This window comes from Thiocapsa sp. UBA6158, from assembly GCF_002423035.1.
GTDB lineage: Bacteria > Pseudomonadota > Gammaproteobacteria > Chromatiales > Chromatiaceae > Thiocapsa.
The window spans coordinates 1-52,089 of the sequence record NZ_DIUM01000108.1; the positions used below are offsets into that span (position 1 = coordinate 1).

A 52,089-nucleotide genomic window follows, 5' to 3' on the forward strand; every position below is an offset into this window, starting at 1 on the left:
AGGTGATCCTGAAAAGCACTATAATGCGCCAGCGTTTGATGAGTTTTCGTTGCGCGGCGTCGATGCCAGCACGCCCAAGTCCACCTCGGAAAAGGCGGCGTTGCTACGCGAAGGTGAGTTAGTGGCAGTTGTTCAGAAAGCGCAGCTAGGGAATCCAGACTCGAAAGTGATGTTGGACGTCCTGAATAGTGACTATCCTCTATCGGAGACGGCCTCTATTTGCCAAGGCATTGCAACTGGAGACTTGCCACGATTTCTCGTTCAGTGGTGGGAACTCCCAGCAGTTGGTTTGGAATGGTCCTTCTTTCAGGCTCCGGTGGATGAAACCCAGCTCCGCGGCGGGAAAACCCTCGCACTGCGATGGGAGCAAGGGAGGGGCTCGCTGATGGCGAACTCTCAAGCCCGAATTCAAGGGCAGGCGGCCTGGGGCCGGCGTGGGGTTTCAGTGAGGCTTATGCGTCACTTGCCCTGTTGCCTATATGACGGTAACTTTTTCGACCAAAGTAGTGCCCCGATAATCCCGAAATTAGAGAGCGATCTAGCGGCGCTATGGTGCTTCTGTAGTTCTGCCGAATTCGCCGAATCTGTACGAGCGCTAGACCAAGCGCTCAGTGTCACTGAGAGTTCTTTCCGCGGAGTTCCCTTCGACCTCGCTCACTGGCAACGCATCGCGGCTGAGCACTACCCCAACGGCCTGCCCAAACCCTATTCCGACGATCCGACCCAGTGGATCTTCCACGGCCACCCGAAGCCCGCGATCGACCCGCTGCAAGTCGCCGTCGCGCGCCTCCTGGGCTATCGCTGGCTGGCCGAGACCGACGCAGAAATGGAACTGTCGGAAGAAGCCCGCGCCTGGATAGAACGCTGCGAAGCCCTGGCCGATCAGGTCGACGACGACGGCATCGTCTGCCTCCCCTCGGTCCGCGGCGAGCCGCCCGCGCACGACCGCCTGATGGCCATGCTGATCGCCGCCTGGGAGACCGTCGAACCCGGCAGTTGGAAACCCAGCATCCTGGCCAAGCTGCTGGCCGACGCTAACTGCGCCGGGAAGGGCCTGGACGTCTGGCTACGCGACAGCTTCTTCGAACAGCACGCCAAGCGCTTCCACCATCGCCCCTTCATCTGGCATATCTGGGACGGCCTGAAGGACGGCTTCGGCGCCCTGGTGAACTACCACACACTCGACGCCCGCAACCTGGAGCGGCTCATCCACACCTATGTCGGCGACTGGATCCGCCAGCAGGAGGGCGGCGTGCGCGAGGGCGTCGACGGCGCCCCGACCCGCCTCGCCGCCGCGCAGGATCTTAAGCGCCGCCTGGAGCTGATCCTCGAAGGCGAGGCCCCCTACGACATCTTCGTGCGCTGGAAACCCCTCGCCGAGCAGCCCATCGGCTGGAACCCGGACCTGAACGACGGCCTGCGCCTCAACATCCGCCCCTTCATGACGGCCGAAGTCCTGCGCCACAACAAAAAGCCCAAGCTCAACATCAAATGGGACAAGGATCGCGGCAAGGATGTCGACAGCGCGCCCTGGTTCCCGGTGTTCAAGGGCGAGCGCATCAACGACCACCATCTGACGCTGGCCGAGAAGCAGGCGGCGCGGGGGACATCATGACGGAGCACAACCGGACACTCGCGCTTCTGACGCAGCACAAAGCGCATCTGTGCGAACGCTTCGGAGTCACCGAGCTGGCGTTGTTCGGATCCACCGCACGCGGGGACATGCGCATCGATAGCGACGTCGATATCCTCGTCTCCTTCGATGGACCCGCAACCTCCAGACGCTACTTCGGCGTTCAGTTCTATCTGGAGGATCTACTCGGACGTCCGGTCGATCTCGTTACCCGCAAGTCCCTGCGCCCGGAATTGGCGCCTTATGTCGAGAGGGAGGCGCTCCGTGTCTGAATCCACCGCCGAGAAGACACCGCACACACGCGAGTGGCTGTTCTATCTCGACGACATGATGACGTTCGCAGAGAAGTCCGCCGCCTATTCGCGTGGACTCGATCAGCAGGCATTCGTGGACAATTCGCTGATCTACGATGCAACCTTGCGTAACCTTGAGCTGATTGGAGAAGCGGCGACCCATATTCCCGATGAGGTGCGAGCGGCAAACCCTCGGATTCCCTGGAGACTCATCATCGCGACACGCAATCGGCTGATTCACGGGTATCTCGGGCTTGACGAGGATACGATCTGGAGCATCCTCCAGGAGAATCTGCCCGAACTCCTGAGCGCGTTGCGCGAGCTGCGCGCAACGTTTTCGCAGCCGGGTCATGAGCCATGAGCCGACGACTGCCTGGCCACCGCGTCGATCGCCGGCGAGATTGCCCCGGGCCAGCTGCGCCGCAACATGCCGGATCCGATCCCGGCGATGGTGTTGGGCCGCTTGGCGGTGGATCGCACCTGGCAGGATCGAGGTCTGGGCAAGGCCCTGTTACGCGATGCGATTCTACGAACCCTGCAGGTCTCCGAGCTCGTCGGCGTCAAGGCGCTGCTGGTTCATGCACTCTCCGAGGCGGCGGTTCGATTTTATGTGGCTCATGGATTTCGTCCTTTTCCGCATCATCCCGATACCCTGTTTCTGCCGCTCGCCGACGTGGGATAACGCATCCAGCGCCGACGAACCGCACGGCAACCCGTCGCCCGCCCGCACATTCGTGCGGGCGGATCGGGGAAAGGTCGACAGCCCATGTCCGAGACGCTGACCATCATCGATGCCTTGGCCGCTGCGCTGCGCAACGCCGCCAGGGTCAACGACGCCGTGCAGGCCAGGCCGGTCGCGGTGCTGTGGACGGATGCCGATGCGCAGTGGCGGCCGGCCCTCATGCGCATCCGCCAAGCCTGTCCCGGTCTGCTGCGGCTGGGTGACTACCGCCCGGCCGAGGGTCAGGGTCCGGCGATCTGGTTGAAGTGCGCGCTGGCCGGTCTGGTGCCGGAGGTGCCCGGTGGAACCGAGCCGGCCATTGTCTATCTCCCCGGCGTCAGCCGCGCCGATCTGCGCGCCATCGAGAGCTGCCCGCGCGACCTTCAGCCGCTGGCGGAGTTGCAGTACCGCGGGGTGTTCTGGAGCCAGGCCAACGGCAAGGACTGGACGCTGAATGCCTTCCTGAGCTCCAGGAACGGCGGACTAGGCCTGGACGTCGCCCAAGACAAGGCCACGCAGGAGGCGATCGGCCAGGCGCTTGACGCCGGCGTCCTGCTCGACCGGCCGCTGGATGACCTGACCGGGCGCCCGATCAACGCCGCATGGTTGCACAGCCTGCTGGCGCCGAACCCCACGCGCGATCTGTTGGTGTGGATGAACGACCCCGGCGCGGCGAAGGCGCAGTGGGATGAGGCCCGTTGGAACGTCTTCCTGAAACGCTGCAAGGCTGATTTCGGTTTCGATCCGGTGGGCGACGGTCCCTTGGCGGCGGCTGAGCGACTGGCCAAGGGCAGCGGTCAGTGGGCGGCGGTCAATGAGCTCTATCGCGATTCATTCGCGAGCTTTCCGAATGTCTACACGCTGCTGCTGAGCGTGAAGCCACCGCAGCTCGAGTTGTTCGATGATCCCTCGACGCTCGCGAGCTATCCCCTGGTGAACGAGGAGCGCGAGGCCGAGCTGCGCTATGCGCTGGCGTCTTGCGGGGCCATGGCCGAGGAGGACGCGCGCACGGCCATTCTGAACGCGGAAAAGGCTCACGGGGCGCGCCGCGACTGGCTGTGGATGCGCATGGGCCGGTCGCCCTTGGTCGTGGCGCTGGGGCATCTGGCGGAGGTCGCCGAGCGCGGCAGGCAACTCCCGAGCGGTTCGGATCCGGATCAGTTGGCACTGAGTTATCAGGACAGCGGTTGGCTGGTGGACGCCGCGGCACTCCGGGCGTTGGGTGCCGTCCAGACCACGGCGGATCTCGATGCGATGTCCGCGGCGCTGCGGGCCGTCTATCTGCCCTGGGTCGAGGCGTCCGCCAAACGGCTGCAGGCTGCCCTCATGGCCTCGGGCGGATTCAGCGCCACCGGCACGGTGGCTGACGGGGCGCCATGCTCCGAGCAGGCCCCCGAGCAGTGCTTGCCGGAGGGCGTCTGTATGGTCTTCGTGGACGGTCTGCGTTACGACGTGGCGGTAACGCTCAAGGAGCGGCTGGCCCCACTCGGCAGGGTGACCCTGGAGGCGCGCTGGACCAGTCTGCCGTCGGTGACGGCATCCGGCAAGCCCTGGTGCTCGCCGGTGGCGCATCGGGTGTCCGGCGATCCGGCCGACCAGGCGTTCGAGCCACGGGTCGCGGCGGACGGCAAGCCGCTGTCTGCCCACCACTTCCGCAAGCTGCTGGCCGACACGGGTATCCAAGCGCTGAACACGCACGAGACCGGCGATCCGTCGGGCAGGGCCTGGACCGAATCGGGCGATCTCGATCACTACGGACATAACCATGGGCTGCGCCTTGCCCGCGACCTCGACACCCAATTGACTCAGGTTCTGGAGCGCATCGGCGAGCTGCAGCAGGCAGGGTGGACGCGCCTTCGCATCGTGACCGATCACGGCTGGCTGTTGATGCCCGGTGGTCTGCCTAAAGTCGAGCTGGCCAAGCACCAGACGGCGACGACCTGGGGGCGCTGCGCCGTCATCAAGGACAGTGCACACGCCACCCCGCTGACCTTCGGCTGGAGCTGGTGCGACGCCGTCCAGGTGGCGTACGCACCGGGCGTCTCCAGTTTCATCGCCGGGCGGGACTATGCGCACGGGGGTTTGAGCCTGCAGGAGTGTCTGGTGCCCGTGCTGACGCTGGAGGTCGAGGGTGGTGCGGCGGCGACGGCGGTGAAGGTCGCGATCCGATCGGTGACGTGGAAGGGCTTGCGTTGTTTGGTGGAGGTCGAGACCGCGGCTGACGGGCTGCGGGTCGACATCCGGACCAAGGCGGCACTGGCAGCGACGTCGTTGGTCGCCGCCGTGAAGACGCTCGACGGCGGAAAGGCCAATCTGGCGATTGTCGATGACGAGCAGGAGGGCGCGGCGGCCGTGGTGGTGGTGCTGGGTCCAGGCGACGACGTCGTGCAGAAGCTGGCGACCACGGTCGGCGGCTAAACCGCGTCTGGAGCGGCATGCGCGGTTGTTGGATTGGATCGGCCACGGCTGAACCAGGCGTGTCGGAGTTGACGCGGTTTAGGATGATAAAAATGTAACGCGATGCGGCTGGACGCGGTGTTTAGGAGGCGAGGAGAACCAACCAAGATGCAACTCGACGATCTGGATCGAATCGCGACGGCCGCCTTCGAGGGCTATGTCGTGCGCAAGGATCTGGTGCGCACCTTCAGCCGGCAGTTTCCGGTCCCGACCTATGTCGTGGAATTCCTGCTGGGTCGCTATTGCGCGACCACGGACGAGGCGGAGATCCAGGAGGGGCTGGATATCGTCCAACGGCAACTCGGCTCCCGCACGGTGAAGGCAGGTGAGGAGGAGCTGTTCAAGGCCCGTGCGCGCGAGTCTGGGTCGGTGAAGATCATCGACATCATCACGGCGCGGCTGGACGCGAAGACCGACTCCTACCTCGCCACCTTGCCCAGCCTGCGCCTGACGGATGTTCGACTGACGCCGCAGCTGGTCAAGGATCACGAGCGGATGCTCACGGGGGGCTTCTACGCCGAGATCACGCTGAGCTACGACGCCTCGATCGCGCAAGAGAAGAGCGGGCGCCCCTTCGGCGTCGACTCTCTGCGCGCCATCCAGTTGTCCAAGCGCGAGGTCCTGGACGTGCTGGCCAGCGGTAGAGCGCACTTCACCACGGCGCAATGGCGCGATTTTCTGCTGTGCAGCATCGGTTTCGAGCCGAGCATGCTGTCCGACCGGGCCAAGGACGCGCTCTTGCTGCGCATGGTGCCGTTCGTGGAGCGCAACTACAACCTGGTCGAGTTGGGGCCGCGCGGAACCGGCAAGTCGCACCTGTTTCAGCAGGTGTCGCCCTATGCCCATCTGATCTCGGGCGGCAAGGCCACGGTCGCGCGCATGTTCGTCAACAACGCCACCGGCCAGCGGGGTCTGGTGTGCCAGTATGACGTGGTCTGTTTCGACGAGGTATCGGGCGTCTCCTTCGACCAGAAGGACGGCGTCAACATCATGAAGGGCTACATGGAGAGCGGCGAGTTCTCGCGCGGCAAGGAGAGTATTCGGGCGGATGGTTCCATCGTGCTGGTCGGCAACTTCGAGGTCGATGTGGAGCACCAGCAGCGCATCGGCCATCTGTTCGGTCCGCTGCCGCCCGAGATGCGCAACGACACCGCCTTCATGGACCGCATCCACGGTTTCCTGCCCGGTTGGGACGTGCCCAAGCTGAACCCCGGACTCTTCACCGAGCATTTCGGCCTGGTCAGCGATTTCTTGTCGGAGTGCTTCACCCAGCTTCGCAACCAGAGTCGGGTGTCGGTGCTGCAGGGCCGCGTCTTCTGGGGCGGCGCGCTCTCCGGTCGCGACATCAACGGCGTGAACAAAACCGTCAGCGGATTGCTCAAGCTACTGCATCCGGACGCGGATGCCCCGGTTGGCGATGACGACCTGGAGTGGGCGGTCCGACTGGCGTTGGAGGTGCGCCGTCGAGTGAAGGAGCAGCAAAAGCGCATCGGCGCGGCCGAGTTCCGCAACACCCACTTCAGCTACACACTGGGGGCGGAGGGTGTGGAGAAGTTCGTCTCCACCCCGGAGCTGCAAAGCCAGGGCGGCATCGGCGACGAGCCGCTGGAGTGCGGCCAGATCTGGACCCTGAGTCCCGGCGGACCGGACGAGCATCCCGGCCTCTTCCGTCTGGAGGTCACCGAAGGCCCGGGCAGCGGCGTCAGAGTCTTGAACAACCCGGTGCCGCCGGCGTTCAGGGAATCGCTCCGCTGCGCCGAGCAGAACCTCTATGCCCGAGCGCCCCAGCTCGTCGGCGACCGCGATCCGCGGGCGCACGCCTTCTCGGTCCAGTTACGCGGGTTCGACGCCGCCAAGACCGGCGCCAAGACCGCCGTGGCGGCCTTGGTCGCACTGTCGAGCGCACTGCTGAAAAAATCGGTCCGTGGCGGACTGATCGTGGTTGGCGAGGTCACGCTCGGCGGCACCATCGAACCCATCCACAACGCCGTCACGCTGGCCGAGATGGCGGTCGAGAAGGGCGCGAAGTCGCTGTTGCTGCCAGTAGCGTGCCGCAGGCAGTTGTTCGACCTGTCGGACGACATGGCCACGAGGCTCGACATCGAGTTCTACCAGGACGGGCGTGATGCCTTGCTCAAGGCGTTGGTGGACTGAACGAGCCGAGACGGACGCGAATCGACGCGTTCGCCGTCTGTGGGGCCAGGTCGGCGCCTCAGTGGAGCGCGAGCCGGATCTGCCGGCGGCGCTCGAACAGGCGAAGGCCCGGGTCGGCGCCACCGCTCGGTGCGGTACTGGAGCGGTGACGGCTCCAGAGGGCTCGGCGGGGTTTCGGCGACTTCATTGATCCTTGTCAAGACGACACCGGCATCCCGATGACGGCCGGCCGCGCGATCAAGATTAGAATTTGCGCATGGACTCCAACCGTTCCACTTCAGCCAAACCCGAGTTGCCCATTGGGTTTCTCCCGTTATTCGCGACCCTGCTGCTGCTCTGGATCCTGTTGCATGGGTCCCTGTCTTTGCAGGTGTTGGCCATCGGTATTCCGGCTGCGCTCGCCATCGCATGGCTGTTTCGGGATGGGCTGAGTTTCGTCACGGATTTTCGTTTTCGCTCGACGGAGGCCCTGCGCGCGGCGCCGCGGTTCCTGCTGTTTTTTTTCAAGTCGCTGGTCATCGCGAATATCGCGCTCGCCCGTGTCGTACTCTCGCCCAAATTGCCCATCGATCCCGGGATCGTCAAGGCGCGCACCCGACTCAAAAGTCGCATGGGGCGGTTACTGCTGGCCAACGCCATCACGCTGACACCCGGCACCCTGACCGTGAAGCTCGATGGCGAATGGATCTATATCCATTGCGTGCGGGTGGCCGCGACCGATATCGAAGGCGCGACAGCGGAGATCCTGGCGGGCTTCGAGCGTTATCTCGAGGTGATGTATGGTTGAGGCGCTGGTGACGGTCGCGGCGCTCCTGGTCGGTATCGCGTTTCTGCTCGCGCTCTATCGCTTTCTGCGCGGTCCCGACGCGGCTGATCGGGTGGTCGCCTTCGATACCCTGACACTGATTTCGATCACCGGCATCGTGCTCATCGCTTTTCTCGACGGGCGCGGGATTTATCTCGATGTCGCCCTGGTTTACGCGCTGCTGTCGTTCCTCGGAGTGATCGCGGTCGCCCGCTATCTGGAGCAACGATAGTGCTGTCAATCCTGGGTGGACTCCTCCTGGTCGCGGGAGCGGCCTTTCTGGTGCTGGCCGGACTGGGTCTGGTGCGCATGCCGGATGTCCTCAATCGCATTCAGGCGGGTACCAAGGCGACGACCCTGGGCACGCTGCTGACGCTCGGCGGCTTTGCCTGTCTGCGTCCGGACTGGGCGCTGAAGCTGCTCCTGATCGCGCTCTTCATCCTGCTGACGAATCCGCTGTCCTCGCAAGTGCTGGCGCATGCGGCGCATCGCGCGGGGGCACGGCAAACACCGCTCGCCAACCGGGTCGATCGGCTGGCCGAGGATCGTGGGGACGCCTCATGACGCTGATCCTGCCGGTCCTGACGTCAGTCCTCTGCCTTGCGATTCTGGTCGCGGCCGTCGTTTGCGTGCGCAGTTCCAGCACGCCGATCGCGATCCTGTCGGCGGGGCTGGTCAGTCTGCTCGCGTCGGTGGTCTTCCTGCTGCTCGCGGCGCCCGACGTGGCCATGACCGAAGCGGCGATCGGCAGCGGCCTGACCACCTTCCTCTTCTTCTTCTTTCTGATTCGGATGCGGCGCGGCGATCCCCTCGGACCGTCCGCGCGGGAGCGAGAAACGCCGCATGATTAAACGCTTCATGGCCGTGCTCCTGTTGGCCGCGGTCGCCGGGATGTTTGCCTCGCTCTGGTTGGATTTCACGCCGCACGAGACCCTGACCCTGACCGCCCGCTACTACGCGGAGCACACCGCGGCCGATCTGGGCGCCGCCAATATCGTCACGGCGATCATCGTCACCTATCGCGGTCTGGACACCCTCGGCGAGGTGACGGTGCTCTTTCTGGTCGCGACCATCGTCGGTCTGGTGCTGGCCACCGCGGCGGCGGGGCGTCGCGCGGACCAGGCACCGGCCGGCGAGCTGCTGATGACCGGCAGCCGGCTGCTGGCCCCGCCCATCCTGCTCTTTGGCGTCTATGTATTCGTCAATGGCCATTTGACGCCCGGCGGCGGTTTTCAGGGCGGCGCCATCATCGCGTCGGGTGCCTTGCTGCTGCTGCTCGCCGATCCGCTGCGCACCTTCAGTCATCGTCTGATCACAACCGTGGAAGCGCTGTCCGGAGTCACCTATGTCTTCATCGGCGTGCTTGGTCTGATCCTGGCCGGCGGCTTTCTCGATAATCGCCTGCTGCCGATCGGAACGGTCGGTGAATTATTCTCCGCGGGCGCCATCCCGCTGATCTATTCGCTGATCGGGCTCAAGGTCGGCGCGGAGTTTTCATCCATGCTGGCGACCCTGTCGGCGACGGAGGATCTGTAATGGTCTTCATCGCCATGGCCGCGGGTTTTATCTTGATTCTGATCGGGTTCTATGGCGCGCTGACGAATCGCAATCTCTTGCGCATGATCGTCTCCTTCACCCTCGCCGACACCGGGGTCCATATCGTCCTGGTCGCCGTTGGCGCTCTGCCCGGCCGCACCGCGCCCATTCTGGATGCGAGCGTTCCGGTCGCCGAGGCCGTCACGCGGATCGTCGATCCGGTGCCCCAGGCACTGGTGCTGACCGCCATCGTCATCGGACTGGGCGTGACCACGCTGATGCTGGCTTACGCCTATCGGCTGTTCGCCCAAAAAGGCACGCTGGATATCGCGAAGTTCACGGAACTCAAATGGTAAGTGCCATCTATCCCCTGGCCGCGGCGCTTGCGAGCGCCTTTCTGCTGGGTTTGCTGCACGAGCGGCAGCGCGCTCCGGCCTATGCGATCACCCTGGGCGTGCTGGGTTTCATGACCCTGACCGCGGCGAGCTGGGTCTGGGGATTCGCACAAACCGGACAGGCCGGATTCGAGATCTATACCGCCGGCGTCGCCCCGCCTTTCGCGATCAGTCTCCGTCTGGGGCTTGCCGAGGCGTCCCTGATGCTGCTGATCAATCTGACCGGCCTGTTGAGCGCGATTCATCTGCAAGCGCCGCTGCTGGCGCATGGCCGGCGCGCGATGGCGGTCCTCCTGATCGCGGTCATGGCGCTCGGCGGTCTGGTGATGACGCGCGACCTCTTCAACCTGTTCGTCTTCATCGAGTTGATCGTGATCGCGACGGGCGGACTGGTGCTGCTCTCAGACGATCCGCGAGCCGTGGTCGCGGGCTTCAAATATCTGATCATTTCGCAGCTCGTGACGGTCTTTCTGCTGATCGGCATCATCTTTGCTTATCACGGCACCGGAACCCTCAACATCGACGGCATGGCGATGACCACCATGGGCCTGGCGAGCGGCGGCGCGCTGGCGTTCTTCCTGATGTTCATCGCCGTGGTCATCGAGACCAAACCCTTTCCGGCGAATGGCTGGGCCCTGGACATCTACGAGTCCGCGCATCCGGCCTTCGCGGCGATCTTCTCCGCCGCCTCGGCGGCCGCGGCGCTGTTTGCGGTGGATAAACTGCTGTTGATCGGCGGCAGCGACTGGCTGCCGATCGCCACCGGAATCGGGATTCTGTCCTTCGTGGGCGCGAATCTGCTGGCCTTGCCGCAGACCAACGACCGGCGCCTGCTCGGTTATTCCTCGATCGCGCAGACCGGTCTGGTCCTGGTCGTGCTCGGTCAGCGCGATTTGCTGGGTGATCACACGCTCTATGTCGCCGGCGGTCTGCTGCTCGCGAATGCCGTCGCCAAGGCCGGTCTCTTCTGGTTGTCCGATCTCATCCCGAAGCGGGAGCCCGCCGCCTGGGCGGCGCTGCGCCATCATCCACTCGCCCTGTTCGCCTTCGCGACCCTGCTCGCACTGCTCGTCGGTCTGCCGCCCTTTCCGAGCTTTTACGCCAAATGGGATCTGGTGCATCCGCTGGCCGACGCCGGCCGCCTCTGGCTCCTGGGCCTGATCCTGTTCGGCACGCTGCTCGAAGCCGGCTATCTGTTCCGGTGGTTTGGTTACAGCCTCAAGCGCGAGGCGCCCGCATTGACGGGATCCCTGGTCTCGCCCCGCTTCGGCGTGGTCCTGGTGGCGGTTGCCGCCGCCTGGTTGCTGGCACTGCTGTGGGGCGAACTGTCGGTACACGACAATCTGCTCCTGGCGGTGCCCCTGGCGTTCGCCCTGGCCTTCCTCGCCCTGGACTGGCTGCCGGCGCGGGTAAAAAACGCCCTGGCGATCACCGGCCTGGTGGCGTATTTCGCGCTGACCTACACCGATTATGATCCGCTGCGCATGATTTTCGCGGTGATCTTCCTGCTGGGCAGCGCCTTGACCATGCTCGCGGGCTTCGATGTCCAGGGCCGGCGCCCGGGCTTCTATCCGTCGGTCATGCTGATGCTCGCCGGATTGATCATGCTGATTCGGGCGACCGACAGCTTCGCGTTCTTCGCGGCCTGGGAAGTGCTGACCATCGGCTCCTATTTCCTGATTCTGCGCGGCAAGCGCTCCGAACCGCACGCGCTGTCCTATCTCCTGTTCTCGTTCGGCGGCGCGCTGGCGATGCTGGCCGGTTTCGCGCTCGCCGCCCAGGGCGCGCCCTCGATCGAGCTCGTGGCGCTCGCGCAGGTTGCTGAATCCGTCGCGCCCTGGGTCTTCCTGCTGCTCGCCATCGGGTTCATGACCAAAACCGCCGCCATTGGACTGCATATCTGGCTGCCGGGTGCCCATGCCGAGGCGGAGCTCGATGTTTCACCCATGGTGTCCGGCATCCTGCTGAAGGCCGGACTCTATGGTCTGATGGTGTTGCTGCTGGCGATGGGAACGCAGCGCCTGGCCGGCGTCGATCTGGTTGACCTGCTGCTCTGGATCGGCGCGCTGACCGCTTTCCTGGGCAATCTGATGGCGATTTTCCAGGAAGATGCCAAACGCCTGCTCGCCTATTCCTCGATCGGTCAGATGGGCTATGCGATCTTCGGGCTGGCATTGATGAATCATCTGGGCTGGTTGATGGCACTGATGTTCGTCATCAATCATTATATTTACAAGTCCATGCTCTTTCTGGCCGTGGGTGGCGTCGCGCGCCGTACCGGCACACGCCAGATGTTCCTGATGGGCGGTCTGATCACGCTGATGCCCTTGTCCTTCATCGCGGTGATGATTGGCATCATCGCGATGTCCGGCGTCCCGCCACTGTCCGGTTTCGGCGGCCGCTGGATCTTTTACAACGCGATCCTGGCGACCGACGCGCGCCTTCCGATCGCGTTGATCTTCCTGTCCGGCCCCATTGCCTTCCTCTATCTGTTCCGGCTGATTCATACCATTTTTCTCGGCCAGTTGAAGGATGAGCACCGGCAGGTCAAAGAAGCGCCCTTCTGGATTCTGCTCCCACAGATGATCTATGTCGCGATTCTGATCGTGGCCGCACTGGTGCCGGGACTGTTGTTGCGGCACGTCGATCAGTATCTGACCGAGTTCTTCCCGTTCGGCGCGCTGAACTGGGAAGGCTTGCGCATCACCAGCGATTTCGGTTACTGGAACCCGGTGGCGATCATGCTGACCATCGGCGTGATTTTCATGCTGCTGCTGTCCTGGCTGCTCTTCGTCAATCGGCGCGCCCAAAAGGTCAAACAGTTCAATATCGTCTTTTCCGCCGAACGGCCCTATCGCCCCGAAACCACCCATTTCGCCTGGAACTTCTTCGCGCCCTATCGCAAGGCCATGGGCTTTCTGGTACAGCCGCTGGTGACGCGCTTTTGGGATCTGATCACCCAAACCCTGCATGGCATCGGCGAGATGACGCGGCGGATCTATAACGGCAACGCCCAGACCTACGCCTTTCATCTGATCGGCTTTGTCGTCGTGGTCTTCTTGCTCGGCCCGGGAGGCACGGCGTGACCTTCGAGTGGATCCAAATCCCCTATGCTCTGCTGACGATCTTCATCGTCCTGAATTACGGGTTATTGATGACGGCACTGATCGCGAAGATCGCGGCCCGTGTCGGACGGCGTCACGGCATTCCCATCTGGCAGAATTATGCCGACCTGGTCAAAAACTACGGGCTACGCAGCTCCATTACCCACGGCGTGATGTTTTACATGGGGCCGGTGTTCCGACTGACGGGCGGGGTCGGGCTGCTGCTGTTCGTGCCGACCATCTATGGCTCGGTGATGTTCTCGAATCTGTCCTTCGCCGGTGATTTGATTCTAGCGCTCTATTTCGTCTTTTTCGGCACCCTGGGCATGGCGCTGGGGGCCGCGGAAAGCGGACATCCCTACTCCGCCATCGGCATCACCCGAGGGCTCTCCCAGGTCACCATGGCGGAACTGCCGCTGGCCCTGGCGGTGTTCGCGGTGGCCCTGCACTATCAGACGTTGTCCATTACCGAGATCGTCGCGGCCCAGCAGGGCGGATTCCTGAACTGGACCTTGTTCACCAATCCGTTGGCCGTCGCGGCGGCCATGCTCGCCTTTCTCGGCTCGATGATGCGTCCGCCCTTCGATGTCGTGCTCGCACCCCAGGAAATCCCGATCGGCCCGCCGACCGAGTACCACTCGTCCTACCTGGCGCTGATGCAGACCAATCGGGTGCTGTTCCCGATCGCCAAGATTGTCGTCTACATGAATCTGTTCTTCGGCGGGGCGACCAGTTGGCCGGAGTTCTTCATCAAGGTCTTTCTGATCTACATGGTCTCGGTGCTGGTCGGCGTGGTCTTTCCACGGTTCCGGGTCGAGCAGTCCATCCGCTGGTTCATGATCTGGGCGGTGCCGATTGGCATCCTGGCGATCGTGCTGGCCTGATTCCGCTGACGGAGTGTTTTTGGCATCGCGATGAAACCTGAACTGCAACCAAGACGGGTCACCGGACCGGACGGCCAGGAATTCGAGGTTGATCCGCTCCGCGATTACTATTGCGAAGCGCCGCCCGCGGTGCATCCGCCGGCTTACCTGAAAATCATCGAGGATCTGTTCAACTGGGCACGGGCTGAATCGATCTGGATTCTGGGGTTTGGTACCGGTTGCGGCGCGATCGAAATGCGTCCGCTGATGACGCCAAGATTCGATGCCTATCGCTATGGCATCCAGTGGCGCCCAACGCCGCGACAGGCCAATCTGTTCGTGATCTCCGGTTATCTGTCGGTGAAGACGCTCAAGCGTGTGATCCGCTCCTACGAGCAAATGCAGAATCCGAAATATGTCGTCGGGCTGGGCTCCTGCACCATCAATGGCGGCATGTATTGGGATTCCTACAATACGATCAAACGGCTCGACGACTATCTGCCGGTCGATGTCTATATCGCCGGCTGCATGCCGCGCCCCGAATCACTGCTGCATGGATTCATGGAACTCAAGCGCATCATTCGCGCCGGCCAGGCCGAGGGTGCCAATGACTATGCGCGCAACTTCGCCTGGTACAAGGACAACCAGAAGCGCGTCATCCATGATTGGGACATGCCTGATTACAACTGGTAAAGAGTCACGATGCACGACCTGTACGACCGCCTGAAGACACGCTTTCCGCTGGGCGACTGGATCGCACGGCGTCCCGATCTCGCCTTCGTGGATGTTCCCCTGGCGCAGTTACGGTCGGTGCTGCTGCATCTGCGCGATCAGGAAGGCTTCACTCATCTGGTGCTCCTGACCGCTGTCGATTGGATCGAGACCGGTGAGTTTCAGCTCACCTATCTGCTCTGCAATCGGCGGCGCGCGTGCGATCTCGGGCTGCGCGCGCGGATCGCGCGTGACCCGGCGAGCATGGAGAGCATCCATGATCTCTGGCCAACGGCCGCGACCTATCAGCGCGAATTACGCGAAATGTTCGGCATCGATTTTCCGGGGAGTCCGCGCCTGCACGAGGATTTCATACTCGAAGGCTGGCGTGAAATACCACCCTATCGGCGTGATTTCGATACCCTGGCCTATGCGCGGGAGACTTATCGCGAACGGCCGGGACGCGTCACCCGGGATCCGGCGGCCTATATGCAGCAGCAACTTGATCCGGGCGGACATTGACATGGCGCTGTTCACTCCAGACCGCAGCCAGTATCCCCAGACCAGGGCGGATGGCTCGCTCGACATCGATCTGACCTCGGGCAAATATCTCAAGCTCTGGCAGGGACCGCAGCATCCCGGCATTACCGGCAATATGGCGGTGGAACTGACGGTCTGCGGCGACGAAGTGGTCGAGGGCCGGACCCATGTCGGCTATCTGCACCGCGGGTTCGAGAAATTGATGGAGCGGCGCACCTTCATCCAATGTTTTCCGATCGTCTGCCGCATCTGCGTGCCCGAACCGGATTTCAACGAATATTGTTTCGCGGCCGCCGTCGAGGAACTCGCCGGCATTCAGGTACCGGAACGGGCCGACTGGATACGGACACTGATCCTCGAAATGGGGCGCATCAACAGTTATCTGATGTATCTCGGGGGCCAGGCCGGTGCGTTCGGACTGGGTGTCATCGGGCAGTGGACGACCTATGCCCGTGATCTGATGCTGGACCGCTTCGAAGAACTGACCGGCGGGCGCATCTACCACATGTTCATCCTGCCCGGCGGTGTCCGCGACGGACTGCCGGACGGTTTCGCGACGCGTCTGGAAGAGACCCTGCGCGAGCTCGAAACCGTGATGCGGGATGTTTACGACACCCTGTTCTGCAACGCGGTGTTCAAGACCCGCGCCTGTGGACTTGGCGTGATCGAGCGCGACTGGCTCGATCCCTATGGCGTCACCGGACCCAACGCCCGCGCTGCTGGCATGTCCAAGGACGTGCGCCGGGATCAGCCCTATCTGGTGTATCCCGGGCTCGACTTCGAGCCCGTCGTCGCCACGGACTCCGATGTCTATGCGCGGGCCGATGTGCGGCGTCGGGATCTGCTGGTTTCGATCGATCTGATTCGCCAGATCCTGGCCAGGATGCCCCACAGCGGCCCGCTCATGGCCGAAGTGCCGAATGTCCTGCATTGGAAGATCCCGCTTGGCGAGACCTATATCCGGGGCGAATGTTCGCGCGGCGAATATGGCTATTATCTGGTCACCGACGGCAGCGGCTATCCCCGTCGCGTCAATGTGCGGGGCCCCTCCTATACCCATGCGATGGCCTTGCTGGAGCGCATGATCGTGAACGCGAATATCTCCGATGTCGCCGCGCTCATGGTCTCCCTGCATACCTATCCGCCCGAAATCGAGAGATAGTCCCGCTGCCATGAGTGTCCGTGACGTCCTTTCGCCCTTTACAGCCTGGAAGAACCTGTTTCGCGATCCGGTCACCATTCGAGATCCGTTCAACGAGCGTCCAGGCGCACCGCGGTATCGCGGTTTCCACCAGAATGACATCGCGAAATGCATCGGCTGCGGCACCTGTGAAGCGATCTGCCAGAACGGCGCGATCGACATGGTGCCGGTGGAGGGCATTTCGACCCGGCACGGCGATTCGGGATTGCGTCCGCGCATCGACTACGGACGCTGCTGCTGGTGCGCGCTCTGCGTCGATATCTGCATGACCAGCTCGCTGTCGATGTCGAATGCCTATCATTGGTTCGATCGCGATCCGGATGTGTTTCGCTTCATCCCTGGTGTCGATGCCAAACCCTGGGACGACAGCACCCTGGGCTATCGCCGTCCGGAGGGGCATCGGCTGGCGGGCCGGATCCGGGTGGCCATGCCTGAGCTCGAACCCGAGACCCGCATCGGCTCATTCGCGGAAATCGTGCAGGGCTATTCGATCGAAGCAGCACGTCTGGAAGCGGATCGCTGCGTCGCCTGCGGTCTCTGTGTCGCGACCTGTCCGACCCACATGGCGGTGCCCGAGTATATCGCCGCAATTCGCGAGGGCGATTATCGGCGGGGCGTCGAGCTGCTCTACCGCAGCAACCCCTTTTCCGGGATCTGCGGGCGCGTCTGCACCCACAAATGCGAAAGCGTTTGTGCCGCGCGTCACGAGGGCGATCCCATCGCGATCCGCTGGCTCAAGCGCCACATCCTCGATCAGGCCTCGAGCGAAGATCTCCAGGCCGCGGTCGGCCAGCCGGGTCCGGATACCGGCAAGCGTGTCGCCATCGTCGGCGCCGGGCCGGCGGGTTTGACCGCCGCGTTCGATCTGGCCAAAGCCGGCCATCGGGTGCGGGTGTTCGAGGCGCTTGATCAACCCGGCGGCATGACGCGCTGGGGGATTCCCGAATATCGCCTGCCTTATGCGGTGATCGACCGCGATGTCGAGGCGATTCGTTCGCTCGGTGTCGAGATCCAATGCAATGTTCGGATCGGCGCGGATCTGCCGCTGGACGCACTGCGTGCCCAGTCCGATGCGGTCCTGCTGGCGCTGGGCTTGCAACTTGGGCGCGGTACCCGGATTCCGGGCAGCGACCATCCCCAGGTGCGCAAGGCCGTCGATCTGCTGCGCGACGTGACGGCCGGCCTGGAGATCGGCACGCCGCGCTCGGCGGTCGTCATCGGCGGCGGGAATGTCGCCATGGATATCGCGCGGACCCTGGCCCGGCTGCAGCGGGCGGCTTACGGAGAGGTCCGGGTCACGGTCACGGCCCTGGAAGATCTCGATCACTTCCTGGCCGATCCGGATGAAATCAAGGAAGCCCTGGAAGAAGGCGTGGTGATCCTGGATGCCCGCGGCCCGCGCGAGGCGGTGATCGAGGACGGGGTCTTGCGCGCCTTGAAAACCTGGCGGGTCAAGGCCATTTTCGACGAGCAAGGGCGCTTCGCGCCTATCTATGACGAGACCGACGAGCAGATTCATCACGGCGACATGATCGTCGAGGCCATCGGCCAGATGACCGATACCGCTCTGTTGGGCACGGACCTGACCGAAGCCCTGGCCTGGAATCGCGGTCGGCTCCAGGTGGACGCGGGCGGGCGCACCAGCGAATCCTGGCTCTGGGCGGCGGGCGATATGACCCGAGGTCCGGACGTCGTCACGGCGGTCGCCGATGGTCATCGTATCGCGTCGAGTATCGACGCGGCGCTGCGGGCGAACCTGTAACCATCCTGAAATCGAAATGGGGCAGCACCATGAGCGAGGGTAGCCACGGCATCGAGCGTCTGCGCGGCAAGACGACGCTGCGCGAAGTGCTGGAAGTCGCCACCGGTTTCGAAGCCAGCGCGCGCGACTTCTACACCGCCCTGATTCCGCGCGTCAGCAAGAACATTCGCTATCTGGTCGAGGAGCTTGCCGTCGAGGAGCAGGGCCATTTCGATCTCTTCAGCGCTTTGGCCGCGCGCGCGGATCTGGCCGAACAGATCAAGGCCGAGATCGAGCGTCCGGCCAGCGACAGCCAATTCTCCGATTGTCTGCATCTGCCCGACCTCGGCGAGAATCCCGACGACCAGACCGTGTTGCAATACGCGATGGGGCGCGAACACGCGGCCATGACCCATTATCGCGAACTGGCCAACACGACCCCGGACGGTGCGATCCGCGATCTCTTTACCTTCCTCGCCAGCGAAGAAACCAAACACAAACTCGAGTTGGAAAAACTCTACTACGAAATCGTGCATGCCGGAGGCGTCTAAACCGGTTCAACGTCCGGTAGGGGATTGTTTCGACGCGCTGCGACGGCTCGATCGCCTTGACCTCACGGGGACCGAGCCACGACCGGGGCTTGAAAGCGGTTTTGCGACGTTTTCGCCTTCGCTCCGATCCGGCCGGTAGCGCTCCGAAGGCCGGGTGTCGATCGGGAGGCATTCGAAGGCCCGGCCGGCGGGAAGGCTAAGGCCGACTCACGACTTCAAGGACTACCCTGCTCCGGTCATCGAGAACTGGACCGGCGACTCATCACCGCAGCCGGGCAACAAACCCCAGACCTAGCCTGCCCGCGGCCGCTTCCAGGTATAGACCGCGGTCACCGCATAATTCCAAACCGCACCGACCAGGATCCCGGCGAGCGCCGAGAGGAACCAGCCGGAATGTCCGCCTTGGAAGAGATAGTTGGCGATGCCGACGTTGGCCAGGGCTCCGACGCTGCAGGCGGCAACGAAGGAGAGCCAGCCCCAGATCAACTGCCGACCGCGCAGACGCATGTCACGGTAGGTCAGGATATTGTTCAGGAAGAAGTTGCTCGTCATGGCGACCAGCGTTGCTGCGGCCTGACTGATGAGGAAGGCGCCTGTGCCGAGCAGGGTCAGCATGGGCCAGAGTACGGCCATGTGCACGAAGACACCGAGGCCGCCGATCGCCGCGAAGGCGATGAAGCGCACCGGAATGAGCGGGCCGATCAGCTTCTGGGTCAGCATCAGCAGATACTCCCAGAGCACCGCGTTGTCGAGCTTGCTGCTGCCCGCCTCGCGCGCGCGAAAGGTGAAGGGCAGCTCGCGAAACCGCAGGGGTTGCTCGGCTTCGGCGAAGATGTCGAGCAGGATCTTGAAGCCGACACCGCTGAGACGCCGCACGCATCCCTGGACGACCGAGGCGCGCACCAGAAAGAACCCGCTCATCGGATCCTGCAGGTCCGCATGAATCAGAGACTGGCCGATCCGGGTCGCGAACCGGCTCATGGATTGTCGACGGGCATTCCAGTCACCCATACCCCCGCCGGACACATAGCGGCTGCCGACCACGATGTCCAGATTCTCGGCTTTGATGACCTCGAGCATCCGGGGCAGAAGGGTCTCGTCGTGTTGGAGGTCGCCGTCCATCACCGCCAGGAAGGGTGCGGCGCTCGACATCATGCCTTCGATGCAGGCCGAGGAGAGCCCGCGTCGGCCGATACGTTGCACCAACCTGACACGCCGATCCTGTCGTGCAATGGCGCGGACCCGGTCCGAGGTCCCGTCGGGCGAGTCGTCGTCGACGAAGATCAGCTCCCAATCGATCCCCTCCAACACAGCGTCGACCCGCCGGACGACCTCGTCCACCATGTCCGCTTCTTGATAGGTCGGGATGATGACGGCCAACTCGGGCGGACGGCAGTGGTGTTGAGGCATCGGCTGATCCGAGATCCTGTTGGCCATAAGCGGAGGTTCGATTCGTCGAGGGAAGAAACGTACGGGGCGCGCCTTTGAAGTAGACTGCCGCCCGCGGCTGCGGACGCGGAACGGTGACGAGACGGCAGATCCGGGCTCCGAGAAGTCTTTATTCTAACGCGACCGCGTTCCCGCCACCTCGACCGATCGCAGCCCGGATCGGATCCGCCGAATCAGACAACCCAGCGAGTCACGAGACCATGGAAACGACCCGAGGCATCGATACACCCCGTCAGGCTTGGGGTCTCTTGCTCGCCCTGATCGCGGCCATGACGGCGTGGCGGCTGGGTGTCGCCGCGATCCTACCCGTTACGCAGGACGAGGCCTATTACTTCGACTGGGCACGCAGCCTCGCTTGGGGCTATTTCGACCATCCTCCGGGTGTGGCACTGCTCGGCATCGGCACCTGGCTCGCCCCGGGGTCCGCGCTCGCGGCACGCGCGGGGACACTGATCGCAAGCGCCCTGACGCTGCTCATCCTTGCGCGCTTTTTCCGCAACTGCGGCCTTACGGCTCCGTGCGATCTAGCCTTGGCGCTGGTCATGGTCTTCGCGACCATTCCCGGATTCGCCGGCGGCATCATCACCACACCCGACACCGTGCTGGGCCTGGCCTGGGCGCTCGCCCTGCACGAGAGCGAGCGCGCGCTTGCCGGCCAGCGTCGACGTTGGCTCAGCGCCGGTGCAGCGGTGGGTCTCGGTCTGCTGGGGAAATACACCATGGTCCTGATCGGGCCGGTGCTGCTTTTGGCCATCATCGCAAGCGACCCGCGCGCGCTGCGCACGCGCTGGCCTTACCTCGGCGGACTCGTCGCGCTGCTGGTCTTCGCGCCGAACATCCTCTGGAATCAGCAGAACGAATGGCTGACCATGCGCTTTCAGTTCGGGCACGGCTTCTCGACAGAGGTCGGCGCGCTTCCGGTCGGCGCCCCCGGTGCCATCGAGCACGTCGGCCCCAAATCGGTCGGCGAACGCCTAGGCAGCCTCTCGGGTTATCTCGGCACCCAGCTCGCGTTTTGGGGACTGATTGCAATTCCCCTGCTCCTTGCGCCTTTGATCAACCGGGCGCGAGACAACCAGCCGAGCCATGAGATCACCGCGACACTCGCTCGTCACGCCAAGGCCCTGTTGTGGGCTGCAACCCTCTTCCCCTTGGGATTCTTCGCCCTGGTCGCGACCGGCAGCGAGGTGGAGCCGAATTGGCCCGCCGTCTACCTCATCTCCGCGGCGCCCTTGGCGACCTTGCTGCTGCGCAATCTGCGCCCCTGGGTCCTCGCCGCCGCGCTGGGCAATCTGCTGCTTCTGAGTCTCTACGCCTTCCATGCAGCGACCGCGTCACTGCCGCTCGGAGACAGTCAGAATCGCGTTCTGCGCGAGACCCATGGATTCCGAGAATTGGCCGAGATCCTCGGCACGCTCGAGGAGCCCGTCTTTGCAGACCGCTACCAAACAACGGCGATGCTTCGCTTCTACGCGCCGAGCTTGGACACCACGACCCAATGGCCTGGCCTCACCCGACCCTCCGAGTATCTGCGGGGCCGGATCGCACCGCCACTGGATCCGAAGTCGGTCGATTCACCCTTCTGGCTGGTCTCCGGATTCGGCGCACCGCCGGCCATCGTGGGTTTTCACAGCGATACCCATCGCAGGCTCTTCGATTGCGCCGGGCAGCCGCTGAGCGAAGCGGCGGAGGCGCCCTGTGCGCGTCCGTTGCACACTTGGAATCTGTATCGATACATTCCGAAGGGGTGAGCAAAAGGTCGGGTTACGGCGTACATCGCGCGAGTCGGAAAAGATCGAGCGTCGTGCCGACGCGCCTAACGCGACGCTCGCGACTGCACCATTTCACGGACCTCGTCGATCGAACGTGTGCATCCTCCGAGATGGATGACGGCATGGCAGTTCGGGCAAACAGGTCGTAGGTCAGTGATCGGGTTCACGGCATATCGGGCACCGATCTCCGATAAGGGTGTGAGATGGTGCACCTGGATGAAGCCCTCTGCGACCGGGCCGAACAACGCCGGGAAATCGAATCGGCAGATGATGCATGCGCACCCATAGTGTTCGATGCAGCGTTGGCGAGCGGCTGGGTCACGTTCGTAGGCATTGACCGTCACGCGGCGTTTGGCACCTTCGAAAAATGTCGAGCCATCGGTCAATTCCCCCGGCCAGGAAAATGCCTTCGCGATAATGGCCTGACACTCCAGAAGATGTCTGTGCCGATCAACGCCGGCATAGTCCGAGAGCTCGGCCCAGTTGGTCCGCCTGCCGGTCTCTCCGGCCGGACGTCCCGTCAGACTGCGCTGAGTCGGGTTTCGACTGATCCCTGCGTCGTCGCACATCGCGACGATGTTCTGGATCTTCATGCTGATTGATGAGCGACTGCGTGACCGTAGCGCGTAAATAGTCTCGATGCCTCCGATCTCGGCGATGTCGTATCGCGCCGCATAGATGCAGAGCACGATCTCATCTCGGGTAAAGGCTTGACGCGTAGCCATTGACGTCTTTCATTTCCCGCCGAACGTGTTCAACATCGAAACGCCGAGTTCATCATGCCGGCCGGTCGGGTGGACTGTCGATCAATGATCGTCCCCGCGATTGCTCGCCTTATCCGCCGAGATCCGATCCATCAGCGCGAACAAGACACCGGAGACCACAAACGTCATGTGGATTCCGACCTTCCATGCCAGCTGTTCGTTGGTCAGGCGGTCCACGTACATGAAGGCCTTGAGCAGCTCGATGCCGGAGATGGCGACGATGGAGCCGATGAGCTTCATCTTCAGCTCGGCAAAACCGACGTGTCCCATCCAGCCCGGGCGATCCTCGTGATTGCCCGTGTCGATACGTGAGACGAAGTTCTCGTAACCGGCCAACACGATGATGAGCACCAGGTTGGCGATCATCACGACGTCGATCAGGGAGAGCAGCCCGATGATCACCTCGCCGGCCTCGGCGGCGAAGACGAGCGGGACAAAGTGGATGAACTCCTTGACGAACTTGACCAGCAGCAAGGCGATGGCCAGGACGAGGCCCAGATAGAAGGGCGCAAGCAGCCAACGGCTGTTGAAGATCAACAACTCCAGAAAGTGTTCGATTCGTTTCATGTCGAGGTTCCGGTTTACCTTCAGGCCATTGAGTCGGCGTGCGACGATTGCGAGCCGCGTAGGCGGGAGCGGGCGGGATGCTACGCGGGCCCGGCCGTCACTTCAACGGCGCGCGATCATTCGGCCCTCGGGCCTCGGCTTGGGCGTGCGCTCAGGGGGCCGACGGCTCCTCCTCGAAGCCGATCCGCACGCTCATGCAGGCAGCCAGCATGCGATAGACCGGGCTGCGGGCAGCGATCTCGAGCAGACGGATGCGCTCATCGGGCGTGAGGGCACCGAGGATGTTCAGACCGACCTCGATGCGCTCGAGCTTGCCCTCGTGCTCACCCTCGCAGTCGCGGCAGTCCGTGCCGTGAGCTCGGTCTTGACTCAAACGCACCTCGACATCATCCAACGCAACCCCTTGGTGCCGGGCGTAGGTCCGCACGGTCATGGAGATGCAGGCGCCGAGCGACATCAAGAGCAGATCGTAGGGTGTGGGTCCCAGATCCGAGCCACCGTCCGACTTGGGCTCGTCCGCCAACCATTGATGGCGATGGGTATAGAGTCCGCGCTGGAAACGGGTGTCGAGCTCGGTGACCAGGACCTCTTTCTCGGCCACCCGAGGTGCGGTCCCGATGCTCTGCTCGAAGCCGTGCTTGCCGAGTCCCAGATAACGGCTCGCCCAAGCGACCAGTGTCTCGGCGACGTACTCGGCGTCTTCGCGATTGGCGAGCAGATGGTCGGCCTTGTCGAGCGAGATGAAGCTTTTGGGATGCCGCGCCGCCTGGAAGATCTTTCCGGCCTCCCCGATCGAGACGATGGTGTCGAGCGGCGAGTGGAAGACCAGAAGGGCGCGGTTGAGGTGACGGATGTGGTCCGCCGAGGCGTATTGATCCAAGTCATCGAGCAATTGCTTGCGGATACGAAAGCGCCGCTGCCCGATCTGCACCTCGGCCTCGCCTGTCTCCTCCAACTGGCCACGCGCCCCGCTGAGGAGGTGCTGGACATGCGAGGCGGTCGCCGGGGAGGCGATGGTCACCACCGCCTCGACTGACGGGAGCGCGTGCACGGCGGCCAGCACCGCCGCGCCGCCCAGACTGTGCCCGATCAGGAGCGCCGGGGCCTCGTAGTCCTCCTCGAGCTTGCTCGCCGCGGCGAGCAGGTCGGCAACATTGGATGAAAAATTGGTGTTGGCGAAGTCGCCGTCGCTGTTGCCGAGTCCGGTAAAGTCAAAGCGCAGTACGGCGATCCCGCGCGCGGCCAGGGCCCGACTGATGCGGGTCGCCGCGGCGAGATCCTTGCTGCAGGTAAAGCAGTGCGCGAAGAGGGCATAACGGGCCGTCGGCACGCGATCCGGAGGCGTCTCGAGCAGGCCGACCAGCGTGTGCCCTTCGGGATTCGGAAATTCGAGCTTGATACGAGCCATGCCGGTTCCTCGCGTTGGAGATCCAGTCGGTCCGGGGAAAGATTCCGGCTTCCAGCTGCCGGCCACCAGCTTTGTTTATCCATCGAATGGATCAGCCGACTCACGCGCCCTCCCCCGCCCGACACAGCGCCTGTAAACGAGCGAGCTCGATCTCGTCGAAACCGGCCTCGCGACGGGCCGAGAGGTTGAGCGGACAGCGGATATCAGCGCGCATGTACTCGCGCAGCAAATCGAAATAGAGCGGGCCGGGGTCGAGGCCGCGCCCTTCGCTCAGCCGCTTGAACCAACGCGAGCCGACGGCGACGTGGCCGACCTCCTCGCGCAGGATGACACCCAGGCAAGCCGCTGTTTCCGGGTCGCCGGCCGCCTCGAAGCGTGCCATCATCCCGGGCGTCACGTCCAGACCGCGCGCCTCCAGGACACGCGGGACCAAGGCCATGCGCACCAAGGGATCGTGGGCGGTCGTACGCGCCATCTCCCAAAGACCGTCATGGGCGGGGAAATCGCCATAGTCGTAGCCCAGATCCCGAAGACGGTCGCGCATGAGGCCGAAATGCTCCGCCTCCTCGGCCGCGACCTGGATCCAATCGGCATAGAAGTCAGTCGGCATCTCGCGGAAGCGCTGGACCGCGTCCCAGGCGAGATTGATGGCGTTGAACTCGATGTGGGCGACCGCGTGGATCATGGCGGCCCGGCCCTCGCGGCTCGTGAGCTTGCGCGCCTTGAGTGCGCGCGGGGGAACCAGCTCAGGCCGCACCGGACGCCCCGGCAGATCGCGGATCGGGGCCGCGCTCGCCGCATCCGCAAGCAGGCACCCGGCTTGCCATTGCTCGGCGGCCGCTTGGGTCGCGGCCTGCTTGCGGGCCGGATCCGGCTCGCCGAGACAGGCGGCTGCCGTATCGAAGAGGTTGCCCTGCACTTGGGTCATCCGCGCCACCCCAGGATCAGATCCATCACGTTGGTTCCCGTCGGTCCGGTGCGGATCAGGTCGCCGCTCGCCTCGAGTAGTGTGCCCGAATCGGCGCGATGCAGCCCATCCGCGGCGTCGAGTCCGGCGTCTTGGATGCGTTCCAGCGTGGCACCGTCGATCAAGGCCCCGGCGTCGTCGGTCGGCCCATCGGTCCCGTCGGTCCCTGCGCTCAGCAAGGCGGCATCGGCGTGACCGGCAAGCTCGATCGCGGCCGCGAGAGCCAGGTGTTGATTGCGACCGCCTCGCCCCGGCGCATCGGGCAGACGCAGCGTCGTCTCCCCGCCCGCAATCAAGAGACCCGGCGGGCCGGCCAGCAAGGCACGCGCCAGACGTCGACCGGCGAGCGCGGCATCGCCCTCGACCGGTTGAGAATCGACCCGAACCGCGAGACCCGCACGGCGCCCCGCCTCGGCCGCAGCGAACTTGGCGGTTTCCAGCGTCGCGACTAGCTCGATCTGCGGACCGCGCGTCGGCAACGGTCCCCGTTCCGCCAATCCGCGCTCGACCCACGCGGAAAGCCAGGTCGGCAGATCAAGCCCCGCAACCCCCTCGGCCAGACCGACCTCGGGAACCAGCAACCCGGAGCCGATCACGCCCGGATCATCCCCCGGCACATCCGAGATCGCCAACACGCGGGCCGGCCGGTCGCCGAGCGCGCCGAGCAACCCCCCACCCTTGATCCGAGAGACCGACTTGCGCACCCGATTCACCGCGTCGATGGGCAAGCCGCTGCCGAGCAGCCATTGGTTCATGCGCCGCAGATCGGCGAGATCCAATCCGGCGATCGGCACATCCACCAGACTCGAGGCCCCGCCTGAGATCAGGAAGAGCACCTCGGTCTGCGGCGGCAACGCGCCAAGCGCGCAGATCAAGCGCCGACCTGCCGCCAGACTCCCCGCGTCCGGCACGGGATGACCGCCGAGCAGGCTCTCGATCCCGAGCGCGGCCGGGGCGGTGTGATCCAGATGACCGGGTTTGGTAATCAGCAGGCCGCCGACAACGCGCGGACCCAAGGCATCGCAGGCACTCCGCGCCATGGACTGCGCGGCCTTGCCGATCGCACAGATCCATACGGAGCCGCCGTGCAGGGGACGCGTGGCGAGCGCCTGCCCGACAACCGCACGCCCCTGCACCGCACGCAGTGCCGCGGCAAAGACCTCGAGGAGCAGACGGCGCGCATAGGCGACCTCAGCCATCGCGACCGACCCGGACGATGGGCTGGAAAACGGCAAGCCAAGCCTTCAGATTGACGTTTCTCAATGCCATCCACCGAAAAGACATGTCTAAGTATCGAGGAGAGACGAAAGCGGTAGCCGGGAAACGGACGCAGACGGCCGAAATCCGAGAACAAGCAAGAACCCTCCACTGAACCCTAGTCGAACGAGTCCAATCCATGAAGCTGTGCCCGAAATGCAGTCGTTCCCCGTTGCCCTTCGTCATGGTCTTGCTGATCTCCAGCGTACTGGCCTTCATTACCTGGCTGGTGCTGGGCCTCTCCCAGGTCGAGCCCACCATCCGATTGGCGGCCGGGGCGGCAGTGTTCCTCGCCGTCGGCGGAACCCTGTTGCACTACGTCATCAGTTGTCTCAAGCGCCACTGCCGGCACGACCAGGAACGTCAACGGGTTCACGGCCAGACCTTCAGCCGACCCGCGTAACGCGATCCCGCAGATAGACGGGTGCCGCCCGCTCGGGCGGCACTGCATGCCCCGCGGCCAGCTCGGCAGCGCCGAGCACGGCCAGATCTCGAGCCTCGCAGAACGCCTCGCCGGCATAGTGGTTCGGGGCCACACGGGTGCGCGCGGCAAGCTCGGCGCCGTAGACCGACCAGCCCGGCCCGACACCGAACCAGCCCTCGCCGTCCGGTGCCTCGACCGCCTCCGGAGGACACACGCGCTCCTCGCAGCGCGCCACGGCCAAGCCGCGTGCGTCGATCTCGAAACACCCCCAGTAGACCTCGCCCATCCGCGCATCCAGAGCCACGAGAAGGCGCCGTTCGCCGCTGCGCCGAAACTCGCCCTGCGCGATCGCGGCCAAGGTCGAGACCGGCACGAGCGGCAACCCGGCCCCGAAGGCGGCCCCCTGCGCCACGGCGACCGCGATCCGCACACCCGTGAAGGATCCGGGACCGCGCGCGAAGACGATCGCGTCCAGCGCGTCCAGACGCGTCCCGGCATCGTCCAGCAGCTGCTGCATCATGCCCAGAATCAGCTCGCCGTGCCGACGCGGGGCGCTCTCGAGCACTTGCTCGATGCGCTCGCCCGACAGAAGGGCCGCCGAGCAGGCGTCGCCCGAGGTATCGATCGCGAGGAGAGTCTTCATGGGTCAGGAAGGAAATCGGTTCAGCCAAGAAATACTTGATTGCAATTCTATACGGAGTCGGCTCCGAGCTGCGGATATCCGATCGACCCGCGGTCATCGAACGACGCAGGCTCGCCGATCGGGATGGACAAGGACAGGCCCGTCGGCAAACCGGGTGCGGGTCGAGCGGAGGGCTGACCGAACTGCCGATCGCTCAGCAGATTCGAAAGACGCCCGGTCAGCTGTCAAACCGGCTCAGGATCGCCCGGGTCTCGTCCGCCGCGATCCGCGGGCCGATGCTGGTCACCAGCTTTGCCGAGGCCGCGGAGGCCAGATTGCCCGCCCGCGCGAAGTCCCAGCCCTGGCTGAGTCCGTAGATGAAGGCTCCGGCAAACATGTCCCCGGCACCCACCGTATCCACGGCCTTGACCTTGATCGGTGCAATCTCGATCAAGCGTTCGCCGTCCCAGACCAAGGCACCTTCAGGCCCGCGCGTGATGGCGAAGGTCCGAGCGATGCTCTTCAGGTATTCCACCGCGACATCGAGATCCTCGCTGCCGGCCATACCCATCGCCTCGAACTCGTTGGCGAACAGCAGATCCACCCCGGAACCGATCATCTCGAGCAGACCGGACTTGAAGAACTTCACCATGTTGGGATCGGACAGCGAGATCGCGGTCTTCACCCCGGCCGCGTCGGCGATCCCCTTGGCGGAGATGGACGCCTCGCGGGCCGCATCCGAGGTCACCAGATAGCCCTCGGTGTAGAACCATTCGGAGTTGCGCAGCGCGTCCTCGACCAGCTCGTTGGCGGATAGTGCGCCGCTCACCCCCAGGAAGGTACACATGGTCCGGTCGCTGTCGGGCGTGACCAGGACGACGCAACGCCCGGTATGGCCTTCGTCCTTGCGGGTATGGTTGTTGGTGTCCACGCCGCCGCGGATCAGGTCGTCCATGTAGAAGTGACCCAGCTCGTCGTCGGCCACCTTGCAGGAGTAGAACGCCTTGCCGCCGAACTGACTGAGCGCGATGACCGAATTCGCGGCCGATCCGCCCGACCCGCGCTGGGGTTGGTGATGCTTGAGATGCGACATGATCGACGCTTGCTGCGCCTCGTCGACCAGGGTCATGACCCCCTTGTCGATCCCCAGGATGCCGAGATCCGCCGCATCCACCTCGTATTCCATATCCACCAGCGCGTTGCCGATGCCGTAGACCTGATATTTCGCCATGAATCCCTCGTCTCCTCGTCGAAAAGGCGTCAGTGTATACCGTCCGCACGATGGGTCCAGAATCGGCCGGCGCGCTCGCGCCATGTCCAGGGGCCCTCGATGGCGCCGTTCGGTCCGAGTCGCAGCTCGATGGCGCCGACCAGACCCGTGTCGAGCGCGGGTATACCGCGCGCCGAGACCCGTTCGCGCACCTCGGCGACGGGAAAGCCAAAATGGTTGGCATAACCCGAGGCGAAGAGGACGAGCCCGGGCGCGACCGCGTCCAGGAAATCGGGATGCGTCGAGGTCGCGCTGCCGTGGTGACCGGCGACAAGCACATCGCTCGCGAGCGCATCGCCCGACTCACGGGCCAGACGACGCTCGACCCTCGCCTGAATATCGCCGGTCAGGAGGACCGAGCGGCCCCCGGTTTCCACACGCAGCACACAAGAGGCGTCGTTGCCGCTGAATCCAGCGTCGGCCGGATGCAGAAACCGAAAGGTCACACCGGACCACTCCCACTCCTCCCCTGCCCGGCAAGGCTCGACACCCGGCACCTCCAGGCGCGCCGGCTCTCCGCTGTCGATACGATCGATCGGGATACGTTCGGCCAGACCGGCGAGCCCACCGGCGTGATCGCGGTCGGCGTGACTGATGACCAGACGCTCGATCCGACGCACCCCTTGGGCCGCCAGGAAGGGCGCGACCACCGCGCTGCCCGTATCGAAGCCGCTCGGAAATCCAGGACCGGTATCGTAGACGAGCGTGCCCTCGCGGGTGCGCACCACGGCGGACAGGCCAAGCCCGACGTCCAACAAGGTGAACCATGCCTCGCCGTCACCCGGCCGAGGCGTGCCCAGAACGAACATCGGGACGACGAGCAGCAGACCCAGCCAGCGCCCCGGCAACCCGCGCGGGGCGAGCATCAGCATGGCCCCAGCACCCGCGACCAGCCATACCCAGAGCGGACGCTCGGGTAGGGTCATCGCGGCCCACGGCACGTCGGCGACCCGGGCAAGCCCGTCCAGACACCACCCGAGCAGATGCGCCGTCCACTGCAGCGGCCACCAGGCGACCGAACCGAATCCGGGGATCAGGCTCAGCAGACTCGTCGCCAGGACCAGCGGCAGCAGGATCAGACTGAAGAGCGGCACGGCGATCAGATTCACCGGCGGCGCGATGAGCGAGGCCCGTCCGAAGAGCAGGAACAGCAGCGGCAGCAGGCCGATCCCGACCGCCCATTGGGCATGACCCCAGCGCGTCCAGAGATCTCGGCTCGGCAGCCGTTGTCCGAGGCTGAACAGGAGCACCGCCACGGCGCCGAAGGACAGCCAGAACCCGGGCGACAAGACCGCCCCCGGGTCGACCAGCAGCACCCCGACCAGCGCAAGCACGAGGGCATGGTAGGGTCGCAGCGTCCGTTGCCAGAGAAGCGCCGCGAAGACCACCGCGATCATCACGAGCGCACGCTGGGTCGAGACCGCGAAGCCCGCCAGTCCAGCATAGCCGAGCGCGGCGATCATCCCGCCCATCGCCGCCGCGCGCGGTGCGGCAAATGCAACCGTAAGACGTGCACTGCGCGACCACAGCCAACGCACCAGAAAGAAGGCCGCGCCGGCGATCAGGCCGACGTGCAGACCCGAGATGGCGACCAAATGATTGGTCCCGGTGCGCGTGAGCACCTCCCAGTCGTCCTGATCGAATCCCGAACGATCCCCGATCACCAGGGCCTGCACGAGCGGCAAGGCCGGTGCGCCGTCCAAGACCCGGGCGAGATGCTCGGACAGGGCCTGTCGCCGACGGTCGAGCCAATAGCGGCCGGCACCCGCGTCGAGCTGCTGCGGCGGCTCGCCCCGACGCAGGTTGCCGGTCGCCTGCACACCCTGCTCGAACAACCAACGCTCGAAGTCGAAGGTGCCCGGATTGGCGAGCCCGTGCCGGGGCTTGAGCCGCACCGGCAGACGCCATTGCTCGCCCGCGCGCAGCGGCGGCGCATCCTCGTACCAGGACAGCCGGACGAGGCCGGTGAAGTGAACCGGCTCGCCCTCCTGCCGGACCTGCTCCACCTCGAACAGGAATTGCCGAGCAAGACCCGAATCCGTCGGGATCGAGGCAATGCGCCCTTCCACGACCAGCGGCGCGCGGGCCAGCTCATCCGGAAAGGGCGCGCAGACCAGGAGGCAGGCATTCCAGTGCGCCCAGAACGCACCGAGCAACAGCCAGAAGGGCAGTCGAAGGGCGCGCCAGCGCCACGCGGCGAGCCCCAAAAGGACCGTAGCAATCCCAGCGGGGGCAAGAGGCAACAGACCCGGCAGCAGGTAAACGACGGCGACACCGGAGGCGAAGGCGAGACCGACACCGGTCGTGCTCCGGGTCATCGAGGGCGCCCCGCGAGGGCTTCGTCACCGCCGCTCGACGGCCTTCGCCGGCCCGGACAACCCGGATCACTGCATCTGTCCATGACTGCTATATACTCCGCGGCCTACCCCTCTGGCGTAAGATCCACTGGACTTGCGGCGTGAAACGATGGCTCAAGCGAAACCTACCTGCCGCCGGCACCTTTCGGGCCAATCGGCATTTCGGCGTCTTCGGCAAGCTCCTGCATGACCCCAACCTCTGGCACCTAAACCGTCACTCGGTCTCGGGCGCCACCGCGATCGGTCTGTTCGTGATGTTTCTGCCGCCGGTCGGCCAGTCCCTGATCGCCGCGTGGGCGGCCATCGTCCTGCGTGTGAACCTGCCGATCTCGGTGGTGGTGTGCTGGATCTCCAATCCGGTCACGATCCCGCCGATGTTCTATTTCGCCTATCGCCTGGGGTGTTGGATGCTCGGCATCGAGCCCGGCGAGTTCGCGCTCGAGTACTGGCTGGACTGGCATCACTGGCTCGCAGTGATTTGGCCCTTGGCGCTCGGCAGCCTGGCCTGCGGGATCATCTGCTCGGGACTGGGTTATCTGACCGTCCAGGCGATCTGGCGCCGGCGTCTGATGCGCCGCATCCGCGAGCGTCGCGAACGCTATCGCGCGTCGGCGTCGCGCGACAACAGCCCGTCGTCCAATCGCCAGACCTGATCCATGCGCCCGGCCAGCTCCCGGTCGTGGGTGACGATGACCAGGCTGGTCCCGATCGCGGCATTGAGCTCCAGCATCAGATCGAAGACCCGGGCGGCGGTCACCCGATCGAGGTTCCCCGTGGGCTCGTCCGCCAAGAGACAGGCCGGATGGGTGACCAAGGCGCGCGCCACCGCGGCACGCTGACGCTCGCCGCCCGACATCTCGCCGGGCTTGTGTCGAGCCCGGCTGCCGAGACCCACGCGATCGAGCAAGGCCGCCGCGCGATCGCGCGCCTCGGCCGGTCGGCTGCCGCCGATGAGCAGCGGCATGGCGACGTTCTCGAGCGCGGTGAACTCGGCGAGCAGATGATGGAACTGATAGACGAAGCCGAGATGGCGGTTGCGCAGCAGCCCGCGCTTGTTCTCGGAGAGCCGATTGACCTCCTGACCGAGCCAGCGCAGACTCCCGCTGCTCGGGCGCTCCAGTCCGCCGACACAATGCAGCAGGGTGCTCTTGCCCGAGCCCGAGGCCCCGACGATCGCGATCCGCTCGCCGGCACCGACGCGAAAATCCACATCCCGCAGCACCTCGACCTCCAGCGGACCCTGGCGGAAGGTCTTCGACAGTCCCTGCACCTCCACCACAGGCATGAGATCACTCATAGCGCAGGGCCTCGGCCGGTTGGGTCGCGGCTGCACGCCAAGCCGGATAGACGGTTGCGAGCACGGACATCAGGAAGGCCGCGCCACCGACGAAGAGCACGTCTTGCAGATGCACGTCCGAGGGCAGCGCGCTGATGTAATAGATGGTCGGATCCAGGAAGTGCACGCCGAAGAACCCCTCGATCCCGGCGACGACGGTCTCGACATTGAGCGCGAGGATCACACCGGCCACCATCCCGATCAGGGTTCCGACCAGACCGATCGCGGTCCCCTGCACCATGAAGATTCCCATGATGCGCGCGGGCGAGGCACCGAGCGTGCGCAGCACCGCGATGTCGGCCTGCTTGTCGGTGACGACCATCACCAGGGTCGAGACGATATTGAAGGCGGCCACGGCCACGATCAGGAAGAGGATGATGCTCATCATCCGCTTCTCCATCGCCAGTGCGCTGAAGAAGTTGCTGTGGACCTGCGTCCAGTCCAAGACGCGATAGACCCCGTCCAGCTCGTAGGCGATATCGCGCGAGAGTCGCGGCGCCAGCCACATGTCGGTCAACTTCAGCCGTACACCCGAGACCGCATCGCCCAGGCTCAGCAGCTTGGCCGCATCGTCCATCTGCATGAAGGCGGCATTGCGGTCGTAATCCGCCATGCCGACCGAGAAGACGCCGCTCACGGTGAAGCGCTTGAGCCGCGGCATGATCCCGACCGGTGTTGCGCTCACCTGAGGCGTGACGACCGTGACCTTGTCGCCGGGCACCACACCGAGGAAATTCGCCAGATCCTGCCCGAGGATGATCCGAAACTCGCCCTCGACGAGATCGTCCACCGAGCCCATGACCATATCTCGTCGCAGCTCCGCGACCTGGTCTTCCTCCGTCGGAACGATGCCGCGGATCAGGGCGCCGCTGACCTGCGAGCCGTTGACCAGCATCCCTTGGACCTCGACGAAGGGTGCCGCGCCGACGACATTCGGATGGGCTCGAACGCGCTCCAGCACGTTGCGCCAGTCCTGGATGCCTCCCCCGTAGGGATCGGCGAGCGTGGCATGCGAGGCCATGCTCAGAATCCGAGCCTGGATCTCTTTGTGGAAACCGTTCATCACCGAGAGCACCACGATCAGCGCCACGATGCCGAGCGTAATGCCCACCATCGAGGTGCCCGAGATGAAGGAGATGAAATGATTACGGCGTTTCGCTCGCGTGTAGCGAAGGCCGATGTAGATGGCGATGGGATGGAACATGGCGCGTGATTTAACCACAAAGGTCGCCGCAGCGCCCGAAAACCGTGGGGCGGTGTGCCGGTGAACACAGCGGTTTCGATTTTTTGAAGCGTTCCTGAACCGCGTCCCCGCCAAGGGCCCTGGATGTACCAAACGCCGAGCTCACTCGAAAGTGAGCATCTCGCTCTGGACGCGGTTTAGCTGTCGATCTTGCTTGCAGGGCACTCGGTGGTCGCAAACGCGTAGGGGTTTCCGCAGGTATCCAACAGTGCGATGGGATGGATCAGCACGGGCACGCGACTGCCGTTTGCATGGAGCCGCACGCTCTCGAACGGATCGACGCGCTCGCCGCGTTGCAGGCGCTCGATCGTCTCCCGATGGAGCGCCATCGCATCGGGCGGGATCAGGCGCTCGATCGACATCGCCAGGGCGTCGCTCTCGCCGTAGCCGTAGATGCGCTCGGCCGCCGGGTTCCAGGCATGGATGGAGCCGTCGAAGCCCTGCACCGTCATGGCATCGTCGGAGTCCCTCACCAGGGCCACGAGCCGTTGCTCCTGCTCCAAGGCATGGCGCAGACGAGCCTCGGAGGTCTTGACCTCGTCGATGTCGATGAAGGCGAGCACCGCGCCCTCGATACGGTTCTCCGCGGACTTGTAGGGACGAATCCGCACCGAATACCAGTGGCCGCCCTTGTCCTGAAGCTCGAGCGCCTGGGGCGTCACCTGGTCGATGACCGCCTGAACCCGGCGCTCGAGATCGGGAATCTCGATATTCGGCTTGATGTTGCCGATGGGCCGACCGAGATCCGCGGAGATCAGGTTCAAGAGCGGCTCGGCCTGCGGCGTGAACTGGCGGATGCGCAGATCCGGCCTCAGGATCAGTATGGGGACATGGACGCTGACGAGCAGATTGCCGAGGTCGCTGTTGGCCTCCGCCAGCTCTTGGTTGCGACTCTCCAGCTCGCAGTTGACGGTCGCCAGCTCCTCGTTGGTGGATTGGAACTCCTCCTTGGCCGTTTCCAGCTCCTCGATGGTGCTCTGCAGCTCCTCGTTGGCGGACTGGACCTCTTCGTTCGCGGACCTGAGCTGCTCGTTGTTGCGCTCCTGCTCGGTGATGATCGATTGGAGATAATCCCGCGTGGAGGTCAGCTCGCGCTCCAGCGCCAGGATGCGCTCGTCCACCGGCGCCGCGGCCTCGCTCGTCGCACCGGTCACGACGCCGGCACGCGGCTCGACAGACTCTGTCTCGTCGAACAACACCAATAACCGATCGGGTGGCCCGCTGCCGTCGTCGATCGGCAGCACCCGCAGACCGACCCAGGCATCGCTGCCGTTGCGCCGATACCAAACGCGGCTCTTGCCCACGGGCGCGCCGCTCGCACGCGCCTCCCGGATGGCCGCGCGCAGCTCGACCGCAAGCTCCCGACGCGCCAGCTTGAGCAGATTCAGGGTTGCCGCACCCGGGAGAGGATCCAGATAGCGGCCGGTCTCGCCGCGGAACAGCAGGATATCCAGGTCGCCCGACACCACCACGCCCGGCGGCCCGTAGTGTTTGAGGATCATCCGATCGATCGCTTCGGCGAGATCGATCGGCTCGTTCGCGCCCGCCGCTGCGGGGACGAACGGGACATCGCGCGGCGATTGAAACGCGCGTGGCATGAGCGCGGGGTCGAGCCGGGGCACGTTGGATTTTTTCGTGTAGATCTTGCTCTTGTGGTCGAGCAGCGCGAAGAGGTCGGCCCGTGCCCCGATGGACTCCGAGGAGCCCAACATCAGAAACCGATTCGGCTCCAAGGCATAGTGGAAGATCTGCAGCGCCTGCTTCTGCAAATGCGGCCCGAAATAGATCATGAGATTGCGGCAGGAGACCAAATCCAACCTGGAGAAGGGCGGATCCTTCACCAGATTCTGCACCGCGAAGATGCACAGATCGCGCACCTGCTTGGCGACCTCATAGCCGCCGGCAACCTTCACGAAGAAACGCCTCAGCTGCTCGGGCTCCAGGTGCGCGACCAGCGGCTCGGCAAAAAGACCGGTGCGGGCGATCTCGATCGCCTTCGCGTCGATATCCGTGCCGAAGATCTGGATGCGTGTCCCGGTCGCCCGGTCTCCCAGATCGTCGATCATGGCGATGGCGATCGAATAGGCCTCCTCGCCGGTGGCGCAGCCGGGCACCCAGACACGCACCGGGTGCTCGGCGTGCGGCTCCGCAAAAAGGACCGGAAAGACCTTCTCGCGCAGGGCCTCGTACGCCTCGGGCTCGCGAAAGAACCCGGTGACGCTGATCAGCAGGTCGTCGAACAGTCTCCCGACCTCCTCGGGCTCGGATTGGAGATAGCGCACGTAATCGGCAAGCCGGTCGGTCCGATGTACGGCCATGCGCCGCTTGATCCGACGCAGGATGGTGTCGCGCTTGTAGAAACTGAAATCGTTTCCGGTGTGCGTGCGCAGCATCATAAAGATCTTGCCGAGATCCTCTTCGTTACCGCTCGGAAGATCCGCAGTCATGCGCAAGGGCTGGCGCAGATACGGGTGACGCGCGATGCGTGCAAGCTCGCTCGCCATCTCCTGCGGCGCCATCACCAGGTCGACACAGCCGGCGGCGATCGCGCTGCCCGGCATCCCGTAGTGCTCCGCGCTCTGTCGGTCCTGGGCGAAGGTCATTCCGCCGGCCGCCTTGATGGCCTTCAGCCCGTGCGTCCCGTCCGAGCCTGTCCCGGACAGCACCACGCCGATGGCCTTCGGGCCCAAGTCGTCCGCCAGGGTTTGCAGGAAGCCGTCCACGGGCAGGTGCAGTCCCCGATCCTCTTGGCGCGCCATCACGAGCAGCCGCCGATGATGCAGTCCGAGCGAGCAGTTCGGCGGGATGACGTAAACATGGTCGGGCTCGACCGGCTCGCCGTCCACGGCCTCACGCACCGGCATCCGGGTCGCCGCGACCAGCAGATCGACCAGAAGGCTGGGGTGTGCCGGATCCAGATGCTGGATGAGCACGAAGGCCATGCCGGTGCGCGTCGGCAGGTGGTGAAGCAGACTGCGAAAGGCATCGAGCCCGCCGGCCGAGGCCCCGATCCCGACGATCGGAAAGAGGCCGTTTTCCGATTCGGTCTCCCGGGACGCCGGGGTTTCGGGCTCGCCGTCGCCGGGTTGGGCAGGCGCCTCGCCCTCGGCGGGAACCTCCGGAGCGGCGTCCCCGCTCGCGATAGCGCACGAGGGCGTTTGCGAGGATTCGGAGGAAGACTCCGGCGGCGAGGCATGACGCGATGCATGCGGATCAGGGCTCATCGGTGGCTCCTTATACGGGATCGCGGCATCACGACATGGCTGGCACGGCCTATCAACGCACGGCGAGAAACACCGCCGGATCGCTGCAGGGGCAGTTCAGTAAGACTACTGAGTCGACCCATATGAAGCCACAATATAAGAATCAGCATTTTACTCATACACTCCGGCTGAAAAACGTCCGATATGAAGGTCGGGCAACGCCACCATCGGAATCCTCTGCGCGCGGGTGATCCGCCGGTTAGATTCCACACGTCAGGCATTCGCGGCTCTGTGCGGGTATCTGACGCGTGATAAAACTTGACCGGAGGGGACGCACATGAGCACACAGATGACGAAACGTCCGGGATGGGGCGTGGAGGACAACAATCCAGCGGGCGAATCGCCCCGGGAAAAGGCGCGCGGCATGCGCTCGAGATCTCGCGTGATTGCTATGCCCGACTCGAGGACCGTGCACCTGTGGGCTATTGCACCTTGGATCGCAGCGGCATCATCTGCGAACGAGCTGATCCGCGGAATCGATGACCGGGTGCTGCGCACCGCCTGCACCCAGCGCAAGCGTTGGCAGGCCGGGACTCGACGAGGGAACAAGCATCAAGATTCATTTGTCGAAAGGCGAACTTGAATGCCCGGATTGTGCCGCCGATCTCCACGCCCTACTGCACGAGCTTGATCTCGATGCACGCTTGGTGAGCCCGGAGCTGACGGAGACGGAACCTGTCTCGGACTCCGTCTCCGCACTGGAGACGGTTCGCCGGTTGAGAGGGTTCGGGATCGAGCTCTCGATCGAGCATTTCGGCGCGGTCTCCTCCTCGCTCATGGATTTAAAGCGACCGTCGATCGGGCAGCTGAAGATGGAGAAATCCTTTGCGGTTCGTCAAGACCTGGGCTTGAGGGGCCACTCGGCAAGGACCGGAACAAATCCGCCGACGCGGCGGGGTTAAGGAGCGAGGCCGGAGGACGCCCGCGGCCCGAAACAGAACGACAGACGACCGGGAGGAGAGCACCACCATGACACGACTCGACTCGATGCGCGCGACGACGGCGTCCTCGGCCTTGCAGAGCAAAGGCGATCAGGCGACCAGGATCCGTGGACTCCAGGATCTCGGGCGCCGGGATGCCGACCGAACGAGCACTCTGACCACCGGGATCGCAACCCCTGCCGCAGATCTCGACTACGAGATCCACGACGGCCACCTGCGCATCCGAATCGACGGCTCGCTGGATCTGCGCTGTGCCTTTGCCTTGCTGTTGATGGGCCAAGCGGTGGATGAGAGCATCGACGCCTGCACGCTCGACCTGACGGGCGTCGACCGAATCTTCGACTCCGGGATCGCGGCCCTGGTCTTGGTCGCCCGGGCGCTGAAGGACAAGGGCGTGGAGCAGATCCGCATCTTCGGCCTCGACATCGACAGTGCGACCCTGAAACCCTTACTGATGTAAGCATCCCGGATCCTCGCCCGGTCGACCGCTGCTCGGCACCGACTCGACCGCGGCCGCTCAGCCCCGCCCCGCCGGTCGGCTGGACAAGGATCGGCCGGGGTCGATTAAAATGGAGGTATGCAGAGTGCATGCGCGCCGATCTCTCGGGCTGTGCCGAGAGTCGGTGGTCGATCCCGGATCGCGTGGCATTAGTGACGAAACGGCGACGTCCAAACACAACGACAGACCCCGGAACAGCGACACCCGGAAAGGGTTTCGAGCACAGCATCTACGAACGCCGGCATCGGAACCCAAACCACCGGCCGCACAATGGAGGTGTCGCCCCAGTGGCAAGATTCGACCAAGCAAGCGATGCGCAACTGACGCGGCTCTTGTCGGAGCTCGAGCGCACCGGCAACGAGTCGGACGAGCTGACCCGCCTCGTGCACGAGCTGCAGGTTCATCAGATCGAACTCGAGCAGCAAAACCGTGAGCTGCTCGCCGTGCGCGCGGTCCTGGAGGAGTCGCGCGAGCGTTATGCGGACCTTTATGATTTCGCTCCCGTCGGCTACCTCTCGATCGACGGAGCGGGCAGGATCCAAGGCATCAACCTGACCGGCGCCAAGCTGCTCGGGCAATCGCGGGATCGATTGATCGGTCGGGCGTTCGGCACTTACATCGCCCCGGACGACCGCATGCTCCTGAAGGCCCATATTGCCGACGCGTTGCGCTCGAAGGCGAGCAACGGCTGCGAGCTGCGGTTGAGAACGAACAAGGCGGAGATCTGCGCGGAGCCGACGACCCTGAGGCTCGAAAGCGCGCTCGAGTCCGCGAGCACGCCGGCGCGGATCCGCATCATTGTCTCGGACATCACCGAGCGCAAGCAGGCCGAGCATGAACGCAGACAACGCGATATCGCAGCGGCAGCAGCGGAGTCGAGGCATCGGCTGATCAGCGGGCTCGATCGGCTGTCGGCCGCGGCAACAGCCGCGTTCGACCCGCATGCGGTCTTGATCGATCTCTTGCGGGTCGTGCAGGACCTCCTGCGTGCGGATCGCGCCTGGCTGCTCCATCCATGCGATCCCGACGCGACCGAGGTACGGATTCTGGCGGAGTCCGCCCTTCCGGATTGCCCGGGAGAACCTTTGTTCGATCGCTCCATCCCGATGGATGACCCGCTGCGCGGCCTGATCGGCTCGGCCCTAAAAGTATCCGGTCCGGTGCAGGATTTGGATCCAAAGGCCTCCCCCGGGCTCGGCGCCGGATTCGCGCCGCGCTCGCGCCTGATCATCGCCGTGCGAACCGAGGGTGATCGGCCCTACCTGCTCGGCCTGCATCTGTGCCGCGCCGAACGCGCTTGGAGCGAGGAGGATCTGACCCTGGTGCGTGCCCTTGCCGGACGGCTCGCGGACATCCTCGACACCCTCGCGGTGCGGCGCGCGCTGACCGAAAGCGAGGAGCGTTTTCGCGCGACCTTCGAGCAAGCGGCCGTCGGAATCTGTCACCTCGACCAACAGGGCCGTTTTCTGCGCGTGAACCGCAAGCTCTGCGACATCCTCGGTTACACCCAAGAAGAGCTGCTCGCCAGGACCTGCCGCGGTCTCGCCCACCCGGAGGATCACGATGGATTGATGCGCTACATCGCGCGGATCGGCGCGGGCACGTCATACGCACATGACGGAGACCCAGAGGGAGGCCCAAGCCTGGAGCTGCGGCATATCGGCAAGTCGGGTCAGACCATCTGGTGCAACCTGACGATGGCAGCGGTGCGCGATTCGAGCGGCAGCTTGCGCTACTTCATCGGCGTCATCGAGGACATCAGCGCACGAAAGTTGCTTGAAGAGCGCGAGTCTCGACACCGCCAAGCCCTCTTCAGGGTCGGGCGCATCAACACCATGGGCGAGATTTCGAACGCTATTGCGCACGAAATCACCCAGCCGCTCATGGGCATCAGCACCTATGCCGGCGGGGCGCTCGAGCGCCTCGACAGCGCGCCGGGCGAGATCGAGCCGCTGCGTCTTGCGCTGCGCCAGATCTCCAGGCTCGCCGCGCGTGCGGGTCGGATCATCGAAGGGATTCGGGATTTCTCCAGGCAGCACGACAGCGCGCCCCGACCGATCGACCTGGAGGCGATCAGCCGAGCAGCGCTCGGCATGATCGGGCCGGAGATCACGACGAACGCCGTGAAGGTCGAAATTCGGATCGGCGCTGATGCGCCATTCGCCAGCGCCGATCCGGTCGAGATCGAACAGGTCTTGATCAACCTCCTGATGAACGCTATCGATGCGATGCGCGAGGTGCCTCCCGCGGAGCGTTACTTATTTGTTACGGTGGATCGCGCCGGCCCGCATCAGGTGCGTGTCGCGGTCGGCGACCGGGGGGTCGGTCTTGACGGGACCGACCCGAGCCGTCTGTTCGATGCCTTCTACACGACCAAGGAAGGCGGTACCGGGATCGGACTCTCGATGAGTCGAACCATCGTCGAGTACTATGCCGGGCGTATCTGGGCCGAGCCGAATCCGGGGGGCGGTGCGGTGTTTGCCTTCACCCTGCCGAGCCGTCTCCCGGGCAACTCGACCGAACGGTCGCCAACGACGTCGCCCGCGAGTTTGGTTGATCGCCCGCTCGATAGCCCACCCGATGCCGCCATCGGAGACCCGAAATGAGCCCGAAGTCGACCGTATTCGTGATCTATGACGACGAGGACGTGCTCGAGTCTCTGCGCTGGCTCTTCGAATCGGTCTCCATGCCGGTGGAGGTCTTCGGATCGGCGGCCGAGTTTCTCGCCGATCCGGGCTGCGAGGGTCCGGGCTGTCTGGTCCTGGATGTGCGCATGCCGGAGATGGACGGTCTGGAGCTGCTCAAGGTCCTGTGCACGCACCGCATCGGCCTGCCCGTGATCATGATCAGCGGACACGCCGACGTGCCGATGGCGGTGAAGGCGATGCAGTCCGGAGCCGTCGATTTCATACAGAAGCCGGTCAATCACCAGGATCTACTGCAAAGCGTGCGCAAGGCGCTCGCCGCTGACGAACGCTTCCGCGCCGAGATCGGCGACCCGCGGATCATTGCCGAGCGGCTTGAGCAGCTCACCGCCAAAGAGCGCGTGGTGCTCAAGGCGATCGTGGCCGGAAACACCAACAAAGCGATTGCCGGCTCGCTCAACGTCAGTATCCGAACGGTCGAGACCCATCGCGCCAACCTGATGCGCAAGCTCGGGGTGAGTTCGACCGCGGACCTGGTCCGCTTGACGCTCGCGTGCCGACTGCGTCCTTAAAACGCGCCCGATGCGAGATGCATCGTGTATTGGATTGTCTTGGCCGCGCCGGAGTCTTTGAATCGCCTGATCCAGAGGTCCAGATGACTCCGCGAATACGGTTCCCCGGCCCCACGAACCAGCAGAAGAGGAGGACTCTAGAGAATGGAACGCCGATGGCATCATCGATGCGAGATCGACATCCCCGCAACCCTCGCCGTGAACGGCAAGCATTTCCGGACGCACTGCCGAATCAGAAACTTCAGTGCGGGCGGACTCTTTCTCGAGACCGTCGCCCCCCTCGAGCGCCACCAGTTCGTTCGGGTGCACATTCATCCGCACGGCGTCTCGCCGCGAATCATCGACGGGATGGTTATTCATGTCGCGGACGGAGGGGTCGGGATCGAGGCCGAGACGCGATTCTGGTCGCAAGCACTCAACTGGCGGTAACGGCCAGCGCGCGGCATAGAATAGGCGCATCGACAACCCGACTAAACCTCTCCGGCGCCAGCGGTCGTCACGTCTGCCGGGGCCGATCCCATCGAAAAACATCGCTTACCGCGCCGGGCGCGGTTTAAGAGGCCTGCCATGCGCCGATTCCCCGCCGAGTGGGAACCCCAGAGCGGGGTCATGCTCACCTGGCCACACGAGGACACCGACTGGGCCGATGAGCTGGATCGGGTCGAACACCTCTATGCCGACCTCGCCGCCCTGATCGGGCGCTACGAGCCGGTCCTGAACGTCTGTCGGGATGCCGAGCACGCCGCGACGGTTCGCGCACGCATCGCAGCCGCCGGGGCCGATCCCGAGTACCAGCGTTTCGGTATCGCCCCGAGCAACGACACCTGGGCGCGCGATCACGGACCGATCGGCGTGCGCACGGACGCGGGAGAGCCGCTCCTGCTCGATTTCCGTTTCAACGGCTGGGGCGGGAAATTCGTCGCGGACCGCGACGACCGCATCACCGGGACGCTACGCGGGAGCGGCATCTTCGGCGAGACTGCGCTCGAGCCCGTCGACCTCGTCCTCGAAGGCGGTGCGATCGAGACCGACGGCCGGGGCACCCTGCTCGCGGTCACCCGAACACTGGTCGACACGCGCCGCAATCCGGGCCTGACGCGCGACGCGATCGAGCGGATGCTCGCCGAGCGTCTCGGCATTCGCCGTTTCTTGTGGCTCGAGCACGGCGCCATCAGCGGCGACGACACCGACGGGCACATCGACACCCTGGTGCGCTTCTGCACACCGGACACACTCTGCTACGCCCGCTGCACCGACCCGCGCGACGCGGACTTCGCCGAGCTGCAGGCGATGGAGCAGGAGCTTCGGGCCTTGCGCGACCCACAGGGTCATCCCTACCGTCTCGTGCCCTTGCCGTCCCCCGTACCCGTTCTCGACAGCGACGGCGAGCGCCTCCCGGCAGGCTATGCGAACTTTCTCCTCATCAACGGCGCCGTACTCGTCCCGACCTACGACAATCCCGCCGATGCCGAGGCACTCGACACCTTAGGCGGTCTCTTCCCGGACCGCGCCGTCTTGGCCGTCGACTGCCGCCCGCTGATCCGCCAAGGCGGCAGCCTGCACTGCATCAGCATGCAGCTGATGGCGGGCGTGCTGGCTTAAACCGCGTCCGGAGCGAGATGCTCATTGTCGAGTGAGCTCGACGTTTGATGCATCCACAACCCCGAGCGCAGACGCGGTTTGGATCATTCGAGTTTGCTAACGTGCTAATGAGCTGCGCTGCATCAAATCAGGCCGGCGGCAAAGCGCCTAGAATCCCAAGCGGATAGGTCGAGGTGTGCCAAATGTCATTGCTGGATCAGATTCCCGTCGTTGTCGAAAACGGCTCGGCTGCACCCGAGGGCGATCCGCATCCGCAAGGGTACGGCAACGCCGAGCCCGTCCTGCATGAAGTCCGGCACGCCTTGGCGCGTCTGGTCAGTACCGGTGAAACCACCAAGATCGATCTGAAGGCGATGCCGTTCGGTCCGGGTGACCTGGAGCGCTTGCTGTCCGTGCTGGGTACGGGCGAGGTCCAGGCCAGTGTCGAGGCCATGGGTCCGACACGGGTCCAGGAGACCGCCATCCCCGGGGTCTGGCTGGTGGACTATCTGAATTCCGAGGCTCATCGCCTCGCCCTGCATCTCGAGATCGCGACCGTTCCCGAGATCCTGTGTCCGCAGCCGCAGGATCTGAACGACGCGATCGCCGCGCTCGACGCCCGCTTGAACCCGGGCCGGAGCGACCCGCCTCTCGCGTCCTGACATCTGAAGGAGGGACTATGGCTGCCCGCAAACCCACTGATAAAACACTCGGCGAGAGCCTTCGCGAACGTGGCGTCTCGCGCCGCGGCTTCCTGAAGTTCTGTGCCGCGACCGCCTCGATGATGGCGCTGCCGCCGAGTATGGCGCCGGCGATCGCCGCGGCGCTGGAGAAGGCCAAACGCCCGTCGGTCATCTGGCTGTCGTTCCAGGAATGCACCGGCTGTACCGAGTCGCTGACCCGCAGCCATGCCCCCACGGTGGAGGATCTGATCCTCGATGTCATCTCGCTGGATTATCACCATACCCTGCAGGCGGCGGCCGGCGATGCCGCCGAGCATGCGCGCGAGCAGGCGATGGCGGCGAATCCGGGCGAATATCTGGTCATCGTCGACGGCTCCATCCCCGGACCGGACGCAAACCCGGGCTTCTCGACCGTCGCCGGTCACAGCAATTACGCCATGCTGATGGAGACTGTGGAGAACGCCGCCGCTGTCATCGCGGTCGGCTCCTGCGCGACCTTCGGCGGTCTGCCCGCGGCCAACCCCAATCCGACCGGCGCCATGTCGGTGATGGATCTGGTGAAGAACAAGCCGGTCATCAACGTCTCGGGCTGTCCGCCGATCCCGATGGTGATTACGGGTGTCATCGCCCATTACCTCACCTTCGGGCGTCTGCCCGAGCTCGACGCCTACAATCGTCCGATGGCCTTCTTCGGTCAGTCGATCCACGACCGCTGCTATCGCCGACCCTTCTACGACAAGGGGCTCTTCGCCAAGACCTTCGACGACGAAGGTGCGCGACTGGGCTGGTGTCTGTATGAGCTCGGCTGCAAGGGTCCGACCACCTACAACGCCTGCGCGACCATGCGCTGGAACGACGGCACCAGTTGGCCGGTCGAGGCCGGACACCCCTGCCTGGGCTGCTCCGAGCCGAAATTCTGGGATGCCGGCGGTTTCTACAACGCCGTCTCGGTGCCGACCTCGGCCTCCGGCATGAATGTGCTGGCCGCGGGCGCGGCGGGTGTTGTCCTCGGCGGCGCGGTCGCCGCGCTGGCCAAGAAACAGACCAAGGCGGCCGTCGCCCATCGTCAGCCCGTCACGGTCGAAGAATTGGAGGCCAAGCTATGAGCGGCTCGATGGAGTTTCTGCTGTGGACCAAGGGTCCGATGTTCGACATCGCGATCGCCATCTTCGCGATCGGTCTGCTGGTGCGCATCACCGAGATCTTCATGCTCGGGCGCAAGAAGAACTTCGCCGAGGCGCGCGCCGGTGAGTGGGGGCCTGGCTTTCGGACCATGTTCACCCGCACCGTGGCGGATCCGGGCACCTTCCAGCGCGCGCCCTTCAACGTGGTGGTCGGCTGGGTCTGGCACATCGGTTTTCTGATGGCGCTGCTGCTCTTCCTGCCGCATATCGCACTGATCGAAAGCCTGACCGGTCTGTCCTGGCCGGCGCTGCCCAACCCGGTGATCAGCCTGGTGACCTCCGTCACCCTGGTCGCGCTGATCGCCACCCTGGTGCATCGCATGACGCACCCGGTGAAGAGGCGCATCAGCACGGTCGAGGATTATCTGGTCTGGGCCGTGGTCTTCGCGGTCGTGCTCACCGGCTGGCTGGCCTATTACCGCCTGGTCAACCCCTACCCGCTGGTCCTGGGCATGCACATCCTGTCGGCCGAGATCATGTTGATCCTGCTGCCCTTCACCAAGCTGACGCATATCTTCACGACCTTCATCGCACGCTGGTACAACGGGGCCGCATTCGGCCGTAAGGGGGTGCAGTCATGAGCGAACTGACGCTTGAACGGGGCCTTGCGGCCTTTCGCGCCGAGGTCGATGGTCCGGTCGCGGCCTTCTTCTCGAGCTGCGTGCACTGCGGCATCTGCGCCCAGGCCTGCCCCTTCTATCTCGAAACCGGCGATGCCAAGTACACGCCGATCTTAAAACTGGAGCCGCTGCGTCGCGTCTGGGAGAACGACTTCACGCTCTGGGGCAAGATCAAGGGTCTGTTCGGCCTCAACCATAAGGTCACGGACGAAATGCTGGCAGAGTGGGAGGAGTTGCTCTACGACTCCTGCTCCATGTGCGGTCGCTGTTCCATGGTCTGTCCGGTCGGCAACGATCTGGCGCTGATGATCCGTAAATCACGCGAGGGCATGGTCCAGGCCGGGCACGCACCGGAAGGACTGATCGCCGCCTCGGTGCGCGCCATCCAGACCGGCAGCCCCATGGGTCTGCAATGGAAGACCCTCGCGGTCCAGATCCAGCATGTGCAGACCAGCAGCGGACTCGAGGTCCCGGTCGACAAGGAGGGCGCCGAGTATCTGGTGCTTCTCTCCTCGATGGAGATCATCAACTTCCCCGAGTATCTCGAAGCCATCACCAAGATCTTCGACCACGCCGGGGTGACCTGGACGCTCTCGACCCAGTGCTTCGAGGCGACCAACGCCGGCATCCAGATCGGCAACAAGGACATCGCCGCCCAACTGGTCGAGCGTGTCGTGGCCGCGGCCGAGAAGCTCAAGGTGCCCAAGGTCATCAGCCCCGAGTGCGGCCATGCCTTCACGGCCATCCGTTGGGAAGGCCCGAACCTGATCGGTCGGCCCTATCCCTTCAGGGTCTTCCACATCATCGAGGTCCTGGATGAGCTGCGCGCCGCCGGGCGGATCAAGACCGAGGGGATGGAGACCGATCGGCTCTCGATGCACGATCCATGCAACCTGGCCCGCAAGAGCGGCGTCATCCAGCAGCAGCGCAATCTGATGAATCTGGTCGCCGAGAACTTCGTCGAACTCAAGGAGCACGGCAAGTTCCAGTGGTGCTGCGGTGCAGGCGGCGGGGTGAGTTCCAACGAGCGTGCCGAGCCGCTGAAGATGGCCGCCTTCAAGCGCAAAAAGGCGCAGATCGAAGAGGTCAATCCGGAACGCATGGTCACCATGTGTGCCACCTGCCGGACCCAGCTCGAAGAGGGTCTGGAGGAATTCAACATGGAGATCCCGGTGGTCGGTCTCACCGAGATGATCGCCGAGCACCTGGTGGAGAAGAACTGACATGAGCGAACGCATCGTCGTCGATCCCGTCACCCGCATCGAGGGCCATCTGCGCATCGAGGCCCAGATGGACGGGGTGAACATCGCCCAAGCCTACAGCTCCGGGACCTCGGTCCGCGGATTGGAGACCATACTCAAGGGCCGCGACCCGCGCGATGCCTGGGCCTTCGCCCAGCGCATCTGCGGCGTCTGCACACTGGTGCATGGTATTGCCTCGGTCCGCTCGGTGGAGGACGCGCTCAAGATCGAGCTGCCGCCCAACGCCCAGTTGATCCGCAACCTCATGATCAGCTCGCAGTTCGTGCACGATCATGTGATGCACTTCTATCACCTGCACGCGCTCGACTGGGTCGACGTGGTCAGCTCGCTGAGCGCGGATCCCAAGGCGACCTCGGATCTGGCCCAGTCCATCAGTAGCTGGCCCAAGTCCTCGCCCGGCTATTTCGCCGACACCCAGAAGCGCATCAAGACCTTCGTGGAATCCGGTCAGCTCGGCATCTTCGCCAACGGCTACTGGGGCCATCCGGCCTACAAGCTGCCGCCCGAGGCCAACCTCATGGCGGTCGCGCATTATCTGGAGGCACTGGCCTGGCAGCGCGATGTCGCGCGTCTGCACGCCATCTTCGGCGGCAAGAACCCGCACCCGAACTTCGTCGTCGGCGGCGTGCCCTCCCCGATCGATCTGAACTCGGACTCGGCCATCAATTCCAAACGTCTCGCCGAGGTGCAGCAGATCCTGCAGTCGATGCAAACCTTCGTCGACCAGGTCTATGTCCCGGACACCCTGGCGATCGCAAGCTTCTACAAGGATTGGGGCGAGCGCGGCGAGGGCCTGGGCAACTTCATGAGCTACGGCGACCTGCCGGCCACCGGGACCATGGATCCGGCGCAGTTCCTGTTCCCGCGCGGCGCTATCCTCAACCGGGATCTGAGCACCATCCACGAGATCGACCTGCACGACCAGGGTCAGATTCAGGAATACGTGGCCCACTCCTGGTACGAGTATTCGGGCGGCAACGACCAGGGGCTTCACCCCTTCGACGGCGAGACCGACCTGGAATACGACGCGCGCGGCGGCGTGAAACCGCCCTACAGACAACTGGACGTGGACGACGGCTATTCCTGGATAAAGGCGCCGCGTTGGAAGGGTCACGCCATGGAGGTCGGTCCGCTCGCCCGCGTGCTCATGCTCTATGCGAGCGGCCACGCGCAGACCAAAGAGCTGGTGGAGATGACCCTCACCACGCTGGATCTGCCCGTGCGTGCCTTGTACTCCACGCTCGGCCGCACCGCCGCGCGGACCCTGGAGAGCAAGATCCTGACCGACACCGCGCAGGGCTGGTACAACGAGCTCATCGCCAACATCAAGGCCGGCGACAGCCGCACCTTCAACGAGACCCTGTGGGAGCCGTCGAGCTGGCCCGCCGAGGCCCGCGGCACGGGTTATATGGAAGCCCCGCGCGGCTCGCTCGGTCACTGGATCGTGATCAAGAACGGCAAGATCGCCAACTATCAGGCGGTCGTGCCCTCCACCTGGAACGCCGGCCCCCGCGATCCGAGCAACCAGCCCGGTGCCTACGAGGCCGCACTGCAGGACAACCACCAATTGTTCGATGTGAAGCAGCCGATCGAAATCCTGCGCACCATCCACTCATTCGATCCCTGCATCGCCTGCGCAGTGCATCTGATCGATCCGGACACGGGTGAGCAGATGGAGATCAAGATCGCCTGAGGCGATTGTCTGGGAACGCAGAAGAAGGCCGCGAAACGCGGCCTTTTTTGTGGGTCGAGATTGAGTAGACGTAATCCACGATCTCGACTGCATCTGCGTCGCCGTTGCCCCGGACGAAGCAGATACGCCACTGCCGATTGATGCGGATGCTGTACTGCCCGGCGCGATCCCCACGCAACGCCTCCAGGCGGTTGGCTGGGGATGCGCAGATCATCCAGGGAGCACGCATTGTTCGGCATACGGCGCTTACGCCGGGCGACCTTCCGGATCTCCGGCGGAAGCCGACGATCACCCTGGCCGAACCAGATCCGCTCGGTCATCCTGTCGCGGAAGCCTGTTAGCATGGACTTGACTATAGCGCCCAGCGTTATGGGCCACGACACCCGGGGTACATCGAGCGCCCCGGATCGAAAAAGCGGCAGCTGATGAATCGCCCTTCAGCGACCGATCAAGGCCGGCCCCGCGGCGGCAATCACCACAGTGGCCAAACCCAGGCCCAAATTCACGGCCATCAACCCGCGGATCCACCCGAATGCGGAAGCGGCCTTCGGCCAATCGGCTGCGGCGACGCTGCTCTGCATCCGGCGGAACGGGATGACATAGATCAGTGTGAAGATCAGCGTCATGATCAGGGCAATGCCCATCATGGCATGGACATAGAGCCCGGCCTTGCCGCCCGACACCCCGAGGAACACCCAGAGTCCGCTCAGCCACAGGACGGCAATGGAGCCCCACACCCAGGGGAAGAAGCGCTGAAAGACGCCGCGTGCGACGCGCAGGCGGTGCTGGGGATCGAGCGCCTCTTTGAGCGTCGGACGCAGCGCAAAGTGGGCGAAGAACATCCCGCCGACCCAGATAAGACCGGCGACCTGGTGCAGAGCGATCGGGATGGCGATTTGGAGATTCATGGTCCGTTTCCTGGTGGAGTTTCAACAGGGCCGAGAGTTCGGCGCGGAGCGCCGAGGCGAGGAGTCGCATCGCCGCAGCGGTATGAAGAGAACATGACTAAAGATCGAGGGCCAAGCAGGACGGCTCGACCTTCAGGGTCAATCCCCCGCGGCGTCGGAATCCATCAGCACATCCGTCCTGCCCAGTGCCGCGACCCGCGCGACCGGCAGATCAGCACCGCGACGCCAGGCCGCAAGGGCCTCGCGCTTGTCCGCACCCGTGACCAGGATCAAACGCTCCGGGGCCGCGGCGAGGGCCAACGGGGTCAGGGTTACTCGATCGGGCGGCAGTTTCGGTGCCTCGTGCACGGGTGACGCCAACACGTCCGTCGGAGTCACATGACCGGGGAAGAGGCTCGCCGTGTGGCCGTCCTCTCCCATGCCCAACAGGATCAAGTCGAAGGGCATCTGACCTGCTATCAGCGCATTGTAGCGACCGGCCGCCGACTCTGCCCCCGACTCTGCCGGGATCCAGTGCAGATTGTCCGGCGGAATCGCAACGCGCTCCGTCAGGGCCAGCTCGATCGCGCGGCTGTTGCGCTCGGGGTCGTCGGGCGTGAGACAGCGCTCGTCGCCGAGAAAGAGATGCCAATGCGCCCAATCCTCGGGCTGATGGACCAAGCGATCATACGACGCCAAAGGGGTGCGCCCGCCGGCCAGGACACACCGAAACCGCCCGCGTGCCTCGATTGCACGGAGCGCCGCAGCGCTGATTCGGCGCGCCGTCTCCTCGGCAACCGCCTCCGCCGATTCGAACCGAATGAAGCGCATGATCTGCTCGCCCATAGCTCTCTGCCCGCTCCGACCAGTAAACTGACGGCGTTTTCTCACCTGATCGATACCGACCGTCACAACCTTATGAAGACCCTCTTGATCGACGACTCCAGAGCCACGCGGTACGCCTTGCGCATCGAGCTGAAGAATTGCGGTATCGATGTCGATACGGCCGAATCCGCAGAGGCCGCACTGGAGATTCTCAAAAGCCGGGTTCCGGACGCGATCTTCATGGATCATATCATGCCGGGTTTGAACGGCCTGGAGGCCCTGGAGATCATCCGTGCCGATCCGCGCACGGCACACATCCCGATCGTGCTCTGTACCTCGCAGGAGGACAGCGACTTCGCCGCTGCGGTCCGAAAGAAGGGTGTGCTCACCGTCCTGCCTAAATCGCTCGCCGCCGAGCGGCTACCCGAGGTCATCAAGTGCGTGCGCACGGCGATCGACAGCAGCACCCCGGCCGCGCCTGCGCCCATGGCAGCACAGGCCCCGCAAGCCATCACGCCCGTCGCCGCAATCGCAGCCCCACCCAGCCCGCTAAGCGAGGTCGAGCTGGTCGCGTTGATCGACGAGCGACTGGAGGCGGGCATCAACAAGCGCTTGACGATCCTCGTGGAGTCCCTGCGGCGCGACCTCACCGAGATCTCGATCGCCGAGGCACGCCACCTCGTCGATGCCCGACTCGCCGAGGAGCATGCCGCGAGCGCCGCCGCACCGCCCGGGGCCAGCCAGCAGGATCTACACGATCTCGAGGCGCGCCTGATCCGCGAAATCCTCCCGGAGCTGATCGGGGATCGCGTCGCCGCATCGCTCGCGCGCCAGCGCGCCGAAATCGTCGAGGAGCTGAGAGAATCACTCCCTGCCATGCGGGTGCAGCCGAGCGCAACCGGCGAGGGGGCCGTCTCGGGCGAGCGGGCTCCTACAGGGCGACAAGCCGAGTCGCGCCGCAACCTCTCCGACATGGAGGTCGTCGACGCCGCCAACCGCCTACGCGACATGGCCACGACCGCGCTGAAATCGCTGCGCGCGGCCATCAAGCGCCACGATCGCTGACCTTGTCCCCGTCGAATCGGACCCTCGGCGGCCGATGAATCAGCTGCGCGGGGGCTCGTCGCTGTCATGCGGTTCCTCGTTCGACGAGCTGTCCTCCGCGTGATTCCGATCCCGTCGAGCGTCGATGAACTGGGAATAGACCAGCCAGGCGGCAAGCGCCATGAAACCGTAAAACTCGATTGCCTTCAGTGAATTGCCATCCATTTATAGTGCTTTTCAGGATCACCT

The 52,089-nt window shown here is 64.5% G+C and carries 49 protein-coding genes and 2 pseudogenes; 35 read left to right on the top strand and 16 right to left on the bottom strand.

Features of this window, described 5'->3' with window-relative positions:
- The 19 genes and pseudogenes from B4N44_RS14645 to B4N44_RS14735 all read left to right on the top strand — a co-directional run.
- Window positions 1-1,615, top strand: a pseudogene (locus B4N44_RS14645) (SAM-dependent DNA methyltransferase); the annotation flags it as partial.
- Entirely contained in the window at window positions 1,612-1,905 is a 294-nt protein-coding gene (locus tag B4N44_RS14650; RefSeq protein WP_296702235.1) for a nucleotidyltransferase family protein, read from the top strand. The pseudogene B4N44_RS14645 and the gene B4N44_RS14650, both read left to right, overlap by 4 nt.
- A gap of 55 nt (window positions 1,906-1,960) precedes the next feature.
- Entirely contained in the window at window positions 1,961-2,287 is a 327-nt protein-coding gene (locus B4N44_RS14655; RefSeq protein WP_296702331.1) for a DUF86 domain-containing protein, read from the top strand.
- A gap of 66 nt (window positions 2,288-2,353) precedes the next feature.
- Window positions 2,354-2,608 (top strand): GNAT family N-acetyltransferase, encoded by a 255-nt coding sequence (locus tag B4N44_RS14660; protein ID WP_296702237.1) that lies wholly within the window; start codon window positions 2,354-2,356, stop codon window positions 2,606-2,608.
- Between the two features lie 84 nt (window positions 2,609-2,692).
- Window positions 2,693-5,065 (top strand): BREX-1 system phosphatase PglZ type B, encoded by a 2,373-nt coding sequence (pglZ, locus tag B4N44_RS14665; protein WP_296702238.1) that lies wholly within the window; start codon window positions 2,693-2,695, stop codon window positions 5,063-5,065.
- Window positions 5,066-5,212: 147 nt separating this feature from the next.
- Window positions 5,213-7,258: a BREX system Lon protease-like protein BrxL gene (gene brxL, locus B4N44_RS14670; RefSeq protein ID WP_296702240.1), complete on the top strand. Its 2,046-nt coding sequence runs from the start codon at window positions 5,213-5,215 to the stop codon at window positions 7,256-7,258.
- A gap of 256 nt (window positions 7,259-7,514) precedes the next feature.
- A complete protein-coding gene (locus B4N44_RS14675; RefSeq protein ID WP_296702242.1) occupies window positions 7,515-8,045 on the top strand; it encodes a Na+/H+ antiporter subunit E in 531 nt (176 codons plus the stop codon).
- Window positions 8,038-8,295 (top strand): monovalent cation/H+ antiporter complex subunit F, encoded by a 258-nt coding sequence (locus B4N44_RS14680; protein ID WP_296702243.1) that lies wholly within the window; start codon window positions 8,038-8,040, stop codon window positions 8,293-8,295. The genes B4N44_RS14675 and B4N44_RS14680 overlap by 8 nt, the downstream gene beginning before the upstream one ends.
- Window positions 8,295-8,627: a monovalent cation/H(+) antiporter subunit G gene (mnhG, locus tag B4N44_RS14685; protein ID WP_296702246.1), complete on the top strand. Its 333-nt coding sequence runs from the start codon at window positions 8,295-8,297 to the stop codon at window positions 8,625-8,627. The genes B4N44_RS14680 and mnhG overlap by 1 nt, the downstream gene beginning before the upstream one ends.
- Window positions 8,624-8,914, top strand: coding sequence for a Na(+)/H(+) antiporter subunit B (locus B4N44_RS14690; protein WP_296702247.1), 291 nt, complete (start codon window positions 8,624-8,626; stop codon window positions 8,912-8,914). The genes mnhG and B4N44_RS14690 overlap by 4 nt, the downstream gene beginning before the upstream one ends.
- Window positions 8,907-9,599: a hydrogen gas-evolving membrane-bound hydrogenase subunit E gene (gene mbhE, locus B4N44_RS14695; protein WP_296702249.1), complete on the top strand. Its 693-nt coding sequence runs from the start codon at window positions 8,907-8,909 to the stop codon at window positions 9,597-9,599. Before B4N44_RS14690 ends, mbhE begins: the two co-directional genes overlap by 8 nt.
- Window positions 9,599-9,955, top strand: a complete 357-nt coding sequence (locus B4N44_RS14700; protein WP_296702251.1) for a sodium:proton antiporter — start codon at window positions 9,599-9,601, stop codon at window positions 9,953-9,955. Before mbhE ends, B4N44_RS14700 begins: the two co-directional genes overlap by 1 nt.
- The gene (locus B4N44_RS14705; protein ID WP_296702253.1) at window positions 9,949-13,080 is read left to right on the top strand and encodes a proton-conducting transporter membrane subunit; all 3,132 of its coding nucleotides are present in this window, start codon (window positions 9,949-9,951) and stop codon (window positions 13,078-13,080) included. The genes B4N44_RS14700 and B4N44_RS14705 overlap by 7 nt, the downstream gene beginning before the upstream one ends.
- The gene (locus tag B4N44_RS14710; RefSeq protein ID WP_296702256.1) at window positions 13,077-13,982 is read left to right on the top strand and encodes a respiratory chain complex I subunit 1 family protein; all 906 of its coding nucleotides are present in this window, start codon (window positions 13,077-13,079) and stop codon (window positions 13,980-13,982) included. The genes B4N44_RS14705 and B4N44_RS14710 overlap by 4 nt, the downstream gene beginning before the upstream one ends.
- 30 nt (window positions 13,983-14,012) lie before the next feature.
- Complete coding sequence (locus B4N44_RS14715; protein WP_296702258.1) at window positions 14,013-14,654, top strand: NuoB/complex I 20 kDa subunit family protein; 642 nt, start codon at window positions 14,013-14,015, stop codon at window positions 14,652-14,654.
- A 9-nt stretch (window positions 14,655-14,663) separates the two neighbouring features.
- Complete coding sequence (locus B4N44_RS14720) at window positions 14,664-15,194, top strand: NADH-quinone oxidoreductase subunit C (protein WP_296702260.1); 531 nt, start codon at window positions 14,664-14,666, stop codon at window positions 15,192-15,194.
- Window position 15,195: 1 nt separating this feature from the next.
- Window positions 15,196-16,374 carry an NADH-quinone oxidoreductase subunit D gene (locus tag B4N44_RS14725; RefSeq protein WP_296702261.1) on the top strand — a complete coding sequence of 393 codons (1,179 nt, stop codon included), beginning with the start codon at window positions 15,196-15,198 and terminating at the stop codon, window positions 16,372-16,374.
- A gap of 10 nt (window positions 16,375-16,384) precedes the next feature.
- The gene (locus B4N44_RS14730; RefSeq protein ID WP_296702263.1) at window positions 16,385-18,175 is read left to right on the top strand and encodes an FAD-dependent oxidoreductase; all 1,791 of its coding nucleotides are present in this window, start codon (window positions 16,385-16,387) and stop codon (window positions 18,173-18,175) included.
- 29 nt (window positions 18,176-18,204) lie between these two features.
- Window positions 18,205-18,705: a ferritin family protein gene (locus B4N44_RS14735; protein ID WP_296702264.1), complete on the top strand. Its 501-nt coding sequence runs from the start codon at window positions 18,205-18,207 to the stop codon at window positions 18,703-18,705.
- Window positions 18,706-18,996: 291 nt separating this feature from the next.
- Here B4N44_RS14735 and B4N44_RS14740 read toward each other — a convergent pair whose 3' ends face one another.
- On the bottom strand, window positions 18,997-20,115 hold the full coding sequence (locus B4N44_RS14740) for a glycosyltransferase family 2 protein (protein WP_296702266.1): 1,119 nt from the start codon (window positions 20,113-20,115) through the stop codon (window positions 18,997-18,999).
- A 239-nt stretch (window positions 20,116-20,354) separates the two neighbouring features.
- On the opposite strand from B4N44_RS14740, the gene B4N44_RS14745 reads away from it, so the two are divergent.
- Window positions 20,355-21,905 (top strand): glycosyltransferase family 39 protein, encoded by a 1,551-nt coding sequence (locus B4N44_RS14745; protein WP_296702267.1) that lies wholly within the window; start codon window positions 20,355-20,357, stop codon window positions 21,903-21,905.
- Between the two features lie 65 nt (window positions 21,906-21,970).
- On the opposite strand, the gene B4N44_RS14750 is transcribed toward B4N44_RS14745, so the two are convergent.
- The 5 genes from B4N44_RS14750 to B4N44_RS14770 all read right to left on the bottom strand — a co-directional run bounded on the left by B4N44_RS14750 (window position 21,971) and on the right by B4N44_RS14770 (window position 26,831).
- Window positions 21,971-22,651 (bottom strand): HNH endonuclease, encoded by a 681-nt coding sequence (locus B4N44_RS14750; RefSeq protein WP_296702269.1) that lies wholly within the window; start codon window positions 22,649-22,651, stop codon window positions 21,971-21,973.
- Between the two features lie 81 nt (window positions 22,652-22,732).
- Complete coding sequence (locus B4N44_RS14755; RefSeq protein ID WP_296702271.1) at window positions 22,733-23,257, bottom strand: TIGR00645 family protein; 525 nt, start codon at window positions 23,255-23,257, stop codon at window positions 22,733-22,735.
- 151 nt (window positions 23,258-23,408) lie between these two features.
- A complete protein-coding gene (locus tag B4N44_RS14760) occupies window positions 23,409-24,665 on the bottom strand; it encodes a bifunctional alpha/beta hydrolase/OsmC family protein (RefSeq protein WP_296702273.1) in 1,257 nt (418 codons plus the stop codon).
- A 100-nt stretch (window positions 24,666-24,765) separates the two neighbouring features.
- Entirely contained in the window at window positions 24,766-25,593 is an 828-nt protein-coding gene (locus B4N44_RS14765; RefSeq protein WP_296702276.1) for a ferritin-like domain-containing protein, read from the bottom strand.
- Window positions 25,590-26,831 carry a glycerate kinase type-2 family protein gene (locus tag B4N44_RS14770; RefSeq protein ID WP_296702281.1) on the bottom strand — a complete coding sequence of 414 codons (1,242 nt, stop codon included), beginning with the start codon at window positions 26,829-26,831 and terminating at the stop codon, window positions 25,590-25,592. Before B4N44_RS14770 ends, B4N44_RS14765 begins: the two co-directional genes overlap by 4 nt.
- A gap of 197 nt (window positions 26,832-27,028) precedes the next feature.
- On the opposite strand from B4N44_RS14770, the gene B4N44_RS14775 reads away from it, so the two are divergent.
- Window positions 27,029-27,292, top strand: a complete 264-nt coding sequence (locus B4N44_RS14775; protein ID WP_296702283.1) for a hypothetical protein — start codon at window positions 27,029-27,031, stop codon at window positions 27,290-27,292.
- Here the strand turns inward: B4N44_RS14775 and tsaB are convergent.
- The 3 genes from tsaB to B4N44_RS14790 form a co-directional block, all read right to left on the bottom strand.
- Complete coding sequence (tsaB, locus tag B4N44_RS14780) at window positions 27,276-27,956, bottom strand: tRNA (adenosine(37)-N6)-threonylcarbamoyltransferase complex dimerization subunit type 1 TsaB (RefSeq protein ID WP_296702286.1); 681 nt, start codon at window positions 27,954-27,956, stop codon at window positions 27,276-27,278. The genes B4N44_RS14775 and tsaB overlap by 17 nt on opposite strands.
- Window positions 27,957-28,173: 217 nt before the next feature.
- On the bottom strand, window positions 28,174-29,166 hold the full coding sequence (locus B4N44_RS14785; protein WP_296702289.1) for an adenosine kinase: 993 nt from the start codon (window positions 29,164-29,166) through the stop codon (window positions 28,174-28,176).
- Window positions 29,167-29,195: 29 nt separating this feature from the next.
- Complete coding sequence (locus B4N44_RS14790; RefSeq protein ID WP_296702291.1) at window positions 29,196-31,523, bottom strand: DNA internalization-related competence protein ComEC/Rec2; 2,328 nt, start codon at window positions 31,521-31,523, stop codon at window positions 29,196-29,198.
- A gap of 140 nt (window positions 31,524-31,663) precedes the next feature.
- Here B4N44_RS14790 and B4N44_RS14795 point away from each other — a divergent pair, with 140 nt between their 5' ends.
- Complete coding sequence (locus tag B4N44_RS14795) at window positions 31,664-32,215, top strand: DUF2062 domain-containing protein (RefSeq protein WP_296702292.1); 552 nt, start codon at window positions 31,664-31,666, stop codon at window positions 32,213-32,215.
- Here B4N44_RS14795 and lolD read toward each other — a convergent pair.
- The 3 genes from lolD to B4N44_RS14810 form a co-directional block, all read right to left on the bottom strand.
- Window positions 32,161-32,859 (bottom strand): lipoprotein-releasing ABC transporter ATP-binding protein LolD, encoded by a 699-nt coding sequence (lolD, locus tag B4N44_RS14800; protein WP_296702294.1) that lies wholly within the window; start codon window positions 32,857-32,859, stop codon window positions 32,161-32,163. The genes B4N44_RS14795 and lolD overlap by 55 nt on opposite strands.
- Entirely contained in the window at window positions 32,852-34,102 is a 1,251-nt protein-coding gene (locus B4N44_RS14805; protein WP_296702295.1) for a lipoprotein-releasing ABC transporter permease subunit, read from the bottom strand. The genes lolD and B4N44_RS14805 overlap by 8 nt, the downstream gene beginning before the upstream one ends.
- 176 nt (window positions 34,103-34,278) lie before the next feature.
- Window positions 34,279-37,365, bottom strand: coding sequence for a chemotaxis protein CheB (locus B4N44_RS14810; protein WP_296702296.1), 3,087 nt, complete (start codon window positions 37,363-37,365; stop codon window positions 34,279-34,281).
- A 316-nt stretch (window positions 37,366-37,681) separates the two neighbouring features.
- Between B4N44_RS14810 and B4N44_RS14815 the strand changes: the two genes are divergently transcribed.
- The 12 genes from B4N44_RS14815 (at window position 37,682) to B4N44_RS14865 (ending at window position 49,084) form a co-directional block, all read left to right on the top strand.
- Window positions 37,682-37,987: a hypothetical protein gene (locus B4N44_RS14815; protein ID WP_296702299.1), complete on the top strand. Its 306-nt coding sequence runs from the start codon at window positions 37,682-37,684 to the stop codon at window positions 37,985-37,987.
- Window positions 37,884-38,306: an EAL domain-containing protein gene (locus tag B4N44_RS19985; RefSeq protein WP_414718155.1), complete on the top strand. Its 423-nt coding sequence runs from the start codon at window positions 37,884-37,886 to the stop codon at window positions 38,304-38,306. The genes B4N44_RS14815 and B4N44_RS19985 overlap by 104 nt, the downstream gene beginning before the upstream one ends.
- Before the next feature lie 67 nt (window positions 38,307-38,373).
- Entirely contained in the window at window positions 38,374-38,805 is a 432-nt protein-coding gene (locus B4N44_RS14820) for a hypothetical protein (protein ID WP_296702301.1), read from the top strand.
- 326 nt (window positions 38,806-39,131) lie between these two features.
- Window positions 39,132-41,450, top strand: coding sequence for a PAS domain S-box protein (locus B4N44_RS14825; RefSeq protein WP_296702302.1), 2,319 nt, complete (start codon window positions 39,132-39,134; stop codon window positions 41,448-41,450).
- Window positions 41,447-42,061 (top strand): response regulator transcription factor, encoded by a 615-nt coding sequence (locus B4N44_RS14830; RefSeq protein ID WP_296702306.1) that lies wholly within the window; start codon window positions 41,447-41,449, stop codon window positions 42,059-42,061. Before B4N44_RS14825 ends, B4N44_RS14830 begins: the two co-directional genes overlap by 4 nt.
- A 144-nt stretch (window positions 42,062-42,205) precedes the next feature.
- A complete protein-coding gene (locus B4N44_RS14835) occupies window positions 42,206-42,490 on the top strand; it encodes a PilZ domain-containing protein (protein WP_296702308.1) in 285 nt (94 codons plus the stop codon).
- 138 nt (window positions 42,491-42,628) lie between these two features.
- Window positions 42,629-43,663 carry an agmatine deiminase family protein gene (locus B4N44_RS14840; RefSeq protein WP_296702310.1) on the top strand — a complete coding sequence of 345 codons (1,035 nt, stop codon included), beginning with the start codon at window positions 42,629-42,631 and terminating at the stop codon, window positions 43,661-43,663.
- 182 nt (window positions 43,664-43,845) lie between these two features.
- The gene (locus B4N44_RS14845) at window positions 43,846-44,304 is read left to right on the top strand and encodes a hydrogenase expression/formation protein (protein WP_296702312.1); all 459 of its coding nucleotides are present in this window, start codon (window positions 43,846-43,848) and stop codon (window positions 44,302-44,304) included.
- Between the two features lie 17 nt (window positions 44,305-44,321).
- Window positions 44,322-45,431, top strand: coding sequence for a hydrogenase small subunit (locus B4N44_RS14850; RefSeq protein WP_296702314.1), 1,110 nt, complete (start codon window positions 44,322-44,324; stop codon window positions 45,429-45,431).
- Window positions 45,428-46,090: a hypothetical protein gene (locus B4N44_RS14855; RefSeq protein ID WP_296702316.1), complete on the top strand. Its 663-nt coding sequence runs from the start codon at window positions 45,428-45,430 to the stop codon at window positions 46,088-46,090. The genes B4N44_RS14850 and B4N44_RS14855 overlap by 4 nt, the downstream gene beginning before the upstream one ends.
- Complete coding sequence (locus B4N44_RS14860; protein ID WP_296702318.1) at window positions 46,087-47,352, top strand: (Fe-S)-binding protein; 1,266 nt, start codon at window positions 46,087-46,089, stop codon at window positions 47,350-47,352. Before B4N44_RS14855 ends, B4N44_RS14860 begins: the two co-directional genes overlap by 4 nt.
- 1 nt (window position 47,353) lies before the next feature.
- On the top strand, window positions 47,354-49,084 hold the full coding sequence (locus B4N44_RS14865; protein WP_296702319.1) for a nickel-dependent hydrogenase large subunit: 1,731 nt from the start codon (window positions 47,354-47,356) through the stop codon (window positions 49,082-49,084).
- A gap of 70 nt (window positions 49,085-49,154) precedes the next feature.
- Here the strand turns inward: B4N44_RS14865 and B4N44_RS14870 are convergent.
- The 3 genes and pseudogenes from B4N44_RS14870 to pgl all read right to left on the bottom strand — a co-directional run.
- Window positions 49,155-49,428, bottom strand: a pseudogene (locus B4N44_RS14870) (type II toxin-antitoxin system RelE/ParE family toxin); the annotation flags it as partial.
- A gap of 93 nt (window positions 49,429-49,521) precedes the next feature.
- Window positions 49,522-49,992: a DUF4149 domain-containing protein gene (locus B4N44_RS14875; protein WP_296702321.1), complete on the bottom strand. Its 471-nt coding sequence runs from the start codon at window positions 49,990-49,992 to the stop codon at window positions 49,522-49,524.
- 138 nt (window positions 49,993-50,130) lie between these two features.
- Entirely contained in the window at window positions 50,131-50,817 is a 687-nt protein-coding gene (gene pgl, locus B4N44_RS14880) for a 6-phosphogluconolactonase (protein WP_296702323.1), read from the bottom strand.
- A 72-nt stretch (window positions 50,818-50,889) separates the two neighbouring features.
- Between pgl and B4N44_RS14885 the strand changes: the two genes are divergently transcribed.
- Window positions 50,890-51,861 (top strand): response regulator, encoded by a 972-nt coding sequence (locus B4N44_RS14885; RefSeq protein WP_296702326.1) that lies wholly within the window; start codon window positions 50,890-50,892, stop codon window positions 51,859-51,861.
- 39 nt (window positions 51,862-51,900) lie between these two features.
- Here B4N44_RS14885 and B4N44_RS14890 read toward each other — a convergent pair whose 3' ends face one another.
- On the bottom strand, window positions 51,901-52,065 hold the full coding sequence (locus B4N44_RS14890) for a hypothetical protein (RefSeq protein ID WP_296702329.1): 165 nt from the start codon (window positions 52,063-52,065) through the stop codon (window positions 51,901-51,903).
- Window positions 52,066-52,089 lie beyond the last annotated feature (24 nt).

Coding starts and splice junctions, on each gene's coding strand:
- B4N44_RS14650 (WP_296702235.1), top strand. CDS start 1,612: ATGACGGAGCACAACCGGACACTCGCGCTTCTGACGCAGCACAAAGCG.
- B4N44_RS14655 (WP_296702331.1), top strand. CDS start 1,961: ATGATGACGTTCGCAGAGAAGTCCGCCGCCTATTCGCGTGGACTCGAT.
- B4N44_RS14660 (WP_296702237.1), top strand. CDS start 2,354: ATGCCGGATCCGATCCCGGCGATGGTGTTGGGCCGCTTGGCGGTGGAT.
- pglZ (WP_296702238.1), top strand. CDS start 2,693: ATGTCCGAGACGCTGACCATCATCGATGCCTTGGCCGCTGCGCTGCGC.
- brxL (WP_296702240.1), top strand. CDS start 5,213: ATGCAACTCGACGATCTGGATCGAATCGCGACGGCCGCCTTCGAGGGC.
- B4N44_RS14675 (WP_296702242.1), top strand. CDS start 7,515: ATGGACTCCAACCGTTCCACTTCAGCCAAACCCGAGTTGCCCATTGGG.
- B4N44_RS14680 (WP_296702243.1), top strand. CDS start 8,038: ATGGTTGAGGCGCTGGTGACGGTCGCGGCGCTCCTGGTCGGTATCGCG.
- B4N44_RS14690 (WP_296702247.1), top strand. CDS start 8,624: ATGACGCTGATCCTGCCGGTCCTGACGTCAGTCCTCTGCCTTGCGATT.
- mbhE (WP_296702249.1), top strand. CDS start 8,907: ATGATTAAACGCTTCATGGCCGTGCTCCTGTTGGCCGCGGTCGCCGGG.
- B4N44_RS14700 (WP_296702251.1), top strand. CDS start 9,599: ATGGTCTTCATCGCCATGGCCGCGGGTTTTATCTTGATTCTGATCGGG.
- B4N44_RS14705 (WP_296702253.1), top strand. CDS start 9,949: ATGGTAAGTGCCATCTATCCCCTGGCCGCGGCGCTTGCGAGCGCCTTT.
- B4N44_RS14715 (WP_296702258.1), top strand. CDS start 14,013: ATGAAACCTGAACTGCAACCAAGACGGGTCACCGGACCGGACGGCCAG.
- B4N44_RS14720 (WP_296702260.1), top strand. CDS start 14,664: ATGCACGACCTGTACGACCGCCTGAAGACACGCTTTCCGCTGGGCGAC.
- B4N44_RS14725 (WP_296702261.1), top strand. CDS start 15,196: ATGGCGCTGTTCACTCCAGACCGCAGCCAGTATCCCCAGACCAGGGCG.
- B4N44_RS14730 (WP_296702263.1), top strand. CDS start 16,385: ATGAGTGTCCGTGACGTCCTTTCGCCCTTTACAGCCTGGAAGAACCTG.
- B4N44_RS14735 (WP_296702264.1), top strand. CDS start 18,205: ATGAGCGAGGGTAGCCACGGCATCGAGCGTCTGCGCGGCAAGACGACG.
- B4N44_RS14740 (WP_296702266.1), bottom strand. CDS start 20,115: ATGCCTCAACACCACTGCCGTCCGCCCGAGTTGGCCGTCATCATCCCG.
- B4N44_RS14745 (WP_296702267.1), top strand. CDS start 20,355: ATGGAAACGACCCGAGGCATCGATACACCCCGTCAGGCTTGGGGTCTC.
- B4N44_RS14750 (WP_296702269.1), bottom strand. CDS start 22,651: ATGGCTACGCGTCAAGCCTTTACCCGAGATGAGATCGTGCTCTGCATC.
- B4N44_RS14755 (WP_296702271.1), bottom strand. CDS start 23,257: ATGAAACGAATCGAACACTTTCTGGAGTTGTTGATCTTCAACAGCCGT.
- B4N44_RS14760 (WP_296702273.1), bottom strand. CDS start 24,665: ATGGCTCGTATCAAGCTCGAATTTCCGAATCCCGAAGGGCACACGCTG.
- B4N44_RS14765 (WP_296702276.1), bottom strand. CDS start 25,593: ATGACCCAAGTGCAGGGCAACCTCTTCGATACGGCAGCCGCCTGTCTC.
- B4N44_RS14770 (WP_296702281.1), bottom strand. CDS start 26,831: ATGGCTGAGGTCGCCTATGCGCGCCGTCTGCTCCTCGAGGTCTTTGCC.
- B4N44_RS14775 (WP_296702283.1), top strand. CDS start 27,029: ATGAAGCTGTGCCCGAAATGCAGTCGTTCCCCGTTGCCCTTCGTCATG.
- tsaB (WP_296702286.1), bottom strand. CDS start 27,956: ATGAAGACTCTCCTCGCGATCGATACCTCGGGCGACGCCTGCTCGGCG.
- B4N44_RS14785 (WP_296702289.1), bottom strand. CDS start 29,166: ATGGCGAAATATCAGGTCTACGGCATCGGCAACGCGCTGGTGGATATG.
- B4N44_RS14790 (WP_296702291.1), bottom strand. CDS start 31,523: ATGACCCGGAGCACGACCGGTGTCGGTCTCGCCTTCGCCTCCGGTGTC.
- lolD (WP_296702294.1), bottom strand. CDS start 32,859: ATGAGTGATCTCATGCCTGTGGTGGAGGTGCAGGGACTGTCGAAGACC.
- B4N44_RS14805 (WP_296702295.1), bottom strand. CDS start 34,102: ATGTTCCATCCCATCGCCATCTACATCGGCCTTCGCTACACGCGAGCG.
- B4N44_RS14810 (WP_296702296.1), bottom strand. CDS start 37,365: ATGAGCCCTGATCCGCATGCATCGCGTCATGCCTCGCCGCCGGAGTCT.
- B4N44_RS14815 (WP_296702299.1), top strand. CDS start 37,682: ATGAGCACACAGATGACGAAACGTCCGGGATGGGGCGTGGAGGACAAC.
- B4N44_RS19985 (WP_414718155.1), top strand. CDS start 37,884: ATGACCGGGTGCTGCGCACCGCCTGCACCCAGCGCAAGCGTTGGCAGG.
- B4N44_RS14820 (WP_296702301.1), top strand. CDS start 38,374: ATGACACGACTCGACTCGATGCGCGCGACGACGGCGTCCTCGGCCTTG.
- B4N44_RS14830 (WP_296702306.1), top strand. CDS start 41,447: ATGAGCCCGAAGTCGACCGTATTCGTGATCTATGACGACGAGGACGTG.
- B4N44_RS14835 (WP_296702308.1), top strand. CDS start 42,206: ATGGAACGCCGATGGCATCATCGATGCGAGATCGACATCCCCGCAACC.
- B4N44_RS14840 (WP_296702310.1), top strand. CDS start 42,629: ATGCGCCGATTCCCCGCCGAGTGGGAACCCCAGAGCGGGGTCATGCTC.
- B4N44_RS14845 (WP_296702312.1), top strand. CDS start 43,846: ATGTCATTGCTGGATCAGATTCCCGTCGTTGTCGAAAACGGCTCGGCT.
- B4N44_RS14850 (WP_296702314.1), top strand. CDS start 44,322: ATGGCTGCCCGCAAACCCACTGATAAAACACTCGGCGAGAGCCTTCGC.
- B4N44_RS14855 (WP_296702316.1), top strand. CDS start 45,428: ATGAGCGGCTCGATGGAGTTTCTGCTGTGGACCAAGGGTCCGATGTTC.
- B4N44_RS14860 (WP_296702318.1), top strand. CDS start 46,087: ATGAGCGAACTGACGCTTGAACGGGGCCTTGCGGCCTTTCGCGCCGAG.
- B4N44_RS14865 (WP_296702319.1), top strand. CDS start 47,354: ATGAGCGAACGCATCGTCGTCGATCCCGTCACCCGCATCGAGGGCCAT.
- B4N44_RS14875 (WP_296702321.1), bottom strand. CDS start 49,992: ATGAATCTCCAAATCGCCATCCCGATCGCTCTGCACCAGGTCGCCGGT.
- pgl (WP_296702323.1), bottom strand. CDS start 50,817: ATGGGCGAGCAGATCATGCGCTTCATTCGGTTCGAATCGGCGGAGGCG.
- B4N44_RS14885 (WP_296702326.1), top strand. CDS start 50,890: ATGAAGACCCTCTTGATCGACGACTCCAGAGCCACGCGGTACGCCTTG.
- B4N44_RS14890 (WP_296702329.1), bottom strand. CDS start 52,065: ATGGATGGCAATTCACTGAAGGCAATCGAGTTTTACGGTTTCATGGCG.